Source organism: Trichocoleus sp. FACHB-46 (assembly GCF_014695385.1).
Lineage (GTDB): Bacteria > Cyanobacteriota > Cyanobacteriia > FACHB-46 > FACHB-46 > Trichocoleus.
In genome coordinates this window covers 115,344-172,668 of the sequence record NZ_JACJOD010000032.1, presented here as the reverse complement: position 1 = coordinate 172,668, position 57,325 = coordinate 115,344, and the positions used below count along the sequence as shown (strand labels likewise).

Annotated in this window: 52 protein-coding genes and 3 tRNA genes (2 of these 55 only partly in view); 25 read left to right on the top strand and 30 right to left on the bottom strand. The window is 47.8% G+C overall.

The genetic code is table 11. The features are described from left to right. The 4 genes in view from H6F72_RS20955 to H6F72_RS20940 are tightly spaced (at most 58 nt apart) and all read left to right on the top strand, a layout consistent with a single transcriptional unit that may run on beyond the window. Window positions 1–361: the end of a sll0787 family AIR synthase-like protein gene (locus H6F72_RS20955; RefSeq protein ID WP_190440263.1), read on the top strand. Its footprint begins 608 nt before the window's first position; 361 of the gene's 969 nt are visible here — the last part of the coding sequence; its start codon lies beyond the left edge, outside the window; it ends in the stop codon at window positions 359–361. 1 nt (window position 362) lies between these two features. After that, the gene (locus H6F72_RS20950) at window positions 363–1,574 is read left to right on the top strand and encodes an MSMEG_0565 family glycosyltransferase (RefSeq protein ID WP_190440260.1); all 1,212 of its coding nucleotides are present in this window, start codon (window positions 363–365) and stop codon (window positions 1,572–1,574) included. After that, complete coding sequence (locus tag H6F72_RS20945) at window positions 1,567–1,887, top strand: MSMEG_0570 family nitrogen starvation response protein (RefSeq protein WP_190440257.1); 321 nt, start codon at window positions 1,567–1,569, stop codon at window positions 1,885–1,887. The genes H6F72_RS20950 and H6F72_RS20945 overlap by 8 nt, the downstream gene beginning before the upstream one ends. 58 nt (window positions 1,888–1,945) lie before the next feature. Further along, on the top strand, window positions 1,946–4,129 hold the full coding sequence (locus H6F72_RS20940; RefSeq protein WP_190440254.1) for an ATP-binding protein: 2,184 nt from the start codon (window positions 1,946–1,948) through the stop codon (window positions 4,127–4,129). Between the two features lie 72 nt (window positions 4,130–4,201). Here the strand turns inward: H6F72_RS20940 and H6F72_RS20935 are convergent, their stop codons facing one another. Both H6F72_RS20935 and H6F72_RS20930 read right to left on the bottom strand, forming a co-directional pair. Then, window positions 4,202–4,444: a hypothetical protein gene (locus tag H6F72_RS20935; protein WP_190440251.1), complete on the bottom strand. Its 243-nt coding sequence runs from the start codon at window positions 4,442–4,444 to the stop codon at window positions 4,202–4,204. Between the two features lie 347 nt (window positions 4,445–4,791). After that, window positions 4,792–4,977, bottom strand: a complete 186-nt coding sequence (locus H6F72_RS20930; protein WP_190440249.1) for a hypothetical protein — start codon at window positions 4,975–4,977, stop codon at window positions 4,792–4,794. Between the two features lie 188 nt (window positions 4,978–5,165). On the opposite strand from H6F72_RS20930, the gene H6F72_RS20925 reads away from it, so the two are divergent. Further along, window positions 5,166–6,515, top strand: coding sequence for an FAD-dependent oxidoreductase (locus H6F72_RS20925; protein WP_190440246.1), 1,350 nt, complete (start codon window positions 5,166–5,168; stop codon window positions 6,513–6,515). A gap of 108 nt (window positions 6,516–6,623) precedes the next feature. On the opposite strand, the gene H6F72_RS20920 is transcribed toward H6F72_RS20925, so the two are convergent. The 4 genes from H6F72_RS20920 to H6F72_RS20905 all read right to left on the bottom strand — a co-directional run bounded on the left by H6F72_RS20920 (window position 6,624) and on the right by H6F72_RS20905 (window position 9,113). Then, complete coding sequence (locus H6F72_RS20920; RefSeq protein ID WP_190440243.1) at window positions 6,624–7,232, bottom strand: hypothetical protein; 609 nt, start codon at window positions 7,230–7,232, stop codon at window positions 6,624–6,626. Between the two features lie 47 nt (window positions 7,233–7,279). Then, window positions 7,280–7,597: a hypothetical protein gene (locus H6F72_RS20915; RefSeq protein WP_190440240.1), complete on the bottom strand. Its 318-nt coding sequence runs from the start codon at window positions 7,595–7,597 to the stop codon at window positions 7,280–7,282. 132 nt (window positions 7,598–7,729) lie between these two features. Next, complete coding sequence (locus H6F72_RS20910) at window positions 7,730–8,434, bottom strand: DUF475 domain-containing protein (RefSeq protein WP_190440237.1); 705 nt, start codon at window positions 8,432–8,434, stop codon at window positions 7,730–7,732. Window positions 8,435–8,492: 58 nt separating this feature from the next. Then, window positions 8,493–9,113 carry a hypothetical protein gene (locus H6F72_RS20905; protein ID WP_190440234.1) on the bottom strand — a complete coding sequence of 207 codons (621 nt, stop codon included), beginning with the start codon at window positions 9,111–9,113 and terminating at the stop codon, window positions 8,493–8,495. Between the two features lie 437 nt (window positions 9,114–9,550). Here H6F72_RS20905 and H6F72_RS20900 point away from each other — a divergent pair, with 437 nt between their 5' ends. From H6F72_RS20900 to H6F72_RS20890, 3 genes are all read left to right on the top strand, one after another. Further along, window positions 9,551–10,282, top strand: coding sequence for a DUF1003 domain-containing protein (locus H6F72_RS20900; protein WP_206755454.1), 732 nt, complete (start codon window positions 9,551–9,553; stop codon window positions 10,280–10,282). 157 nt (window positions 10,283–10,439) lie between these two features. Further along, entirely contained in the window at window positions 10,440–11,276 is an 837-nt protein-coding gene (locus tag H6F72_RS20895; protein ID WP_190440228.1) for a sulfite exporter TauE/SafE family protein, read from the top strand. Beyond that, entirely contained in the window at window positions 11,277–11,711 is a 435-nt protein-coding gene (locus tag H6F72_RS20890) for a DUF1634 domain-containing protein (RefSeq protein ID WP_190440224.1), read from the top strand. It begins immediately after the preceding gene. On the opposite strand, the gene H6F72_RS20885 is transcribed toward H6F72_RS20890, so the two are convergent. From H6F72_RS20885 to H6F72_RS20855, 7 genes are all read right to left on the bottom strand, one after another. Beyond that, the gene (locus tag H6F72_RS20885; protein WP_190440222.1) at window positions 11,679–12,671 is read right to left on the bottom strand and encodes an isopenicillin N synthase family oxygenase; all 993 of its coding nucleotides are present in this window, start codon (window positions 12,669–12,671) and stop codon (window positions 11,679–11,681) included. The two genes, H6F72_RS20890 and H6F72_RS20885, sit on opposite strands and share 33 nt — an antisense overlap. Window positions 12,672–12,760: 89 nt before the next feature. After that, window positions 12,761–13,600 (bottom strand): SWIM zinc finger family protein, encoded by an 840-nt coding sequence (locus H6F72_RS20880; protein WP_190440220.1) that lies wholly within the window; start codon window positions 13,598–13,600, stop codon window positions 12,761–12,763. An 8-nt stretch (window positions 13,601–13,608) separates the two neighbouring features. Beyond that, entirely contained in the window at window positions 13,609–16,881 is a 3,273-nt protein-coding gene (locus H6F72_RS20875) for a DEAD/DEAH box helicase (protein WP_190440218.1), read from the bottom strand. A 121-nt stretch (window positions 16,882–17,002) separates the two neighbouring features. Then, a complete protein-coding gene (locus H6F72_RS20870; protein WP_190440216.1) occupies window positions 17,003–18,607 on the bottom strand; it encodes a TROVE domain-containing protein in 1,605 nt (534 codons plus the stop codon). A gap of 40 nt (window positions 18,608–18,647) precedes the next feature. Continuing rightward, window positions 18,648–18,770, bottom strand: a tRNA-OTHER gene (locus H6F72_RS20865). 24 nt (window positions 18,771–18,794) lie between these two features. Then, window positions 18,795–18,922 (bottom strand) — tRNA-OTHER (locus H6F72_RS20860). A 16-nt stretch (window positions 18,923–18,938) separates the two neighbouring features. Then, window positions 18,939–19,066, bottom strand: a tRNA-OTHER gene (locus H6F72_RS20855). A gap of 406 nt (window positions 19,067–19,472) precedes the next feature. Here H6F72_RS20855 and H6F72_RS20850 point away from each other — a divergent pair. Both H6F72_RS20850 and H6F72_RS20845 read left to right on the top strand, forming a co-directional pair. Then, window positions 19,473–19,799 (top strand): hypothetical protein, encoded by a 327-nt coding sequence (locus H6F72_RS20850; protein ID WP_190440214.1) that lies wholly within the window; start codon window positions 19,473–19,475, stop codon window positions 19,797–19,799. Beyond that, the gene (locus tag H6F72_RS20845; RefSeq protein WP_190440212.1) at window positions 19,784–20,017 is read left to right on the top strand and encodes a DUF2283 domain-containing protein; all 234 of its coding nucleotides are present in this window, start codon (window positions 19,784–19,786) and stop codon (window positions 20,015–20,017) included. The genes H6F72_RS20850 and H6F72_RS20845 overlap by 16 nt, the downstream gene beginning before the upstream one ends. 289 nt (window positions 20,018–20,306) lie before the next feature. Here the strand turns inward: H6F72_RS20845 and H6F72_RS20840 are convergent, their stop codons facing one another. Then, the gene (locus tag H6F72_RS20840; RefSeq protein WP_190440210.1) at window positions 20,307–20,642 is read right to left on the bottom strand and encodes an ankyrin repeat domain-containing protein; all 336 of its coding nucleotides are present in this window, start codon (window positions 20,640–20,642) and stop codon (window positions 20,307–20,309) included. Between the two features lie 198 nt (window positions 20,643–20,840). On the opposite strand from H6F72_RS20840, the gene H6F72_RS20835 reads away from it, so the two are divergent. Further along, entirely contained in the window at window positions 20,841–23,864 is a 3,024-nt protein-coding gene (locus tag H6F72_RS20835) for an NACHT domain-containing NTPase (RefSeq protein WP_199299219.1), read from the top strand. Between the two features lie 16 nt (window positions 23,865–23,880). On the opposite strand, the gene H6F72_RS20830 is transcribed toward H6F72_RS20835, so the two are convergent. Continuing rightward, a complete protein-coding gene (locus tag H6F72_RS20830) occupies window positions 23,881–24,855 on the bottom strand; it encodes an ATP-binding protein (protein WP_190440208.1) in 975 nt (324 codons plus the stop codon). A 408-nt stretch (window positions 24,856–25,263) separates the two neighbouring features. Between H6F72_RS20830 and H6F72_RS20825 the strand changes: the two genes are divergently transcribed. Together H6F72_RS20825 and H6F72_RS20820 are read left to right on the top strand one after the other, a co-directional pair. Then, a complete protein-coding gene (locus H6F72_RS20825) occupies window positions 25,264–25,665 on the top strand; it encodes a fasciclin domain-containing protein (RefSeq protein WP_190440206.1) in 402 nt (133 codons plus the stop codon). Window positions 25,666–25,949: 284 nt separating this feature from the next. Then, the gene (locus H6F72_RS20820; RefSeq protein WP_190440204.1) at window positions 25,950–26,225 is read left to right on the top strand and encodes a GlsB/YeaQ/YmgE family stress response membrane protein; all 276 of its coding nucleotides are present in this window, start codon (window positions 25,950–25,952) and stop codon (window positions 26,223–26,225) included. 98 nt (window positions 26,226–26,323) lie between these two features. Here the strand turns inward: H6F72_RS20820 and H6F72_RS20815 are convergent, their stop codons facing one another. Continuing rightward, the gene (locus H6F72_RS20815; protein ID WP_190440202.1) at window positions 26,324–27,787 is read right to left on the bottom strand and encodes an alpha/beta fold hydrolase; all 1,464 of its coding nucleotides are present in this window, start codon (window positions 27,785–27,787) and stop codon (window positions 26,324–26,326) included. A gap of 216 nt (window positions 27,788–28,003) precedes the next feature. On the opposite strand from H6F72_RS20815, the gene H6F72_RS20810 reads away from it, so the two are divergent. The 5 genes from H6F72_RS20810 to H6F72_RS20790 all read left to right on the top strand — a co-directional run bounded on the left by H6F72_RS20810 (window position 28,004) and on the right by H6F72_RS20790 (window position 32,131). Next, a complete protein-coding gene (locus H6F72_RS20810) occupies window positions 28,004–28,372 on the top strand; it encodes a phage holin family protein (RefSeq protein WP_190440201.1) in 369 nt (122 codons plus the stop codon). A gap of 145 nt (window positions 28,373–28,517) precedes the next feature. Beyond that, window positions 28,518–28,709 (top strand): YqaE/Pmp3 family membrane protein, encoded by a 192-nt coding sequence (locus H6F72_RS20805; RefSeq protein WP_190440200.1) that lies wholly within the window; start codon window positions 28,518–28,520, stop codon window positions 28,707–28,709. Window positions 28,710–28,830: 121 nt separating this feature from the next. Further along, window positions 28,831–29,589 carry a DUF2993 domain-containing protein gene (locus H6F72_RS20800; protein ID WP_190440197.1) on the top strand — a complete coding sequence of 253 codons (759 nt, stop codon included), beginning with the start codon at window positions 28,831–28,833 and terminating at the stop codon, window positions 29,587–29,589. Next, window positions 29,586–31,160 carry a metallophosphoesterase gene (locus H6F72_RS20795; protein WP_190440194.1) on the top strand — a complete coding sequence of 525 codons (1,575 nt, stop codon included), beginning with the start codon at window positions 29,586–29,588 and terminating at the stop codon, window positions 31,158–31,160. Before H6F72_RS20800 ends, H6F72_RS20795 begins: the two co-directional genes overlap by 4 nt. Before the next feature lie 554 nt (window positions 31,161–31,714). Beyond that, on the top strand, window positions 31,715–32,131 hold the full coding sequence (locus H6F72_RS20790; protein WP_190440192.1) for a response regulator: 417 nt from the start codon (window positions 31,715–31,717) through the stop codon (window positions 32,129–32,131). Window positions 32,132–33,149: 1,018 nt separating this feature from the next. Here H6F72_RS20790 and H6F72_RS20785 read toward each other — a convergent pair. Together H6F72_RS20785 and H6F72_RS20780 are read right to left on the bottom strand one after the other, a co-directional pair. After that, entirely contained in the window at window positions 33,150–33,965 is an 816-nt protein-coding gene (locus H6F72_RS20785; protein WP_190440187.1) for an SDR family oxidoreductase, read from the bottom strand. A 327-nt stretch (window positions 33,966–34,292) separates the two neighbouring features. Beyond that, window positions 34,293–34,877, bottom strand: coding sequence for a dual specificity protein phosphatase (locus H6F72_RS20780; RefSeq protein ID WP_190440185.1), 585 nt, complete (start codon window positions 34,875–34,877; stop codon window positions 34,293–34,295). A 421-nt stretch (window positions 34,878–35,298) separates the two neighbouring features. On the opposite strand from H6F72_RS20780, the gene H6F72_RS20775 reads away from it, so the two are divergent. Both H6F72_RS20775 and H6F72_RS20770 read left to right on the top strand, forming a co-directional pair. Next, on the top strand, window positions 35,299–36,777 hold the full coding sequence (locus H6F72_RS20775; RefSeq protein WP_199299218.1) for an SLBB domain-containing protein: 1,479 nt from the start codon (window positions 35,299–35,301) through the stop codon (window positions 36,775–36,777). Window positions 36,778–36,824: 47 nt separating this feature from the next. Further along, entirely contained in the window at window positions 36,825–39,170 is a 2,346-nt protein-coding gene (locus tag H6F72_RS20770) for a polysaccharide biosynthesis tyrosine autokinase (RefSeq protein ID WP_190440182.1), read from the top strand. A gap of 124 nt (window positions 39,171–39,294) precedes the next feature. Here H6F72_RS20770 and H6F72_RS20765 read toward each other — a convergent pair whose 3' ends face one another. After that, window positions 39,295–40,638 carry a glycosyltransferase family 4 protein gene (locus H6F72_RS20765; protein WP_190440179.1) on the bottom strand — a complete coding sequence of 448 codons (1,344 nt, stop codon included), beginning with the start codon at window positions 40,636–40,638 and terminating at the stop codon, window positions 39,295–39,297. Between the two features lie 514 nt (window positions 40,639–41,152). On the opposite strand from H6F72_RS20765, the gene H6F72_RS20760 reads away from it, so the two are divergent. The 4 genes from H6F72_RS20760 (at window position 41,153) to H6F72_RS20745 (ending at window position 43,961) form a co-directional block, all read left to right on the top strand. Continuing rightward, window positions 41,153–41,458 carry a hypothetical protein gene (locus H6F72_RS20760; protein WP_190440176.1) on the top strand — a complete coding sequence of 102 codons (306 nt, stop codon included), beginning with the start codon at window positions 41,153–41,155 and terminating at the stop codon, window positions 41,456–41,458. Window positions 41,459–41,503: 45 nt separating this feature from the next. Next, window positions 41,504–41,836, top strand: a complete 333-nt coding sequence (petJ, locus tag H6F72_RS20755; protein WP_190440175.1) for a cytochrome c6 PetJ — start codon at window positions 41,504–41,506, stop codon at window positions 41,834–41,836. Between the two features lie 203 nt (window positions 41,837–42,039). Next, window positions 42,040–42,312 carry a hypothetical protein gene (locus tag H6F72_RS20750; RefSeq protein WP_190440172.1) on the top strand — a complete coding sequence of 91 codons (273 nt, stop codon included), beginning with the start codon at window positions 42,040–42,042 and terminating at the stop codon, window positions 42,310–42,312. Between the two features lie 335 nt (window positions 42,313–42,647). Continuing rightward, window positions 42,648–43,961 carry a serine hydrolase gene (locus H6F72_RS20745; RefSeq protein WP_190440171.1) on the top strand — a complete coding sequence of 438 codons (1,314 nt, stop codon included), beginning with the start codon at window positions 42,648–42,650 and terminating at the stop codon, window positions 43,959–43,961. A gap of 108 nt (window positions 43,962–44,069) precedes the next feature. Here the strand turns inward: H6F72_RS20745 and H6F72_RS20740 are convergent, their stop codons facing one another. The 4 genes from H6F72_RS20740 to H6F72_RS20725 all read right to left on the bottom strand — a co-directional run bounded on the left by H6F72_RS20740 (window position 44,070) and on the right by H6F72_RS20725 (window position 47,464). After that, entirely contained in the window at window positions 44,070–44,363 is a 294-nt protein-coding gene (locus H6F72_RS20740) for a hypothetical protein (RefSeq protein ID WP_190440170.1), read from the bottom strand. Continuing rightward, window positions 44,345–45,211 carry a 2-succinyl-6-hydroxy-2,4-cyclohexadiene-1-carboxylate synthase gene (menH, locus tag H6F72_RS20735; RefSeq protein ID WP_190440169.1) on the bottom strand — a complete coding sequence of 289 codons (867 nt, stop codon included), beginning with the start codon at window positions 45,209–45,211 and terminating at the stop codon, window positions 44,345–44,347. Before menH ends, H6F72_RS20740 begins: the two co-directional genes overlap by 19 nt. A 51-nt stretch (window positions 45,212–45,262) precedes the next feature. Next, on the bottom strand, window positions 45,263–46,081 hold the full coding sequence (locus H6F72_RS20730; RefSeq protein ID WP_190440168.1) for an S-adenosyl-l-methionine hydroxide adenosyltransferase family protein: 819 nt from the start codon (window positions 46,079–46,081) through the stop codon (window positions 45,263–45,265). Window positions 46,082–46,204: 123 nt separating this feature from the next. Beyond that, window positions 46,205–47,464, bottom strand: coding sequence for a hypothetical protein (locus H6F72_RS20725; protein WP_199299217.1), 1,260 nt, complete (start codon window positions 47,462–47,464; stop codon window positions 46,205–46,207). 463 nt (window positions 47,465–47,927) lie between these two features. Between H6F72_RS20725 and H6F72_RS20720 the strand changes: the two genes are divergently transcribed. Further along, a complete protein-coding gene (locus H6F72_RS20720) occupies window positions 47,928–50,171 on the top strand; it encodes a PAS domain-containing protein (RefSeq protein ID WP_190440167.1) in 2,244 nt (747 codons plus the stop codon). A 73-nt stretch (window positions 50,172–50,244) separates the two neighbouring features. Here the strand turns inward: H6F72_RS20720 and H6F72_RS20715 are convergent, their stop codons facing one another. From H6F72_RS20715 to H6F72_RS20685, 7 genes are all read right to left on the bottom strand, one after another. Next, complete coding sequence (locus tag H6F72_RS20715) at window positions 50,245–50,646, bottom strand: peptidoglycan-binding protein (RefSeq protein ID WP_190440166.1); 402 nt, start codon at window positions 50,644–50,646, stop codon at window positions 50,245–50,247. A 113-nt stretch (window positions 50,647–50,759) separates the two neighbouring features. Further along, window positions 50,760–52,727 (bottom strand): response regulator, encoded by a 1,968-nt coding sequence (locus H6F72_RS20710; protein WP_190440165.1) that lies wholly within the window; start codon window positions 52,725–52,727, stop codon window positions 50,760–50,762. After that, entirely contained in the window at window positions 52,720–54,888 is a 2,169-nt protein-coding gene (locus H6F72_RS20705; protein WP_190440162.1) for an ATP-binding protein, read from the bottom strand. The genes H6F72_RS20710 and H6F72_RS20705 overlap by 8 nt, the downstream gene beginning before the upstream one ends. Before the next feature lies 1 nt (window position 54,889). Then, complete coding sequence (locus H6F72_RS20700; protein WP_190440158.1) at window positions 54,890–55,909, bottom strand: ATP-binding SpoIIE family protein phosphatase; 1,020 nt, start codon at window positions 55,907–55,909, stop codon at window positions 54,890–54,892. A gap of 7 nt (window positions 55,910–55,916) precedes the next feature. Next, entirely contained in the window at window positions 55,917–56,297 is a 381-nt protein-coding gene (locus tag H6F72_RS20695; RefSeq protein ID WP_242017051.1) for an anti-sigma regulatory factor, read from the bottom strand. A 4-nt stretch (window positions 56,298–56,301) separates the two neighbouring features. Further along, a complete protein-coding gene (locus H6F72_RS20690) occupies window positions 56,302–56,724 on the bottom strand; it encodes an STAS domain-containing protein (RefSeq protein ID WP_190440152.1) in 423 nt (140 codons plus the stop codon). A 13-nt stretch (window positions 56,725–56,737) separates the two neighbouring features. Then, a protein-coding gene (locus H6F72_RS20685; RefSeq protein ID WP_190440149.1) for an STAS domain-containing protein crosses the window boundary here: on the bottom strand, window positions 56,738–57,325 show its 3' portion. It continues 258 nt past the right edge of the window; only the last 588 of its 846 coding nucleotides appear in the window; the start codon falls outside the window, past its right edge; the stop codon is at window positions 56,738–56,740.

Here is a 57,325-nt window from a genome sequence, read left to right as displayed (position 1 = left end):
AATGGGGCTGTGTGATGCAGGCAAAGACATTAGCAATGGCGGCATCATTGGTACTCTGCTGATGTTGCTGGAAACCTCTGGCTGCGGGGCCATCCTGCATTTGAACCAAATTCCCTGCCCCCCAGGATTAACCCTGGAGCTTTGGCTCGTAAGTTTCCCTAGCTATGGCTTTCTCCTCAGTGTTCGGCCCCACAATGCCTCAGCAGTTCAGGCTTGCTTTCAGCAACAAGGCTTAGTCTGTGAGGTCGTTGGAGAAGTGCAACCAACCCAGCAACTTATCTTACGCTCTCACCAAGAGTCAACGGTATTTTGGGATCTATCTCATGAGCCGCTGACAGGGTTCTCTCCAGTAGGAGTATGAGATGAGCTATTCTGCACTCATTACCGATCAAACTGAGCCAAACTTCTCGCAGGTTTCTTCCCCAACCAACTTAAAAATTGCTCTACTCACCTACTCTACCAAGCCGAGGGGCAGTGTCATTCATACGCTGGAGTTAGCCGAAGCACTGCACCATCTAGGCAATGAGGTCTGTGTTTATGCCCTGGACAAAGATGGGACAGGATTTGACTATCCTTTAACTTGCAATTACCAACTTGTTCTCGCTCAATCTGCTCCAGCTGACATGGATGCTCTGATCCAACAGCGGATTCAGGAGTTTGTAGACTACTTAAGTCACTCTGAACAAACTTATGACTGCTATCATGCTCAGGATTGCATCAGCGCCAATGCCCTAGCCAAGCTGGTTCAACAGCAAAAGATTCCCCACTTTGTCCGAACTGTACATCATATTGAAGACTACAGCAGTCCCTATCTACAGCAGTGCCAGGATCGTTCGATTCGAGGCGCGAATCTCTGCTTTTGTGTCAGTGACCATTGGCAGACTGCGCTCCAACAGCAATACCAAATTCAAGCTCCCCGGATTATCAATGGCGTGAATCTAGGCAGATTTACTCCTGTCCTCAATGACACAGAACAAGATTTGAAAGAACGATGGGGCTTGAATGGTTCTCCCATTTATTTGACCGTGGGTGGGATTGAACCTCGCAAAAACTCCATCCGACTACTACAAGCCTTTGCTCAAGTGCGATCGCATTATCCAAACGCTCAGTTAGTGATTGCAGGCGGAGCCACCCTATTTGACTACCAGGCCTATCGAGACGAGTTTTTCACGATCGCCAATACCCTAAAAATCAAAATCGGGCATTCCCTAGTCTTACCAGGAGTCATTGCCGATGTTGATCTGCCCGCTCTGTATCGAACTGCCGATGCCTTTGTCTTTCCTTCGGTCAAAGAGGGGTGGGGCTTGGTGTTACTGGAAGCGATCGCCTCTGGTCTCCCGGTTCTAACTTCCCACCAAACTCCTTTTACCGAATTCCTTGCTCCAACTCAAGCTCTCCTGGTAGACCCCGAATCACCTACCGCGATCGCCCAAGCCATGCAAGCTATGGTCCAGCCAGACCTGTCTCGCTCTTTGGTGCAGCACAGCCAATCAGTTTTGTCTCGCTATACCTGGGCAGCCTCCGCCGAGATGCACCTCCATCACTACAAACAACTTCTAGCTTCCTATGCCTGAAATTCGCTTTCAAATTCAATGGCCCGATGGTTCTCAGGAAACTTGCTATTCTCCTTCTCTTATCGTCAAAGACTATTTCGCTCCTAACCAGGACTATGACTTAGATGATTTTGTAGCGCGATCGCGTACAGCCCTAAAAATTGCCAGCGATCGGGTGCAGGTCAAGTATGGAAAACCTTGCGGTTTAGCATTGGGCCAACTACAAGAAATTGAAGCTAAGTCTGCTCAGTACCAGTCTGGGCAGTACAAGGAGCTACCACCGCTGAAGGTACGGTTCGTGCAGTTCATTGAATCAAGCGAATCGATATTCTAAAAGCCTAGATGGGAATACTGTGTTTAATTTGACACCAGATTGAACCGTAATTGCACCCATGAAAATGCATCGCTTTGGCCAAGTTCAAGCTTTCCCTTTACAGCTTGTCCTAATTGTTCCCTTTGTGCTGCAAATTTTTGGGGCAGTCGGTTTGGTTGGCTACCTGTCCTTCAAGAACGGTCAGAAAGCGGTCAATGAGTTAGCAGACCAGTTAATGGAACGCACTAGTCGTTCGGTGAATCAACATTTGGATGCTTACTTGTCAGTTCCCCATAAGGTGCTTCAGATCAATGCTGACGCGATCCAGATGGGGTTGCTAGATGTGGGCGATCGCGAAACAGTGGCTAAGTACTTTTGGCGGCAGATGCAGGCTTATGACCTGAGTTATATCGGTATTGGGTTGACCACAGGTGAGGGGGCAGGGGCAGCCCGCTACGATGGCAAAACCGTCACAGTAGACGATTGGACCGGCGCATCTGTCAATAATCTCTTCACCTATGCCACTGATAACCAGGGCAATCGGACCAAAGTCATGACGGTCTTCGACTGGGATAGCCTCAGGGAAACCTGGTATACTGAGCCGATCACTGCGAAGAAACCAATTTGGTCTCGGGTCTATACTTGGAACTATCCAGGCCACCCCTACATTGTGGCTTCAGCGGGTAGACCAATTTATGACGCTGAAAATCAATTGCTGGGCATCGTTGCTGTAGATATTCATCTACTGAAACTCAGTGAGTTTTTACGAAGTTCAGATGTCAGTCATTCTGGCCAGATCTTCATCCTAGATCGCAAAGGTACCTTGATTGCTAATTCGGCACCTGAGCAGCCTTTCGCGATTGTAAAGGACGAAATCAAACGTTTGCAGGCGATCGATAGCCCCAATCCAGTGGTGCAGGGAATTACCAAACAACTGCAACAGCAGTTCGGCGATTTTCGCAACATTACCAAAGCCCAGAAGATTAAACTCGATTTTCAGGGAGAGCCACAGTACGTGCAGCTTACTCCTTGGCGTGATCAATATGGGCTGGATTGGCTTGTGGTGGTTAGCGTGCCAGAAAATGGGTTTATGGCCCAAATTAATGCCAATAACCGCACCACGATCTTACTGTGTCTAGTGGCTCTAGCTGTCGCCTCAGTTTTGAGCGTGGTTACTTCTCGTTGGATTAGCCGACCTATTCTGCGGCTGAGCCGTGCCAGTGAAGATATGGCAGCAGGCAACCTCAACCAAACGGTAGGAGATAGTGGCATCCAGGAGCTGAACACGTTGGCGGTCTCCTTCAACTATATGGCGGGACAACTACGCGACTCCTTTGCCGCTCTGGAGCAGAGTAATACCGAACTAGAGCACCGCGTTGAAGCCCGTACGGTCGAGCTTAAAGAGGCGCTAGGTGAGTTGCAAAGAACTCAAGCTCAGGTGGTGCAAAGTGAGAAAATGTCGAGCCTGGGACAACTGGTTGCGGGATTGGCTCATGAGATCAACAATCCCATCAACTTCATTCATGGCAATCTGGTGCATGTTCAGGAATACACTCAAGACCTTTTACGCTTCGTGCAGTTATACGAGCAGCACTATCCTCAACCTGTCTCCGAGATCCAAGCGGAAGCCGAAGAGATTGACCTCGAATTTTTGCAGCAAGATTTGCCTAAAATGCTCGCTTCTATGAAAATCGGCAGCGATCGCATCCGGCAGATTGTGTTGTCATTACGCAACTTCTCGCGTATGGATGAAGCAGAGATTAAGCCTGTCAATATCCATGAGGGTCTTGACAGTACCCTAATGATTCTGCAACACCGCCTCAAAGCCAGACCAGAGCGACCGGAGATTGAGGTCATCAAAGACTACGATCAGTTGCCCTTGGTGGAGTGCTACGCAGGCCAGCTCAATCAGGTGTTTATGAACATCTTGGTTAATGCCATTGATGCCCTAGAGGAGCACAACCACAAACGTACCTACCAAGAGATGCAAGCCCATCCGAGCCAGATCACTATTCGGACAACGGCAATAAATGCTCAGTGGGTACAAGTAGCGATCGCGGATAATGGAAAAGGAATGACGCAACAGACGCAGCAGCAAATCTTCAACCCATTCTTTACGACCAAGCCAGTAGGTAAAGGGACAGGCATGGGAATGTCGATTAGCTACCAGATCATTACAGAGAAACATGGTGGGAAGCTGGAATGTTTTTCCACATTAGGAAAAGGTACAGAATTTGTGATTCAGATTCCTAGAAAGTGTTGATGGTATAGCAGTCCTCAATATGCACAAAATTGTGAATACAGATGTAACCATGCGATCGCCTCAGCCTTCTGCCTAAGCTCCCTCATCTGGACTGGCTGCTTCTGCCTCTCTAAACAAATCGGGTCTGAGATCTCTACCCTCCTGAATCATTTCAGGGGCAACGGCTGGATTGCCTAAAATCTCTTGAGGGTCTCCATCAAAGCCACCTGGACGGACTAGCTTTAACACGTCATAGGTTTCGACCTCTTGAGGGCGATCGCTCCCCTTGGAGGGCTGATTTTGCTTCTCACTGCTTTGATCGGGATGATTACTCATGCTCCTGTCTCCTTTAAGTATTTTTGAGGAACTGCTTTGATAGCTTTCTACGAACTACTTCCCTCCAACCGATGAGAGGTGATGGCTATTAGCTCTTTATCCAGTGAGTAACCCTGTGCTAAGCCCAAAAGTAATCTAGATACGGTTGTAGTTAAATACCTGTGTCAGAAATGAATAGTAATGAAGCGGTACATTTACATCAACACACAACGATGGCAGTACCGCTAAGATTCGACAAAGCAAAGGCACTGCCATGAATTCAGAAATACTATAGCGATCCTAGTAGGTTGTGAGAGGCGCACCCCGCTAAGTTCATCAATCATTTAGGACTACTATGTATCAGCTAACTAGGAGAAAACTCCATAGTAATAAAGCGTAGCCAGAAGAACAATTGCCGAGGCTCCCATTGAAAGCCAGAAAGTCAATTTTACTGGAAGGCTTTTGTTAGGATTTAACCCGTCTTGACCATGATCAATAACAGTTGACAGTTCTTCACTAGCACCTGGAGCAAAATTCTTTTTTGTATTTTCCATATCAAATATCCTTGAATTTCCCTTATTCCTTAACTTACTGCTAATCTCAGAAATTACCTCTGACTTTGGCTATATCTCAGAACTTTGACAGGAGCCTAAAGGAATAGGGTTTGTCTAGAAGCAACGCTACCTGAACTGGCCCTGAATACGATACGCTGAAGAAGTTTAGGGATTCAGCAGGCTCTGGGATGGTCAATCAGGTATACGACGTTGTGGTAATAGGAGGCGGGGTAGCAGGAGCAGCCTTGCTCTACTCTTTGGCGACCTTTACCGATCTCAAGCGTGTGGCACTGTTAGAAAAGTATCCTAGCGTTGCCTCGGTCAACTCGAAAGCCACAAATAATAGCCAGACAATCCATTGCGGCGATATTGAGACCAACTACACGCTGGAAAAAGCAATTAAAGTCCAGCGATCGGCTCAAATGTTGGTCCGCTATGGTAGCCAGTTGCCGCCAGCCCTGCGGGACCAGATTATCTACCAGTTTCCCAAGATGGTTTTGGGGGTGGGCTCGCAAGAGTGCGAGTTTTTGCGGCAGCGATATGAAGTATTTAAGCCCCACTTCACTGGGATGCAACTGCTAGAAAAATCCCAGATTGCCGAAATTGAGCCAAATGTGGTGCAGTTGAATGGCGGCGATCGCCCAGAAGAGTTAGTCGCGATCGCCATTTTGGGAGAATACACGGCCATTAACTATGGAGCCTTAGCGCAGTCCTTTGTGGAGCAGGCTCAAGCAGTAACCAATAAAACCGTTGATCTGAAGTTGGGTTATCCAGTCCAATCGATTCAACCTGTGGGGTCTAATTACCAAATCACAACCGCTGAAGGAACTGTAACAGCGCGGTTTGTGGTGGTGTCTGCGGGTGGTCACAGCCTGCTGTTCGCTCACCGCATGGGAATTGGGCTGGAATATTCTTGTTTGCCAGTCGCAGGCAACTTCTACTTCACGCCAGAGATCTTGAACGGCAAAGTTTACACCGTCCAGAATGATAAGCTGCCTTTTGCCGCAATTCACGGTGATCCAGATATCACGGTGCCCGGTAAGACCCGTTTTGGACCTACGGCGTTACCTCTACCCTTGTTGGAGCGAAACAACCTCAAAACCTTAATCGACTACTTGGAAGTTTTGAAGCTAGACGGCACTGTAGCGAGTGTGCTGGGCGATTTGTTGAAGGTGAAAGACATCCGGAACTACATCTTCAAAAACATGGCTTTCGAGGTGCCTTTAGTCAACCGTCGCTTGTTCTTGCAAGATGCTCGTAAAATCGTGCCTTCGTTGCAGCTAGAGGATTTAGAGTTCGCCCACGGCATTGGGGGGATTCGACCTCAGTTGATCGATCGCACTCAACGGAAGCTAATTCTAGGACAAGCAGAGATCGATCCAGGAGAGGGGATTCGCTTTAATATCACGCCTTCTCCCGGAGCTACTACCTGTTTAGGCAACGCGGAACAAGATCTATTACGAATTCAACAACATTTAGGTTGTAACTTCGATCGCTCCTGGTTCGAGGCAGAATCGATCTCAATGGCCCAGAGCTGAGTTGTTGAAAAGATGAGATGAGGGATGAAGGATGAAAGAAATTTTCTTGCTCCTTCATCCCTCTTTTGATCATGTTGATTTGCTTAGAATCTCGGCAGCTCAGTGCTGTTAGTCATCGATTTCACCAGCGGCCAATGGGCTAGGAATTCGTGAGTTGATGAATGTTTGAGATACGTTAGGAATGGATAGATCCTTAGCTGGAGAATCCTGAACTGCTGGAACGTTAAAGACGATTTCGGAAGTGTCAGGATTGGTTTTTGCCACTAACCGAGTGCCGTCCAAAATCTTAAACACAGCAGGGCTAGATGGAATTCCTGCGGCTTGGGCATCATTGGGGAGGTAAACGCCGTTGCAATCCCATCCCTCTGGGGTTGTTTCACCATCTGCCAGGAAGTAAAGGGCGTTACTGCCAGATTTAGATTCTTCACCTGCGGGACCATAAATCGCTAAAGTCTGCCCCGTTTCATTGCGGCACTGACCCCAAGTAATCCCAGATTCGATCGCGGCTTTTTGTAGCTGTAGTTCGTCAATTCGCTGCTTCAGTTCAGGAGAATTGCCTTGAGCATCTCTTTCTGCGAACAGGCGATTTAGAGTTCTGGTCATCTCAACATAGTCATGATTTTTGCTGACCTTTGGTTTATCTGCCCAGGAAGCTGGAGCGATCGCCAGATTGACTAGAAATACGAGCAAAACCAGAATAATTTTTACCAATTTCATACGAGATCTCCTATTCACAAATTGGGTTGATGCTGAAACTATGGCGATTATGTGCTGAATAACGTCTCTAACGTATGCTCAGAACTCTGCCAAGTGGTTTTGTAGACTTTGTCCCGCCGTTGATGACTATCTATGAAACGGACGGGTCCCAGCCGATTATATCGACCTGCTAGTTTACGCACCCAATCGGTAGAAAAGCCTAAAATTTCGGCAACTTGTTCTACTGTCATTGGTATATGCGGTTGACTCAAAAGTTGAATGGTGAGCCAGTAGTTTTTGGTTTTGGGGTCTTGGCATTCCTCTTGACGACGCACTAGTTCTGCATGGGCCAAGTGAGGAAGAATTTGAATTCGAGGGCGAGACATAATCTAGTTCTATCCCTGAGTTTGTTAAACGATCTGCGCCTGCACCCACTTGTTATCACTTTTCTGGTTCTGCGCTGATCAGGATATGTTTTCTAATCAGCATCAGCAGTTACTATCGTTTTACTATCGTTCCTAGGTTTCTAGCGAGGCTGTACGCTTAGAAAATCCCCAGGTAAACAGTACGGCAATCATGGTCAATACAATCCACTCAGGTGGTACTGAATCGGGTTGCAACGCTTTACATAGCAGCCGCAATCCTACTCCTAAAACGGTTAAGTAAGCCGCATCCTGGAGGTAGGTAAAGCGTTCTAGCCATTGCACAAACAAGCCTGCTAAAAAGCGGAGAGTCAAGATACCAATAATGCAACCTGTGAGGACAATCCAGGTGTTATCAGAGATAGCGATCGCAGTTGTAACGCTATCTAGGGAGAACGCTAAATCCGTTAAAGCAATTAAGGCGATTAGCTGCCAAAGCGAACCGGATACTGGTGGTTCAGTACTGGGGTCATTGAAGGCTGAGCTGACGGAAAACTTTGTCCAGAAATGTTTGCCAACTAACCACAGTAAATAAAGCGCCCCCGCTAATTCTACCTGCCAGAATCGAATGACCCAGGTGGCAGTAAAGAGCAAAGCGATCCGTAGGATGAAGGCACCTGCCAGGCCCCAGTTTAAGGCTTGCTGCTGATGTTTAGGATCGGGTAGTGGCTGAACTAGAGCCGCTAAGGCGACTGCATTATCAGCAGAGAGTACCGTTTCTAAAGCAACCAGGGCCAATAAGACTCCCAGCGTATTGGGGGAGAAAGCCATCCCTACAGTATTTGTCACTTGCTCTAACATGCCTGTTTCCTAACTACCTACATCAGCTACTTTTCCCAAATACCGAGAGAAAATCAGGTTAGTCTTCGATTGGGGCATTGGGTACTTTAGCGTCAATGTTGGCTTGAGACAGGTTAGGAATGGACCAATTTGTTTCACCAGCCCGGAACACTTGCGCGGGATTGACATTGAATTCCAGCAAACCTGTTTCAGGATCATTCTTGGCAATGAGTTGAGTGCCAGGGGTAACTTTGAGCGCCAGAGGTTCAGCCAAGGGTTGATCTCGATTCGCGATTAGAGCCCCACTGGGTAAGTAGACACCATCGCAATTCCAGTCATCATCTGTAATTTTGCCACTCCCTAGATAGTAGAGGGTGCTGGGTTGAGCTGCTTTCTTGGCTTTGTGAGCATAGACTGCCAAAGTCTTACCTGTGTTATTGCGGCATTGCGCCCACTCCGTTGCAGTTTCGAGGATATACTTTTGCAGTTTCAACTCACCGAGTTGTTGCTCAATCTCGTCGGGAGCTAAGCCCGATCGGTTGGGTGCACTTTTGACTTGCAGGAGACTATTGATCGCCTGGGTTACTTCTGTGTATTCAGGAGTATTAGTGAGTTTGGGTCGGTCTGCCCAGGAAGCAGGAGCAATGACCAAATTGACTAGCAGTACTAAGGCGACAAGAACGACTTTGAATAATTTCATGGGCTTTACTCCGGTTGGTCTGAAAATTTTTAAGGCTGGGATGGGGAAATACCAAGCTTGAGTGAGGCGATCTGTTAGGCGATCGCTGGGGGTGGCATGACTGCGACTCGCTGCAACTTAGAGAGGGAATTTACGTTACCTGCTATCCCAACTAAGTTGATTGCTCTTGATAGAGTTCAGTGAAGACTGGCTACGAAAAACATAGTCTCACTCTAGGAAGCCTATTCGATAAAAGCAAACATTCTTTTTTGTTGAGAAGATAACTTGAAGTGATTGATATCTGCAAACACAGCTACGCTTGCCTTCCAAGATGGGCATCTTGCATCCTTAGCCTTCTCTTTGGATAGCATTACTTCAACTTATCGTTTTAAGAAAAAAGAGCATTTGCTTTTATTTCTGAACTGGCTTTATGTTGATAACAAGCTGAATTGCAGCCCATGTCAACAGCTCATACAGAACTCACCCAACTCTTCAATAGGTTAATTATGAGAGCACAACAATCCACCCAACAGGCAAACACGGTTAAAGAAAATAAAGTAATTGAGTTGAGACAGAAAAAAACATACACAGCTTTGCAAGAGATTGAGCAACAACGCTCGCAACCGCAAAAGCTGACCACAGGCCAACGAGTTGCTGATAAACTGGCTGCCAAAGTGGGGTCTTGGGGATTTCTGATTGGACAAACGACGATACTCACAGGCTGGGTAACCTTCAACTTGATGCCTGGAGTGCCCCATTGGGATGAACAACCGTTTATCTTGCTCAATTTAGTGTTCTCCTTTGCCTCAGCTTACACCGCCCCAATTGTGTTGATGAGTCAGAACCGTCAGTCAGATGCGGAGCGAGAAAAATCTGAATATGACCGCCAAGTCAACTTAAAAGCAGGATATGACATTGGATTGCTACATGAAAAAATAGATACTCTACAAGCGCAGCAATTGAAAGAATTGACTCTGATTGTGAAAGAACAACAGCATAGCCTGAATGAAATGAAATCGACCGTGCTACCTGTCTTGCAGCAACAGCAGCGATCGCTGAACGAACTCAAGGTCAGCATTCTACCCATTGCTCAGCAGCAATTGCAGGAGATCAAGGTGGGCGATGAGCAGTCCCCCAAGAGCAATAACTATTCTGTCTACTTCCCTTTTAATGTTAATTCTATTGAATAAGTTGAATCAGACGTGAAATGAAGGCGATCGCTTCATTACATGAACTACCCATAATTTATGACAACTGTTGCATACAACTATTGCGCTTTTGGAACAGACGCTACAGCCTATTTAGAATTAAATTAGGCACAATGTCCCAAAAGCGGGGATAGAACGGTTGAGCATTCTAGAGTTTTCGTTACTGGTTTGGTTGGGCTCGTTAATTGCTGGTTTTTTAGGCTCACTGACGGGCTTGGGCGGCGGCGTAGTCATTGTCCCTTTACTCACTTCAGTGTTTGGGGTGGATATTCGTTATGCGATCGGTGCTTCTTTAGTTTCCGTGATTGCCACGTCCTCTGGTGCGGCCTCAACCTACATCCGACAGGGCTTTGCCAATCTACGCTTAGGCATGTTTCTAGAAGTTGCTACGACCATTGGTGCGATCGCCGGAGCTTTTTTAGCAACTTGGGTTTCTATTAAAGCCTTAACTGTGGTGCTGGCGGTGGTGCTCCTCTACTCCGCTTATCTCGCTCAACAGCCACGCTCTGAATATGTTGCGAGTGAAACTGTTGATCCACTAGTCGTTCAGCTCAAGCTCAGTGGCACCTGTCCTACCCCAGACGGCTTAATGGCTTATCAAGCGGCGGCAGTGCCAACAGGATTTGGGGTCATGTTTGTGGCAGGAGTGCTTTCTGGACTACTGGGCATCGGCTCAGGCGCGCTGAAAGTGTTGGCGATGGATCAAGCGATGCGACTGCCATTTAAGGTTTCTACTACTACCAGCAACTTCATGATCGGAGTGACCGCAGCCGCCTCAGCAGGCGTGTATTTGGCAAGGGGGTACATCGATCCAGGTTTGTCAATGCCAGTGATGCTAGGTGTGCTGCCAGGTGCGCTTTTAGGCGCAAAAGTGTTGATTGGTGCCAAAACGCAAATTTTGAGGATTCTGTTTAGTCTCGTGCTCGTTGTCATGGCTTTGAGAATGGTCTACAACAGCTTGGCAGGAGGGCTTTAGATGCGCGAACTGGACTCAGAGACACAACCAAATTCAAGCGCTAAAGAGTGCAATCCTATCTTTGCGGCTCGTGAGCAAAAACTGGGGCAATGGATTAGTTATCTGCTCAGTTATGGAGTATTAACAGCCAGCGCGATCGTTTGCATCGGCGGCATTTGGTATTTGATTCGTCATGGTGCAGAACCTGTTGATTATCACGTTTTTCGAGGAGAACCAGATATCTTCCGTTCTCCTGCGGGCATAGTGGCAGCAGTGCTAGCGGGGCGGGCACGGGGGCTGATTCAGCTTGGTCTCCTGCTCCTGATTGCCACGCCGATCACCCGTGTAATTTTGTCGTTGGTGACTTTTTTGCGCTGGCGAGATTTGACTTATACCGTAATCACCTTACTGGTGCTCACAGGATTAATTTACAGCTTTATCGGAGCTTACGTTTGAAGCTGTTTGATTCTGAATTTGGTCATACTTGCGATCGAGGAATTCCTGAATCACGATGGGCGTGTCTGCTAAACTCGGCTCGCTGATTAGTGAACCTGGATAGACCACACAATCATGATTGGTTTCACAAAAGAAGGCGATCGAGTATCTAGTCTTCTGAAGTTGTTGAGCATCCGTAATCCGAACTCGATGCGGAGCTGCATGAATTGTATCTCCGCTCCAGCGTTGCATCACCTCACCAGCAAGCACTCCAATGCAACCAGGTGGAATATCTACAGCGACCCATTCATAGTTAGGAGTCAAAACTTCTAGGCCTCCGGTGGAATCTTGCCAAAGCAGAGTAATTCCAGAGTAATCTTGATGGGCTCCCAGGCGAACCGAGCCGAGGGTAAAGTGAGGGGCAGGAGGATAATGGAGGAGCCGTAGAGTACTGTTCTGACCATGCTGCTTCACCAAACTATTCGGAGGCTGCTGATAGACTATTTCAAGGGCCGCTAAAACTCGATTAGCCTGTTCCTGAAAGGCATGAAAGATTTTATAAAGTTGAGCTGTTAGCCTAGCCAGTTCTTCTGAGTGAGGAGGAATCTCTTCTAGGCTGCTTGAATCTGTATAGGAGTGCGTTCCCCAACGCTGAAGCCATTGAGCATAAGTGCCATTCTCTAGATTGAGATCTAACACTTCTTTGTAGTCTTCATTTTCATCGCTGAGTTGCTCCTGTCCCAGAGGGAGAAACACACCTTGCCAGGGAGATGATAACTGTTGAGCTAGCGATCGCTTCTGTAAATCGCTGAGGGCAAAAAAGTCTCGCAAGCTGTTGAATAAAACAGCGTCCTGCATTAAGGGTAATACAGGAACATAGGCCACACCCACCCTAAAAAGCGCATCAAAGAGTTGATAAGCAAACTCTGTCTGAGCAGCGGTGGAATCAGAGGGTAAGGAGAGGTGGGGGATTGCTTGCATAGACCTGCTGGGGGCGGGGTGGTGATATTAGAGCTAGCTAAAGGCTACAAAAGCACTAAGGGCTAGGACAGGCTCCACAATCGCTAAGATTATAGCAAGTCGCGATTTTTTGTTTTAACGCGATCGTATAGTTCATCAATCGTTGCAATAAACGAGTGGTCCTTTTGCCAAAAGGCGGGAAAGTCTCCCTGCTTTTTGACCAAAATGCCTGAAACGGTGCTAGGCGGCAGTACTTCAACAGTTTTAGGAAATGGTTTCTCTCCCTGCCAAAAAGTTTTAGGATTGATCTCCTGTGGCAACGCCGTGAGTTGAGGTCGAGTGTAGTAGGAAGTCACAGGGAAAGGCGCACTCGCTTCGGCGTTCAGTTCTGCAATCAGGGCTTGGCCTAAAGGTGATTTGGCTAGCTCGGCATGTAGTTGTTTTCTGGGTAACCCTCGCAACTCAAACAGAAGAAAGGGATCGCGATCGAGATCTTTGGCAACGCGATAATAAACCCCAGCCACATGCTTGCAAGGATTACCCCAATCGGGACAGGAGCAGTGCGTTTCAAAATCTAGTTTTGACTTTGGTAATAGATGCAATCCTAAGGTTTGAAAGGCATCCTCGATGTTATCTGGCATCTCATTGAGCAGCAGTTTTGAGATGAAACTGGCTTTAGAGGCAATGTAAGCGATCGCCGCTGCCCATTGCGCCTGACTAATGGGATGGATGACAATCTCAATGGTATAAGTCGGTTCTTTGTAAACGCCAAAATAGGGATTGACGTTGCCTCGAACTTTCGCGTGAATGACAGAATCAATAATATCGAGCTGGAGGATACGGTTGCTGTTGGCATAGGAGCGACCTCGACTCAAGCGACTCGGATCGCTGAATTCTTCCAAGGCTTGAATAAACCGATTGCCCCACCAGGTTTTTACAAGTTTTTTCATGGCTACTTTTAATCCAACACAGCACTGCGATTCAAAGAAATGAGTTGCTTAAAGGCTTCATTGTCGAGTTCTGTCAGCCAAGACTCATCAGCCCCGACGATCGCGCCCACCAGTTTCTTTTTATCTTCAATCATCTGGTCAATGCGTTCTTCCAAGGTGCCGATCGCCACAAATTTATGCACAAAAACATTCTTCTTTTGCCCAATCCGGAAGGCGCGATCGGTGGCTTGGTCTTCTACCGCCGGATTCCACCAGCGATCAAAATGAAACACATGGTTGGCTTTGGTTAGGGTAATGCCAACTCCTCCAGCTTTGAGGGAGAGCACAAAAACCGAGGGTTCAGTATTGGGGTCTTGGAACTCAGCGATCATCTGTTCTCGTTTGGGGCGAGGGGTGCCCCCGTGGAGGTAGAAAGTATTGCAGCGGAGGGTGTGCTTGAGGTACTTCTCCAGAGCTTCACCAATCTCTGCGAATTGGGTAAATATCAAGAGGCTTTCTCCTTCTGCGATCGCTTCTTGGGTCATCTCTGTGAGGCGCTCTAGCTTATGCGATCGCTCTGGCGTAAAGTCGCTGCCATCTTGCAAAAACTGCATAGGATGATTACAGATTTGCTTCAGTTTCATTAAGGTGGCAAGAATCAAACCCTTGCGTTGAATGCCTTCTGCTGCTTGCAGTTGCTTTTCCACGTCTTTAACGGTGGCTTCGTAAAGAGACGCTTGCTCTTTGGTGAGGTTACAGTAGAGCTTTTGCTCTAGCTTGTCAGGGAGATCTTGAATAATCGAGGGATCGGTTTTGACGCGGCGCAGAATGAAGGGTTCCACCAACTTTTTCAGCGTGGCAGAACGCATTACATCATTATTTTTCTGAATCGGAATTTCAAAGGATTGACGAAACTGCGACTCTTTGCCCAAGTAACCAGGATTAAGGAAGTTAAAAATTGACCACAGATCGAGCAAGCGATTTTCGACTGGAGTACCTGTAAGCGCAAGACGATATTGCCCTGGCAGTTTGTAAATCGCTTTAGTTTGTGCCGCCTTGGGGTTCTTGATGTTCTGCGCTTCGTCGATCACAATCCGTCGCCATTCTACTTCTGAGAGCAGAGCAATATCTTTGCGAACCAGGGTATAGGAAGTAATCACGACATCACAGTCGGCGATCGCAGCTTGAAACTCTTCTTTCTTTTGGAGGCGATCGCTACCGTGATGAATGAGCGATCGGAGATGCGGAGCAAATTTCTCAATCTCCTTTTGCCAGTTACCTACTACTGAAGTTGGTGCAATCAGTAAGGTAGGTGGAATCGGCACCAATTTTTTAGACTTTTTGGACCCTTGTTCCCGCTCTTGCACCAAGCGAGCAATCACCTGCAACGACTTGCCCATGCCCATATCATCCGCGAGGCAGCCATTCAGGCCCAGCGTTTCGAGGTAATGTAACCACGCTAAACCACGTTTTTGGTAAGTGCGTAGCGTTCCCTGAAGTGCTTTGGGATCGGGCAGTAGCTCTAGATGGCTTTTTTCATTCAGCTTGCTCAGCATCTCCCCCAGGGTTTCGTCATGATCGACTTCTAACTCAATGCCATCCTCACTGCCTCCGGACAGCTTCATAAAATCGAGCAAACTCAGCTCTGGCTGCTCATGCTGATGTTTTTTCCAAAACTCTAGCATCTGCTGCATCTTGTCTTGGTCGAGCTGCATCCACTGCCCCCGAAACTGCACCAGCGAGGCTTTGGCATTGACCAATTCTTGCCACTCTTGTTCACTGACAGGCTTGCCATCGATCGACAGTTCGTAGCGATAATCCACCAGGGTTTCAAACGAGAAGTAACTCTTACTTTTGTCATCTCCGCCCAACGTGCGACCGCGCGCTTTCATCCGCAGTTTGGTTCGCCGCCAGCCTTGAGGAGTCCACCAAGCAGGCACCCTAACTTTATAGCCTGCTGCTTCCAAAACCCAGGCTGACTCTTGCAAAAAGGCAGAAGCCTCCGCGATCGCCAGAGAGATACCAACTGGTTGATCAGTTTCTAAGCCAGCCCAAAGTTGCGGATAGATCCGAGCAGCATAACCGAGATGAATCAGTAAGTGTTGCTCAAAGTTTTCGCCAAACTGTTGAATTAGAGCCTTGTGACGCTTGGTGCGGAGCCGCCAATAGTCCTGTAAGGGAATCTGCACCGAGGGATCTTGCCGCGATGCCACCTGAAACTCTAGTATCCAAGCATCCTCTGGTTTGGCAGGAGATTGGAGCTGAAAACATAAATAAAAGGGTAGATCCGTTTGGCTACGACCAATGCGATCGCGCCAGGTTTTCCACTGCTGATATGGGGTTAGCCCTTCTGGATGTTGCCAGGGATGTCCGGAATGTAAGCAACTGCCTAGCAAGGTATCGTTAATCTGTTTCTCAAAGGCAGCAGAAGTGGGAGTATGGGTGACAATTTCTGCGAGCAGCACCTCCGAGAAATGACGCAGCAAGGTCATCTTGTCGTAGAATTGCGGTGGTTCTTGCGGTTCTGCGCGACCTGCTACACAAACAAAAGGCATGAGTTCTACATAGCGTTCTAATTCTGCTTCATACCGAGCTGAGAGGATCTCCCAGCCTTGATAAATTTCAAATTCTTTGGGTGTTGTTTTGGTTGTGGCTTTACTCTTATTCTTCGCAGTTTTAGTGGTCTTAGTGGTGGTTTGGGATGCCGTTTTGCGTTTGCCTTTAGTAGGTGGCTCTGTCGGAGTTAGCGATCGATACTTCAGCGCTGGGATATATTGATCGTGCAGAATAATTTGCTTAAAGAATTGGGTGTAGTGATACCAGAATAGGAGATCCGCACCCAACTGAATCTCAGCTAAGTTGTGCAGGGCGATGAAGTGTAGCTCATTCAGCAACCTAATGACATTCGTGACAGAGGCACGGTTGTAGTTACCAGTTTTGACATAGGCTGTGGGACGGTAGCAATCTACTTGCCAGTATTGCCACTGCCATTGCTCCGGTGGCTCCAGTTCTAGGTAACGAGCTAGCTCTGGAGAAGGGCAAGGTTGATCTCCTACAGTGGGCAGCAAGAAATATTTAGGCGCGATCGCGGTTTCAAGTGTTTGATAGGCAGCAGGCTTGATACCCAGGGATTCGGTGAGAAATGTTGCCAGCTTCTCTTGTGGCAGATGATTTAAGTGGAGGCGTGGAGCTGTCTTACGCCGTCGCAGTGTATCTGTGGTTTCGATCCACAGATGGAATCCGCCACTCTGGACGAAGCTCGCTGTCTCTTCTGGAATCCAAGTACCATGAAGAATATGCATCACAGCTACTCTCAACACCCTTGACTTGATCTGCCTCCATTAAATCAGATTGTTTCAAAGGGCGTTACTTAATTTGGCTCCCCTTCCCTAGTAGGAAAGGGGCTGGGGGTTAAGTCTCCATCTACAATTCACCTGTTGCTAGCATCTGAATCAGGCGAGGCGCACTGGGATCAAAGCCTGCCATATCCCAGGACAGCGGATCTTGAGGATCAACTAGAGAGATTTGGTAGGGGGCCAAAGTGACATACACCGCCTTCACGTTAGGATTCACCTTGCGGCGATATTCCGCTAGCGCTTGGCTAGGGTGCCGCCGCCCTGCCCAGCTTTCGCAATCTGTCCAGAAGCAAACCACGTCCGCTTTGAACTTGTGCTTAATCATCCAGTCGTAAGCAACCGCTGCATCGGTTCCTCCAAAGTTTTGGTTGTTGGCTTTGGCGATCGCAGAACTGAAGGAATCTTGAGCCGAGATATTGAGGTCTCGAAAGCTCTCTGCAAAACCTCGAATCACATAGTTCTTCTCAGCTTTAGCCGTGGCAAGTGCCATTGTGGTGGCAATTTCGCAACAGGTTAAGCCGATGGAACTGACGCTGTAATAAGACATAGAGCCAGAAACGTCGATCGCATGGAGAAACACTTTCCCAGTAGGTTGTAGAACGTCGAAGGAGAGCTCTAATGCCTTTTCTAAAATGTCTACAATGCGAGGAATCGGTTCCCATGTTTTCTGGCTACGGCCTAATTTCCCTCCTGACTGGTAAGTTTTCAACGCTTTGAGAACATCAATCGGATGAATACGACCTTTACGGAGATGGTCTCGACTGTTGAGAACTCTCTCTACTTTGTCTAGATTCTTGCGGTGATCAGAACGAAAAACTCCTAACTCTGTCAAGGAACCTAGATTCCGCAACATGGCTCCAATCGGCATGTCATTAAACAAGAGCTGCCAAGCCTGCTTGTCCATTTTGCCGACAGGTGCAGCCATTTCGTGAGTTAAGCGGCCTTTCGCGATCGCCTCATGAGCTTGCTCTGGGTGCCGCTTCAGCCACTCGTACCACCAAATTTGTGACAGAGCCTCGGAGGGAGCTGTTTTAGGTAGCTTCTCCCAACCTTGAGTCACCCATTGAAACAACTGGTTATGTTCTTCAGTTGAGGGCTTAACGTGGAATAGACGCAGCGCATCTCGATGTGAGAAACCTTGGCGCTGTTGATATTTCAGTAATTGATACGCCAATTCTTTGACGTTTTCTCGTGCTAGCCAACGTTGCCCCACTTCCCGGACAATCTTTCCAAATCCCCGCACTGACTTGGTGTAGTTCAGCCATTCATAGAAATGGCTAGCCGTCCGCACCACCTTGGGAAAGATTTTTTGGAATGCCTGTTTCGCTTCCGGTGCTTCCCCCATCGAGAGCAGCACCAGGGCAAAAATCGGCGCACTGTTATTGATGGCACGACCATCCGAGGCATAGACAATTTCAGCCGCAACTCGCTCCGGATTCTCTGCGATCGCTTGCTCTAAGACATTGGCAAACTCGTTCGTTAGTTCTTGTTTCCCGGCGTAGTAAGTGCTCTGGGCGGTACCAATCAGCAAGCAACGTCGCAGATTCTGCCACAACCCCGCTTTGAACATGTACCCCCCAGAGCGTCCCTGGGTCATTTCCTTTTCGCGTCCAGGAATGGGTTGATTTTGTGGCGTGCGAGTTTTGTTTTGGGCAAAAAATTTGTAGTTCATAGTCTTCTACACCTCCGGCCCGTTTGGGCAAATGGGAAAATTGACAGGACGGGAATTGCACCCGCATCTCCGGCGATTAAGGGGGACTTCGTCTACAGCGATAACCCTAAATCTGCGGCCCGTGAGGGCAAAAAGTGGTGCCTTACTATTAAGCGACCTGCCAGTGTAAATAGAGAAATTTCGAGTTTGGTGTGGTGGGGCAGGAATCGAACCTGCGACCGCGTGTTCAACGATAACCCTCATTCGTCGGCCCTTACGGACAAGGTTGTGAACAAGGACATACTCACGCTGCTTTACCACTTAGCTACCCGCCACATGTAGGCTTAGAGTTTGGTGTAGCGGCGCGGGGGTTGCACCCGCATCTCCGGCGATTAAGGGGGTGTCGATTTTCAAGCGATAACCCTAAATCTGCGGCCCGTAAGGGCAAAGTTGGTGCTCTACTGTTGAGCTAGCCGCCACATGCAAAGTTATTGGAGTGTTTGGTTTAATTTCGTCGTGAATTCATCGTTTTTGCTGCCTCTCTGTCTTGGATGAATCCAGAATAGGCGAGACACCTTCCCTCAAGCGAATCAATCGAGCAACAGGCAAAACGCTTCTGTAGCAAAGGTTTGAATACTATGGGAATAATTGCACCTGGGGGACTCCCCTAGGTTTTGCGGTTGATTTCCAAAAATCGTAGGGTACGTTGCAACGTACCGTCCTAAGATGAATGCTTGCGCTACCCATGCTATAAAGCAATTGCAAGGTATCCTGTCAATATTGACCCTGGCTAAGTGGTGCGCTACAACTCAACCTACTAGGGCGATCGCACTATCAACTCAACCCCATACACTGGGACTGGGCTTTCTAGAAGCTAATAATAGCCATGACTCGATTTTTCCCTTGTTCTTATTTAGGAACAGACATTGAATTAACGGACGAAAGAGAGCAGCATATTATTCAGACACATCCAGGCACATTACCTGAGTATTTGGAGCAGTTGAGCATCACGCTTGTAGATCCGGATCTGATCCGCCAGAGCGAACGAGATGAAAATGCTCTACTATTCTCCAAATGGTTTGATACGATCCGAACAGGAAGATACTTCATTGTGGTTACTGTTACAGATACAAGCTCAGTAAGATATTGGATTGTGACAGCTTATACTGCTCGTAAGCTGACTGGAGGCCAGGTGATATGGAAGAAAAGCTAACCTTTCGATATGATCGTGCAGGAGATATCCTGTACATCGATAAATGCTCTCCTTACTCCGATCAAGAATCTGAAGAGATTGGTGACGAAATCATTGCTCGATTGAATCCAACGTCTGGTGAGATTGAGAATTTAGAAATTTTATTTTTCTCAAAACGCTTGCTCAGCAATAATTTGTTTGAATTACCTATAATCGCTGATTTACGGCTTGCGAGCTAGTAATTGCAGAATCTTAACAAATTGATGTTGTCATATCCCGTTGAAGATTGAATCATTGCGATCGCTCACTGTTCTCTTTGCTAAACTCAGAACACATCTGTAGAGGATGCTAGAACATGGTTACGGTAACGCCTTAACCCCTTACCTTTTGCCTGTGTTACCAGGGATTGAGCTGACCTTAACAGTGAATCAAGTTTTTGGTTGGTTGAAGATGGGGAGCTAGGGCGACCGCACTTCATGCATTCATATACATTTCGGCAATGCCTACTCTAAGCGCTGGTCCAAGTAGTTAGATTTCTTCCAACTGCTGTTGAACAGTTTCCTGTAGTTTCAGATCGGTTATTGGAGTCAAGTATTGAACTATGTTTTGAAAGCCACGATATGCAGCAGAGAAGAGCGGTGAATTTTGCTCTGCATCAACAGCATTAACATCTGCACCTGCCTCAACTAACAGTTTGACAATTTCAAAATGTCCATGATGGGCCGCTGATATGAGTGGTGTCCTTCCATCTTCAAAGGCAGCATTTACATTATGTCCAATAGCAATTAGTTCTTTTACTCTTTCCACGTCTCCTGCTCGGATTAGACTAAAGAAAAGAGGTAGATCTTCTTCATGATTAAACATGGTGCAAACCCCAATACAACACCTCTGCCCTAGTAAAATACTTCACCTGTAATAGTTGTAAATCTTGGTATTGGCCTACTCGCAAACAATTGTAGTAGAAACGTTCTTGAGCTAAGACTCTTTGACCTTTTTACGCTCAGCTTCAGTTACACCCCAACAGGTGAAAAAATAGAGAAGAGATTATTAGAAGTGTAGACTATGTTGCAACGCAGTCTACAAAACCGCTTTTCAGCGCTGGTTGTTCTACCAATGGCACGCCTGAGTTATGGCCCGGAAGTGAAGAAGCGATCGCAGCAGTTGTTGGCGGTGTTGTTGGATTACGCCAATGATGAGCTGGACTGTGATGAGGGGACTTTGGATGGGTTGCGATCGCAGATTCAGGTGCATTGGCAGACGGAACAGCGATTGGTGGTGCGGACGAAGGTACGGTTCTTGGAGGCTTTAACCAAGATTGCGACTACCCCTTTAACCGGAGAACAGATTAAGGAAGCATTGCGACGGCTGGAGGATTTTCTGGAACTCCTGGAGGATAATCGCCCCAATCGTGGTGGATCGGAAACTTGGCATTTCACCTTGAAGCTATGGCATCCTCGGCGCGATCGCAAAGCCAACTTAGAGCGATTTGAGCAGGAGTGGGAGCAGCGGCGGTCCCAAAAGTCGAAGCAGTCTACGCAGAAAAGCACAACTTACAATGCAGAAGTTGCAGTTGTAGAGGCGAGCGGTGATGCGTCCGAAACAGATATGTGGTGGCAATGGTGCCGAGACGTTTTGGAGGCACAACAGTATCAACGGCTCACAACCAATCCGCTAACCGTAGGAGATGGCGTGGCCTTTGAGTTGGATGAAGTCTATGTGCCGCTAGGGTTGGTGGAGCGCAAACAACAGGAGCGGCGAGATACAGAGGTGAGGGCAGATCAAGGCTCGAAACTCTATGAGGCGGAAGAGGGAGATACAGCTCAATTTGCTCTAGAGCAATTTCTAGAACAGTTGCAGCAGCCCGGATTGGCGAAGCGAATTGCGATTGCCGGAGAACCAGGAGCGGGCAAAACCACATTGCTACAAAAAATTGCCCGTTGGTTGCTAGAACAACAAGCTTTGCCGATATGGATCTCCTTGGCAGATTTGCAGGGAGCTAGTCTAGAGCAGTACTTACTACAAGATTGGTTGAAAGCAGCAACTCGCAAAGTCACGGTTTCAACTGAGTTACGAGAAGCCCTAGGAACGCAGTTTAATCAAGGGCGAGTGTGGTTGCTACTGGATGCAGTGGATGAGATGGCAACGGAAGCGAGTTCAGCTTTGGCAGCGATCGCGAAGCAGTTGCGGGGTTGGGTTGCCGATGCTCATGTGATTCTCACCTGTCGTCTCAATGTTTGGGATAGTGGCAAAAATGCGCTAGAAACCTTTACCACCTATCGTAATCTCACGTTTAGTCATGGAGATGCTGTCAGTGCAGATCAGGTAGGACAATTTATTCAGCGTTGGTTTCATCAACACCCCACATTGGGCGATCGCTTGCAGGCAGAACTCGATAAGCTGGAGCGACGACGGATCAAAGATGTGGTAAAAAATCCGTTGCGACTGGCCTTACTCTGTCGAGCTTGGTCACTCAGCCAAGGGACTTTGCCTAACTCGAAAGCAGCGCTATATCAACAGTTTGTCGATACTATCTACGAGTGGAAGCAAGATCGCTTTCCTACGACTTGGGCGCAACGCTGGCAACTGAATCAAGCCTTGGGGCATCTGGCTTTGCAGGGATTGGCTCAAGCAAATACTAAGTTCCGATTGTCTCAGTCGTTTGTGCAGCAAGTCTTTAGAGAACAGTCCTTAGAGTTGCTAGATCTGGCTCTCAATTTAGGCTGGCTGAATCAAGTGGGGATCTCTACTGCATCCGGAGAAAAGATCTACGCCTTTTACCATCCTACGTTTCAGGAGTATTTTGCCGCGCAAGCGATCGCAGATTGGCGCTGCTTTCTCCCTGCAACTGCTGCTAACTCAACGGTAGATCTAGAAGCGTCTCCGCTCGTCTTTTCCTCCCAGTGGCGAGAGGTGATCTTGCTGTGGTTAGGACGCTTCGATATATCCGCTACAGAGAAGACCGCTTTTCTGCAAGCCCTCACAGCATGGGAGGATGGCTGTGGCGGGTTCTATCACTATCAAGCTTATTTTCTCGCAGCCGCAGGTTTGACAGAGTTTCCCGAATATCCTGATGCAGAGTCTATCTTGGCTCAGTTACTCCGCTGGCGGTTTGGTGAGTTCGACTCTCAGGAGCATTGGCACTGCTACCCATTTCCAGCACAAGAGGGAGCGAGAGTGGCATTGCTGCAAAGCGATCGCACCCAAGCAATCGCGGCGTTAGAACAATTTATTCAATCTACCTCCAACTTCTTTGCCCGTTGGAATGCCGCCTATAGCTTAGGTAAAACTTTTGATCCAGGAAATTCAGTAGCGATCGCAGCAATGACACAGTTCCTCCAAACGCTACAGAGTGAACCGTTGCGGCTCCAAATTGGGGAGAGCTTAGGCAAAGTTGACCCTGGCAATTCTCTGGCGATCGCAACCCTGACAGAACTCATTGCCACTACTAAGCAAGATTCGTTGCGGCGGAAAGCTGCTTACGCACTCGGTAAACTTGATCCAGGCAATGCGATCGCCGCCACCACTCTAATCAACCTGATTAAGTCAGCACCGGAGCAGGCTTTATGTCTGCAAGCAGCAGAGAATTTGTTGCAGTTAGATCCAGGTAATGCGATCGCTACCCAGTTCATCCAAGCGCATCGAAAACCTGCACCATTCCCCAAGCTAAAGCGCAAGACTAAATCCCAAGTGCAAAGAGATCCAGCCCAAGCGATCGCGTCTTTGGAACAGCGTTTGACAGCGGCGACGGATGCTTCTAGTCAGCGGCGGCTGGCTTGTCAATTGGGGCATCTCCAGCCAGGACACCCTCAAGCAGTTGAGATGTTGCTGCAACTGTTGCAATCTCAACGCTCTACGACTCTCTATCGCCGCATTGGTGAGAACTTAAGAGAGATTCTCCTACAAGAACAGTTACCAATGATTGTTTCTACTCTGAGAGGTTTTGGCTCTGCAACTCAGACAGATCTGACCAAAGACAAACCCAAGGAAAAACCTTCTTCTCAAGCCCAGGAGTGTTACAAGCTGCTTTGGTATTGCGCCCAACAATTACCTTATGCCGCTTTTTATACGGCTTGGCATCTGAAGTAAGACTGGAGGCTAAATTCTAGGCGACGCACCAAGGAAGATGTAGTGTAAAGGCGATCGCATCGTCCTTCTTAGCCACCTCAATAGTGCCTTGAATTTGTTCTACTCGCTTCTTGACTAAAGCTAGTCCTAGTCCTGTGCCGCCATGTTTCCAAGGATCATTACTAGGAATGCGGTAAAACTTGTCAAAGATGTAGTTGAGTTCTTTCTCAGGAACTTCTATTCCTGAGTTGCTTACTTGCAATTCTAAGTTTGTCGCTGTCGCCTGGGCTGAGATGGTGATGCTTCCCTGGAGAGGAGTGTATTTGTAAGCATTGTTGAGCAGTTCGCTCAGTATCCGTTCTAGGTAAGAAAAATTGGTTTCTAATGGGGGGAGTTGAGGCGGGATCGCAATTTGTAGGCATTGTTGTTGCTGGCAAATTCGGTCTGTAAAAGGCTCGATCACTGGGATAATCCATTCGCCTAGATTCGCGATCGTTAGTGCTAAGGGATCGATATTTGCATCAAGACGCGCTAAATCTAGCAGATCATTAATGAGTCGCATCTCTCGCTGGCACTCATTGCGAAGGATTTGAAGATAATGGGTTGCTTTTGCTTTGACTATTTCTGGCTGCTTGAGGGTGATTTCTAGCAGTTGAATTGCCATTCTGATGCTGGTCAGCGGTGTGCGTAATTCGTGGGAGACTGTGTTCAGGAAATCATCCTTTAGATGATTTAAGCGCTCTAGTTCTTCAACTTGCTGTTGCGCTGCCTGATAGAGACGTGCTTGACGAATCGCGATCGCACATTGATTGGCAACTTGGTGTACCAGGCCAATTTCTGGTTTAGTAAATGCTTCTGTGGATTGCTTAAATAGCCACAAGTCTCCTATTATCCCTTGGTCATCTGCGATGGGACAGGCCAAAATTGCCAAATTAGAGGTGGCATCAACCGGACAAAATTGAAAACCTTGATTTTGCAAAAGTTGGTGATATTTTTCCGCAGAAACCGTCATCAGAACTATGTGGCATGGAAAGGATAGTAATGAGTTTAGGGCCGTATCAGTAGAGGTGAGTTGGAGAAGTACACCCATTTAGAATTGCTATATGTTGGATTTCAGGGTATTTGAACTAACTCAAAATTCCATATAAGTTAATGCGAGATTGCGTCAACCACCTAATACTAAAATTTAGCTTCATCCTAAATGGGTAGATCTGAAAAAATTATTGTTGATTCAGATTGCTACGGCTAATTTTTGCTGAGGATGCAAAAGCACATTTAGTTATTGCTTGATTAAAAACAGATTAAAACACCAGATTTTTTATGATTTACTTCAACGGATTTAGGAATTTTGAAATAGTAAGAGCTATTTTTCGAGAAGTAGTCTAAGCTGATCAACAGAGACAAAAAACTAGGTGAATACGTGGCTGACATTGTTGATACTGCCGTTAATGCTGGTTCATTCAGCACCCTAGTTGCCGCAGTCAAGGCTGCCAATTTAGTCGATACACTTAAAGGTGAAGGTCCATTTACAGTCTTTGCACCGACCGACGAAGCATTTGCTAAGCTTCCCGCAGGAACTGTAGATGCACTACTTCAAGATGTGCCTAAGCTCACAAAAATCTTGACCTATCATGTCGTCTCTGGAAAAGTGATGGCAGCGGATGTCACTAAGCTGAAATCAGCGACTACCGTTGAAGGTTCAGATGTAAAAATTGATGCTTCCAGTGGTGTCAAAATTAATGATTCCACAGTCACAACTCCCGATGTTGCTGCTGATAATGGTGTCATTCATATTATCGATACTGTGCTAATTCCTGCATAAGCGATCGCTTAAATAGCTAAATAGCAAGTTTAGATAGCGAGTACTATCTAATTCTGGGGCAGTAACTTCCAAAGGGTTATTGCCCCTATTTTTTTGCCACCACTCTACGCATAGGTAGAGACCGAACTGAACCAAACTCTGCCGCAGGCAAGAACAGCTTTCTCTCTTGTGATAGTTCGGAAAGTCCTAGGTGGTTCGATAACTTATAAATGTGTTCAAGAATTCATGCATCAAGTTTAGAACGTTTATTTAGAACCCATAGTTTTTAAGAAAGGAGAACAAAGATGAATATTTTGGCTTGGATCGTATTAGGTTTAATTGCGGGTGCTATCGCTAAAGCGATCTATCCTGGTAGTCAGGGTGGCGGTATCCTCGGCACAATGTTGTTAGGAATTATTGGTGCCTTTGTGGGTGGTAGCCTCTTTAGCTTCCTTACGACAGGATCGCTAGCCCTAACTTCGGCTGGCTTAAGCTTAGGTGGTATTTTGGTTGCTGTTTTAGGCGCGATCGTGGCTCTCTTTATTTACTACGCTGTTAGTGGCCGTCGTGGTGTCTACTAAACTCTAATTTGATACGGCTAGAGTTTGAGATCTGGTTTTTGTTAAATAGTTTCTGAGAAATTCGAGCCTCTGCGTCAGTCGCAGAGGCTTTTGCTTGCTTACGAAGCGAGGGGAAAAGCTGCCGCGATCGCCCACCCAAAGAACAACGCACAGCCTAAAGCATAACCCCAAGTACTGTTGAGTAGAGCGGCCACGTAAGCAAAGAGAGCCATAAACAGTGGAAACAGAGGCAGCAGGATATAGAGAAAACCCAGTTGGGGAGAAAATTGCAGCATCAGAAAAATTCCTATGACTAGGGCAATGCTCTGACCCAACCACCATACAATTCGGGAACCACCTGAGATATCCTGCTGAGCCATACCAGAGGCTAAAAACCACGGTAAAAACCCCAGGGCTAGCCAAGGCCAAAGGGCTAAGCGAGTCGGAATGAGCCACCATTGCAACCAGACGAGTTGAGCCATCAGGCCAAAGCCAATCCACAAGAGTGCGAAGACCGAGAGACCTAACAGCAGAGCGCGAAGCGTCGGGCGCGGAAATTGAGTTAGCAGTCCTAGCCAGAGAATTCCTGCAATGCCAAACCACAGGGCCACTGCTCCTCCGACTTGCACACCCCCCAGTGCTGCTAAATTTTTCCCGCCTCCTAGCAACGGGATGGTACCGCTGGCTGCTAAAGCCGAAACCAGCAAGCTGCCCCAGCGCCGAATCGGCGATCGCACCTGAAATTTACTAATCTGGCTCAACGCTGGGCTCGACCTTGCAAAAGATGGCAATATCGCTCCCATCGCGAGCAGCCACCCCAGGAGATGCAACCCATACCAAGCCATGCGCCGATCTATATATAGACTGGAGTTTTGACGACCAAATGTAGCATCTAGCCAACGCAAAGCGGCTTGGTGACTCGCCTGACGAAACAGAATTGTAATGTGCTCGGCTTTGGGAATCAGCACGAGCGATCGCCCTTGTCCTGCTGCTAAGTTTTCATTTTCTCCACCTGCCCTGTCTAGCAATCGTTCGGCATTGGCTATGAAGCCACCTTCCCAACTGCCTGCCTGGAGTTGTAAGTTTCGGGGTGATTCGGGTGTGACTTTGGCTCCCGTGGGGGAGATCGCTACAGTAGCGGCAAAGCGATCGGCTTGTTGAATGCCAGCCGTCATCACAGATCCGCTGCCCATTGAGTGCCCCAACAGCGCCAAGCGAGTCGCATCTATCTCTGGCTGAGCCACCAGGGCCTCATAAGCTACTTGTAAATCTGCTTGCAAAGAATCACGCTGAGGTAGCGTACTGCCACCATGTCCAGAGAAATCCCACAGCATCACTCCATAACCAGCATGCGCTAATACATGCCCATAGCCCAACATCAGTTGCTTAGAACCCGCAAAGCCATGAGCAATCAGCACTCCAGGAACACGAGTCTGGTTTTGGGGAGCCAGATAAATTAGGGGCACATCGCTCCGCGCTATCTGACGCACTACTAAACCACTCCGCGCACCAAGGACGCCCACCCAAGCCAGCCCAATCATCAGCAAGGCCAGAGCTAAAACAACCCACCGCTTTCGACTCATCACATTTTTTAATTAGAGCGCCTGTTCCGCCAAACATCTTAAACGAGGTTTAGGCTTCAGTGTCGGCATTAGTCAGCATTTGAGTCGATGGATTTCTACGACTTAAGCCCCACTGGAAGATCTGTCTTCTTAGAGAGGTTATAGACAGGTTGGGTCTTGCACGATCAACGTAGAACTTTTAAAGCGTTTTACTGTTGTGTTTAAGGGAAAACCAAGATGATTAGTAATCTTTTAACGCTGGTCGCGACTGCATTGAGTTTGCTGGTGGTTGATTTAGCCGTTCCTGGCGTTGATATCGCCACCTTCCCGGCTGCTTTAATTGCGGCGATCGCGATCGGTTTAGTGAACGCTGGTGTCAAGCCTGTTTTAAGCGTGCTCTCCCTGCCTCTGAATTTTGTCTCCTTGGGAGCTTTTTCGCTCGTTGTGAACGGTCTTTGTTTCTGGCTCTCATCCGTCTTAGTTCCCGGATTCAGAGTCGATGGTTTGATTGCCTTCTTGCTCGGTCCCGTGATCCTGTCTTTCGTTAGCACTTTCATGAATCGGTACTTTGCTGAGAGAAGTGTGGATCTAAAAACTGAAGTTTAGTTTCTACTGCTACACGCTGGCTCTAAATTTGCCCTGGCTGGATCTACCCAGCCTTGGTGATGAAATAGCCCATTCGACGGAGTATTTCGAGCGGTGGGTTTAGGAGAATACAGACAAAACAAATTTAACAAACGGAAGGAATTCTATGAAACTGGTTCGCATTCTTGCAGGTATTTTAGTGCCTCCTCTAGGCATCTTCCTGACTGTGGGAATTGGCCCCACTTTGATCATCAATATTGTGCTGACTTTGTTGGGTTGGTTACCTGGCAGCATCCATGCAATTTGGGTCATTCTGAAGCATGATGAGCGTCTCAACCGTCAGGAAGGCGTTTACTAAGTGTTTCGATAATTCCTTGTGATTGCGGGTGAGTTCCTTAAGATCAAAACTTTAAAGCAACGTCCAGGGGGGGCGTTGTTTTTATTTGATAAAAAATCAAAGTATTTAGGACAACATACTTATGTCAGAAGAACCGCGTTTAGAAGAACAAGTACTGGCTCAAGTCGTGGAAGCGGGGTTGGCTAGCCAATTAGATGCTGCGGACGCGATCGCAGTAGATGTACGCACTGATCTAGGAAAAATTGTCCAGGGACAGGCCAAGCAAGTTTCTGTGACAGGTCAAGGACTGGTGGTGCAACCTGATGTCCGGGTGCAAGAGCTAGAGGTGCATACGCAAGGAGTAGCTATTAACCCGCTAAGTGCGCTGTTCGGCAAGCTCAAGCTAGACCATCCCGTCGATACAACGGTTCGAGTTGTGCTGACAGAAGTAGACCTCAACCAAACTTTAAACTCGGATGCCCTCAAGCAATACTTGTCTCCTTGGGATCTGAATGTAGACGGTCAAATGGTGACGGTGGAATTGCAGCCGCCTATGGAGATTCAATTGTTGAGCGGCGGCAAAATTCAATTTATGGCAAATGTGGTGCGAAATGAGAACGGTCAAGAACAGCGAACTAGATTTTCGGCTGTAATATACCCTCGAACCGAAGAGCGGCCTGTTTTATTAGAGGAATTCCGTTGTCATCCCGGTCAAGGATTACCCTTTGGGCTGACTTTTGCCTTCTTCAAGAAAATGAAAGAGCTGATGGAGTTGCCCTACCTCAAATGGGAAGATATGGTAGTGCGAGTTCATCAGTTGGAGATTCAAGAAGGTAGTCTAGTGTTGCAACTTGAAGCTCACGTTGGTCAAATTCCCTCCTTTGGAAATGATGTCGTATGAAATTTGTTTCTGACCCGCCGATCGCTGACAAGATTCGCCAAATGCAGCAGCGAGTTCGGTGGCAAGATCCACTGGTGCTGGAGCGAGGAATTGATCAAACTCGGTTGGTCATTGAGGATGGAGGAGCGGAAGATACAGATTTCTCTTTTTTGGTGGTGGGAGATAGTGGATCTGGAGAACATCGCGGCCATAGTCCTCAACGGCAAGTAGCAGAGCAGATGCTGGCCCAGCAAGAGAACTCTCGTTTTGTGTTGCACACAGGCGATGTGATCTATTTGGTGGGTGCGAGTGAGTACTATCTAAAAAATTTTATTGAGCCGTATCGTGAGTTTCTAGTCGGGGGGGAGCGACCAGAAAAAATTCCTTACGATCGCATGGTGTTCAACTTTCCTTTTCTTCCTACTCCTGGCAATCATGATTACTATGACCTGCCGTTAGCCTTGGGTTTGCTTGTGCAGGCAACCTTGCCGTTCCGTCGCTTACTGCAATCCCACTTAGACTTTGATATTGGTTGGCGTGGTTCTGGGCAAGGCAAGGTATATGCTCAGGCATTTTTAGATTGCTTAAATCGACTCGGTTCGCCTCAAGCGATCGCTCAACATTTAGACACTCATTACACCGCAAAAACAGATACAGGTTTGTCTCTCCGTTACGAGCCGGGGCAGTTTACGCGATTGCCGAATCGCTATTACACCTTTCGCTATGGCGGCATCGATTTCTTTGCGCTTGACTCTAATACATTTAATGCACCGCTCCCTTTACCCACGACAGGAGAGGGCAGAGCTTACCGCCATGTCTTAGAAAAACAACGAGATGAATTAGAGCAGCAAAAACAACAAATCCTAGCGACTTCCACGACACTGAAGCCTAACCAACCGGAAGAAGCTGAGCGCCTAGATGACATGCGCACTAAGTTGGAGCAACTGGAAGAAGCAAAGTTAGATATTGAAAAACAATTAGCAGCCGACGAAACTGTGGTTGTAGATCAGGAGCAACTGGATTGGCTGAAACAACGACTGATTGAGTCTTGGCACACAGAAGCAGTGCGGGGACGTGTGCTCTATTTTCATCATCCTCCTTATGTTACGGAAGCAACCAAATGGCACCAAGGTCAAACGTTAGCGATTCGTCACCGTTTGCGCCAAGTTTTAGATGCAGTAGCGGCTGAGCTAGGGCCGTTGCCTGATGGTGCTCCCTTGGTAGATTTAGTTCTCAATGGACACGCTCACTGCTTGGAATACCTCCGCACCCTGGACACAGGTCATGCCGATTCTCATCTCAACTGGATCGTTTGTGGAGGCAGTGGTTTTAGTCTGCGTCGCCAGAGATTGGAAGGACCAGAACTGCAAGAATCCATCAGCACCATTGCTAGCCCTGATGATCGTTTGGTAGCGCGATCGCTGCTCTATGTAGGCAGAACTGGAGCTGGCACTCAAAAGCGACGGCCTTATTCTTTTTTGCGGATCGATGTCAAAGCAGGTAAACCGCCACAGTTCGTGATTCGACCTTACGTGTCGGAGCGGGTGCAACGGAAATGGAAGAACTACGCGATCGAGCCTTTTACGATCTGACTTTTACATTATTCATGGGTAGGGCTGAAGTCTGGGCATTGCATAGTTGCAGGACAGTTGAAGCAGATAAGGGCAATTCCTTGGGGTTGTCCTGATATTAAACAGCCAGCACGAGACCTGCCGCTACAGTTCTCATCCCCTGTGGGGCAATGCAAAGCTCGTCTCACTTCAATATGAGCAATCTCTTAATGAGACTTATTTAGAGAATATAAGTCTTGTCGCAAGACAGAATAAGTCGGCAATAGTAATAGCCTTTTGATCTAGGGTCCAGGCTGGTTTATCTAGGAGGCTCAAGCTAGAAAGGAAAAGCCACGAATCGATAGATGCTGACAGATATTTTGCCTCGAAATAGTTTGTAGAAGCGAATTGGACATCTCGGTTTATAGTTGAGTTACGCGATCGCAAAGCCTACTGGGGCAAGCCAAGCAACTCAAAACAAGGGTTAAAATTTAGTCCATTTTTAGTCCAAACTGCTTAAGACAGCAAACAAAAGCCTTACCCACAAATAACTCTGGCTTTTTGAATAATTGCGTACACCGCAACACATCAACCCGATGAGTGAAGCGCCAAGTACTCTAGAACTCCTCAACGACTTGTCGATCTTGGTCGTTGAAGATGACTCGGACACAGCAGAATTGTTCAGTCTGCTTTTGAGTCAGGCGCGAACTCAGGTGAGGGTAGCAGGCACAGTCCGCGAGGCTCTAGAAGTACTGCAATCTTTTGAACCCGATATTCTCATTACTGATATCCAACTTCCTGATGGCGACGGTTACGATCTGCTCAAGCAAATCAGAAGCTTGCAGAAAAATTCTCGTAAGATTTTGCCAGCGATCGCGATGACGGGCTACAGTACCAAGCTTTCAGAGCGAGCCTATAACGAAGGAGCATTAGTATCCGGTTTCCAGAAATATATGGTCAAACCATTAGATATTTATGAACTGCTGAATGCGATCGCCGAACTGACTAGATGAGTTCAAAAAGATTCGCTTTGCCAGGAGTGCTTGAAGAAAGTTCTAATGGCAAACCACAAAGCTAAACCGAACAATTCCACGCCGACTAAAAAAAGAATCTCAAGTAAGCAGGGAGGAGCGACGTTAGAGGTGAAGTAGCCAAATAAGGTTGGTCACTAAAAACGAGGTTTAGTTAAACCTCACACGGACATAAGGCAATGCGATGTTTAACCAGACCACCAGAAGCCCAATATCTAATACCAATTCCTAAAAATCGGACTCCAAATGATTGGCTGTAGGGGCGAACGGCCGTTTGCCCCTACGAATATCTGTAAATAGAATTTAGAGAATTGGGATAACGCTAAACAACCGCCAGGCAAGTTCCTTCTTCCAAAATGGAGCTGCAGCAGTTATCCGCCATCTCGAAAAACACTTGTCTCTTTTGTGAATTTCGAGTCTCGCTATGAGTCTATTTGCGAGTCTTATCGAGCCTGCTTGAGACCAAGCTTTCGTGTCATGCAGCACGCCCTGAAATAAAAAACGAAACAAAAAGGTATAGCTCAATCCTGCTTGGAAAATGCTGACTGAAATTCAATGCCAGTTCCTAGTTGGTAATTCATAATTTGGAACCCTAGAGTTCATCCGAGTTTTTTAGTTTCAATCCATAGCACAGGTGCAGGGAACTGATATAACCCTGTAAGTTTGTTCTTTCTTGGACTAAGAGTCTCACCTTTGGTCTAGATGTGAGTCTTGAAAATCAATTATGAGACCAAGACCTGACTAATTAGTCTCATCCTGAGAATCATCTATCAAGTCCGCTCACAAGCGGCTTATAACAGTGACGCTACTGCCTTTAAGTTCGTGATTGCTGTGACTAGCTCCGCCAGGTCAATGGGTTTAGCGAAGTGCGGTTTGAAGCCAGCCGCTACTAGAATGGCGTTCTGGCCATGTAGCGTTATAGCCAGAACGCCATTCTTTTAATTCAAGAAGCAGCGATCGCCTCAAGTGCTTGACTAGTGCCTGACTTTAACTGTTCACCTCAAGCTAGTTGGGCGAACAGTTCTGTCCAACTGAGAGCTGGTGGTCTCGTGCCTTGATTCACAATTTCAAATACTTTCCTGACTGTTGCTGCACTGCTCAGACATTCCACACAAGCAGCCGCCACGTCAATCCGACTCGTTTGTCCCGATAAGCGATCTCCTGTTCCTAGTACCACTCCCTGTTTACCTCCGGTGGTTGCCTTCAGCAAGGTATTGAGATCATAGGAAGTATAAGGACCATCAATCAGTCGTCCCGGTCGGATGATGGTGTAGGGTAAACCTGAGCGCGCGATCGCTTGCTCTCCCTTCTCCTTCGCATCCAATACGCCATAAGCATTCAATAAGTTGTAGGGCGGTTTATCTTTATGCTCTACCCCACAAGAGGAAATAAAGACAAATCGCTGGAGGTTTTTAGGAGCCGCATTAACTAGATGGGCAACCCCTTCAGCATCTACTTTTTCAGGATTGTTTTTGGCTTTGGCATTGCGATAATTGGCATCGAAATAAATCTTTCCCCAGGCTTGTAGGCGCTGCAACTGATTTTGTGGAGGCAAATCAAATTCCCAGCGAGCCGAAGGAAAAGCAGTGGTTCCAGTACAACAAATGATGTGCGTAATATCTGGCATTGCCGCAGGCAACGTTTCTGCTTGACGAATATCGCCCACTGCTGTCTCTACGCGATCGCCAAACATTTTCTGAGCTTTGGCAGAGTTACGGGTCAGGGCTCGCACAGAGAATCCTCTCTCCAGTAGCTTGCCTACGACTAATTGCCCAACTCCTCCTGTGGCTCCAACAACCAGTACTCGCTCCGACATTCTTGCTCCTTGTCTGCCAAAACATTTCCTGCATCAGCCTTAGGATACTTGAGAAGGCTAATGATGCTGAACTGCTGAAAGGAGTAAAGCGTAACTAAAACTTAGTGAAGCTTTTGCCTACACATAGGTAAAATCCAAAAACTATGATCAAAAATAACCCCAAGACTGAAGTTGTATTACTTTGCTCTCAGGGAAAAGTTTAAGGACAATCAACTATTGTGTCTCTATAAAAATGCTTTATTTAAGCGATGCCGAACCTAGCAAAAATTTAATAAAAATAATCTTTAAATCTAGACTGAACAAGTTAAGACTTGTTAAGAAAACTGATTAATTTTGCCTGACTTGCAAAAACTCCCGGAGGGTTCGCAGTTGGGACTCATTAGGCATAGTCGAAGGGTGCACCTGCTTGAGCCAATTTAGCGCTTCCCACAGCTCCAAATTTTGGTAGAGGCAGAGATAGGCCAGACAGACGGTTGGCGATCGCTCGATTCCCGCTAGACAGTGGACATAGATGGGGAGCTGGTTCTGCACACTCTGATGCACAATCTCTACTGCCTTGGCTAGTTGATGCACCTCTAACTGAGTGGTGTAGTAGCGATCTGGCAAAATGAACCGCAGACAATTGAAATCTTGAATAATCTTTTCCGGTAAGCAACCTTCAATCTCAGCACAGAGAGACAGAACTACCTTGATGTTGGCCGCAACCAAGCGGGGGTGATCTTCTGCTTGTGGCAAACCTCCGACAGCTAGTCTACCGGGGATCACCCAACTAAAGGGAGTCTGGCGCTGGTAGAAAGAGCGTTGTCGGGGTTTTCCTGACAACCAGCCTTGCAACCGGAACCAGATGGTCTTGATGAGCCGTTGAACCTGCCGTAATACTTGTCTCACCTGATTTTCTCGATGCTGACCCAATTGCTGTTCTCAGTGATCCAGGGACTACTGCTAGGAATCCGGATTTGCCTTGCCATGCCCGAACTAGTAACGAGTATAGGGGAGCTAGATCCGAAGATTCACTAGGGATGTTTAACTAATTCTAAATAGTTGAACTATTTCTAAATAACTCATCTAGTTTTGCAAAAGTATGCCATTGTTTATTGAAAAGTCTTGATGCTGCCAAATCGTCTGCTATCCCTCTGCCCTAATTAAGCGACAAAGCTTAAGCACCAAAGCCAAGGCAACCCCTCAAAATTTGATTACTGGTAGCAACTGGTTAACCATTACAGCACTTTAGGGCAGCGTCATGCTTAACTAAGTCCAGACATTTACTAAATATTTATCAGGTGCGATCGCTATCTCATATAAACCATGAAGGAAAAAGGGCAGTCGGCTTCCAATGGGTCAAAACGACAATAACATCAGTTTTTCGCTAAGTCAGATTACTTTTAGCTTGTTGCTGCTCAGCAGTGCAGCGGCTCCAGGATGGGCACAAATGTCGCTCCCCATACCTACAACGACTTCTCCGAGCTTAGCTCCCGCCAGTCTAGCCCCCGCCAACGCGGCTCCTCCGAGCCTAACCCCTACCTATTCCACCCCTGATGGCTACCAGTTAGGGGCAGGCGATCGCGTTCGTTTAGATATTTTCCAAGTCCCAGAGTATAGCGGAGAACACCAAGTTCTCTCGGATGGTTCATTGAATTTACCCCTGATCGGCACCATACCCGTTCAAGGCATGACCCTCAAGCAAGCCTCTGCCGTCCTTTCGGCTAAGTATGCCCCAATTATTAAGCGGCCCATTGTCACGATTACTCTCCTAGGAGCACGGCCCTTAAAAATTGCGATCGCGGGAGAGGTTAGCCATCCTGGTTCCTACACAGTGTCTCCCAGCGGGGAGCAAGGGGTGCCTACCGTCACTCGTGCGGTGCAATTGGCGGGAGGGATCACTCAAGCGGCTGACACCAGACAGGTGCAAGTGCGGCGGGCTCGCCCGCTCAATGTTGGTGGGGAGCAAGTGTTGACAGTCGATCTCTGGCAACTCCTGCAAACGGGAGACTTACGGCAAGACCTGCTGCTGCAAGACGGAGACACCATTTTTATCCCGACTCAAACAGTTGTCAATTTAGCAGAAGCTAACCAATTAGCAGCTGCTAGCTTTGCGGCCAGTAAAGCCGAGCCTTTACGCATTGCGGTTGTGGGGCAAGTCAATCGTCCCGGACCTTATACCCTGACCGGAAACATGGATGGACAGGCCGAGGCAGGTGGTGGCGTACAAATGCCCACTGTAACGCGAGCCATTCAGGTAGCCGGAGGGATTACCCAGTCAGCAGACATTCGACGGATTCAGCTACGACGGTTGACCAAAACGGGGGCCGACCAAGTCATTGATGTTGATCTCTGGAAGCTATTGCAGGCTGGAGATGTGCGTCAAGATATCCCCCTGCAAGAAGGAGATACCATCGCGATTCCTACCGCGACCGCCATGACTCCCACGGAAGTAACAGAGCTAGCTTCGGCTAGTTTTTCGCCTAACAAGATCACAATCAACGTCGTGGGTGAAGTGGTACAGCCCGGTGTAGTCGAAGTGCCTCCCAACACCCCCCTCAATCAAGGGCTGCTCGCCGCAGGTGGCTTTAACCGCCGAGCCAAAAAGGGATCGGTAGAACTAATTCGGCTAAACCCCAACGGCACTGTGTCCAGGCAACAAGTCGCGATTAACTTTTCCAAGGGATTGAACGACAAAGACAACCCGCCTCTTCGGAACAACGACACCATTGTTGTGAAGCGCTCAGGCATTTCTGGAGTTTCAGACGCGATCGGGACTGTACTTTCACCCCTTACTGGTGGTTTTGGTTTATTTCGGCTCCTCGGCTTGTGATTTCGGCTTGATTCATTTCTAGGGTAAATAGTAGGCAAATTATGCAGATGGAACCATCCCCCTATTCTTTAGTACCAGGAAATCTCCAGCCACCTGGCGAACTACAACCTCAGGCTCTGCCCCTGACATACTACGCTCCCCAGCCCTACTATGCCCCCAAGGACGAGCTTGATCTTAAAAGCTTTCTAGAGGTTTTACGTCGTAGAGCGTTGATTGTGGCGAGTGTGGCGATCGCAGTCACAGCAACCACTTGGGGATGGACTTGGAGTCAAACCCCAATCTACAAGGGTGACTTTCAAGTTTTGGTGGAACCTGTCACCGATACGCCATCTCCCCAGCAGTTATTACAAGAGAATCAAAACGCCCTCCAACCCACCTTTGACTACGCGACTCAAATTGAGGTGCTGCGCAGCCCTGGATTATTAGCTCCGGCAGTATCAAAGTTGCAGAAGCTATATCCCGACCTCAACTATGGTTCCTTAGTGAGTAATCTCACCATTACTCAGCTCAGCAACACCAAAATCCTTCTAGTCAGCTACCGCGACTCCGATCCCAAGAAGGTGCACACGGTCCTTGAAAGCTTGTCAGATTTATACCTCAACTATGGTGTGCAACAGCGACAAGTTAGCTTGCAGCAAGGCACTCAGTTTGTCGATGGACAACTGCCAAAGCTGCGCGAACGAGTTAGCAGCCTGCAAGAAGAGCTGGAAAAATTTCGTCAAAGATACAGTCTCATTGATCCAGAGTCACGGGGCAATGAACTATCTGAACTCATTAGTGATGTAGAAAAACAACAGCAAGAAGCTCGCACGCAACTCATTGAGGCTCAATCCCTCTACGGCACCTTACAAAATCAAGTAGGATACCGCCCAACGGAGGCGATCGCTGCTGCCTCTTTGAGTGAATCTCCCCGCTACCAACAACTGCTCAATCAAATTCAAGAAGTGGAAGCTCAAATTGCGGTTGAATTAGCTCGGTTTCAACCAACCAGTCCTAATATTCAAATCCTGGAAGACAAGAAGCAGCAGTTAGAAGCCCTTCTAGGCGAAGAATCCCAAAAGGTCTTGGGCAACCAGACGCGACCCAGCGGTGCGGATGGTAACTTAACCTCCATTTCTTTAGACCTCAGTAAACAGTTGGTGAATACAGCCAATCAAGTGCAAGTGCTGCAAATGCGAAATTTGGCCCTTGCAGAAGTAGAGCGCAACCTAAAGCAAAACTTTGAGCTTGTACCAGCGCTGGCCAGACAATACACTGACTTACAGCGAGAACTAAAGGTTGCCACCGAAAGCTTGAATCGCTTCTTGGGCACCAAAGAAACGCTGCAAATTGAAGCATCCCAGAAAGCAATTCCGTGGCAAGTTATTTCGGCCCCCCAAGAACCACAGCAACCGATTTCGCCCAATACTCCTCGCAATTTAGCTCTGGGTGTTGTCGCAGGCTTACTTCTGGGAACTGGAGCCGCGTTACTCACCGAAAAGCTAGACAACGTTTTTCATTCCCCCACCGATCTAAAAGATTTGACCCGGTTACCGCTGCTAGGAGTAGTGCCGTTTCAAAAACGTTTACCCGAACCTGCGTATGGTGTTGTGGCTCCTCGCTTCACCTTACCAGAGCAGAACCTTGCTCCTGAGTTTAGTGAGCAATCGCAATTAGAAACCTTCAATCTAGAAAATTCTCCCGTTGCCAGTCCTAGCCATTACACCACTTCTCCTTTCTTAGAATCCTTCCGATCGCTTTATACAAATGTTCGTTTGTTAGGATCAGATACTCCTATCCGCTCCCTAGTCGTAGGGTCGGCAGTTCCGGCGGAAGGCAAATCTACGATCTCCCTACAACTGGCAAAAGCAGCCGCAGCGATGGGTCAGCGAGTCTTATTGGTCGATGCTGATATGCGCCGCCCCCAAGTCCATACTTACTTAGGCCTAGCCAATATGCGAGGGTTGAGCCACCTAATCGCTACCAATGTGACTGCTGAAGAGGTAATTCAGCGATCGCCTAGTGACGAAAATCTCTTTATCATCACCGCAGGACAAATTCCGCCTGATCCTACGAAGTTGCTCTCCTCCAAAAAGATGCAAAACCTGATGGAAGAGTTGCAGGAGAGCTTTGACTTAGTGATCTACGATACGCCTCCCGTCTTAGGGCTGGCAGATAGTAGCATCTTAGCCACCTATACCGATGGAATCATCATGGTAGTAGGACTCGGAAAAACCGATCGCTCAACCTTGGTCATGGCTTTAGATAGTCTCAGGATTTCTTCCACCCCCGTCCTAGGCATTGTGGCGAATGGCATTAAGGGCTACACCACTCAATCCTATGACTACTACAATCGCTACTACACCCAAAAGCGCGATTCTGTCCCCCTAGAAATTCCTGCAAACCTAAGTTAGGCATCGTGTAGATTACAGAACTCCAGTTTGGGGCATAGTATCCAGCCAGTAACTCTCTGAGCTGGATTTGAGCTAGATACTATGCCCCTAAATGTTTTTGCACTTTTTCTTTTTCATCCTTTCATCAAGCTTTTCTAGAGAATCCTAGTCTAGATAACCAGCTATGATTCAACTTGAAAGATAAAGAGAGAGGAGCTTTTACGGCTACGGGGTAGGAAATCTTCGTTTGAGCCTTGATCACATTAGAGTATTGCTTGGCAATGATCTCTGGCGTAAAGTGAGTTAAAAGATAACGCCGCCCTGCTGCCCCTAAGTTCGCTGATAGTTCGCGGTTCTGAACCAAGTCACGAATAAAGTGAGCTAAACCACTACCATCTCCATTCTCAAACGCTTGACCACAATCAGCTGCTGCTAGCATCTGACGAAGATAGGAGTGGGGTTCACAAATAATGGCGACAGGACGCCCAGCGGCCAGCGTGCCATAAAGTTTACTAGGAGCGACCAATCCTTCCATCCCCGGACTAATGCTCACCAAGGACAAATCGCAGGCAGTTAAGGAGTAGGGCAAGGTCTTCTTATCTTGATAAGGCAGAAACAAGCAATTATTGAGACCTAGACTTTGAGCCTGATCAATACAACTTTGATACTGGGCTCCACTACCAATAAATACAAATTGAACAGCTTCATTTTTGAGGTGATCTGCCGCCGCTAAAATGGTTGCCATATCATGGCAGCGGCCAACATTTCCCGAATAAAGCACCGTAAATTTTTCAGTTAAATGGTGCTGCGCTGCAAACCAATTATCTTGCTTGGCGATCGGCACAATTGTATTAGGATTCGCCCAGCTATGAATCACTGAAATTTTATCGCTTAAAGCTGGGTACCGATCAGCAATCCGCTGCTTCATGGTAGGACTCAAGACAATAATCTGCTGCGATCTACTCCAAACAGCCCAATTAATTGCATGCCAAATTCGAGCTAACCAGTGTTTTTGCGAAACAACATTCAGCTGAATCGCGACGTCAGGATATAGATCATAAATTAGACAAATATAAGGCAGCTTAAAGCATAAGTTAGCAAAGAGACCTAAAACTGGCAAATACGGAGGTGCTGTGGTAACGAGAAGAATATTTCCTCGTCGAGAATTCTTTAGTAAATGTAGTCCAGAACGCAGACAAAATAGCAAACCACTAACTACTTTTCCCCGGATGCGCTGCGGCCAAATTTGGGTAGTTCGCGAACGCCGAACTAGGACCCGCTCAACCTTCTCAGTCGCTGGAGCCGATTTAGCTTGAAAAGCGTATCCCGGTTGACCCGTAAAAACCTGAACTTCAATTCCTTGATGGCTTAATTGAGAGGCCAGTTCTTCAATCAGTTGTCCGGTAGCAGCATAATCGGGGGGATAAAACTGCGTAATAATCGACAAATGCAGCGATCGATCAAGGTCTAAAGGGCTACCGTTCTTCATGTCTGGCTACTACTAGGGAGCTGATACAGTGATTGCTTGCTCAACCGAATTCCCTTTCAACTCTGGACATTAAACTCTCAAAATCCTAAATTTATTAATTTTATCTGAGGATTATACTCACCAAAATCTAATACTAATCATTTATCTCCAAGACTATGGTAGATGTCAAGGAATATTTAATATGATTAAAGCAATGGGAACCCTTTATAAAAATTTCACTTTTTTTGATACAGATCGCAGCCAATATATTGATTTGCTCCTTGGTTTATACCATTTTTCAATGTTTAGGAGCTACTAAAATAGCTCTATTTTGAGTCAATCCATACTGTATTACTAGAAAAATTTGCTTCATCAGAAAAATTAGAAACTTTTTTGGGGATGCACGATAAAAATTTGCATTTATTTACAATGAGCGCGAAATGAATGAAAGTATTGTTGGTGATAAAACCTTGCTTAATCTAAGCTCAAGTGAGGGATACTAAATTAATGCAGGTGCTTAAAAATACTAAGTGTGATGTTCAAAGTTGTTACCCGTAACTTCTCTCAAGAGTTTGGCCGTTGGACAGATGCCTTAAACACTGCTAAATCTCTGCAACCGCAATGCAAAAGCCTATTGCAAGATATCCGAATTTTTGAGGGAGAAGACTTGGTCTGGGTTTATAGTCGCTCCCATACTTATCCACAATTTGTGGGGCCTGGTGCTTACAAACGTTTAGCCATACGCTTTCTCCAAGAAGCGATCGAGAATGGAGAAGCATGGGCAATGGGAGAAGTATCCGAAACAAGCTCAGAAACTAGCTCGGAAACGGGTGATGACTAAAACTTTCTTCTCTTGCTTAGCCTAGATTGTAGGAAAACTTGATTTATGAAGCAACTAATAGCTCTCCTTATAGTGATCCTTATTATTTTGAGTGGTGCCCCTAGCTCCGCTGGGGCTGCGGATGTGAATCAGGGAGCAGAACTTTTCCAGATTCACTGTGCTGGATGCCATGCCAATGGTGGCAATATTATTCGTCGCGGTAAAACTCTGAAGCAGAAAGCACTGAAGAAATATAAAGTAGACTCCTTGGAGGCGATCGCGGCTCTCGTAACTAGTGGCAAAAACAACATGCCTGCCTTCCAAGAGCGTTTAAGTGCGTCGCAGGTTCAAGCTGTGTCAGCTTATGTTTTAGAGCAAGCAGCTCAAGACTGGCCTTGAAGCGAGAAGCGATCGCCATGCAACTTATTCCTCAAAAGCGAAAAAACACTTAAAGATTTTTGAGAGAAAAATTTTGGACTGAGTACTTACGCACTTTTGCCGTATTTTTCATCAAAAATCCCAGATTCTACTGAACTAAATACGCTAGGAAGTGTGAGACAACTATGAAGTAATCGTGAAGCAAGCATGAAGCAAAGGATTTTATGAAGATTGACTTCAAAAAGCAGAACATCAAAGTTACCGCAACTGCACCTGGTTCCTGGCATTTTCAGGTCAGTACTGCTAGCCAACAACAATTTGCCATTGAAGTCAGCGCCGCTTCTACGGGCTTTTGGCAATCAGAAATTCGTGACAGCCAACAACGTCTGCTCGGATGCACCTGCGATCGCGCCCCCGAAAATGTGTTTGCTAAAGCGATCGCGCTCCTCCAAGCATTTCTCACTGAGCCAGGTCTCACAGCCAACGCAGTAGTTTAAGATCAAAGCTTATAACTACAGTTAACTACAATCGCAACTGGTTAATTAAGATTCTAGTTTCAGTGATTTAAACCTAGCGGGTTAAAACTTCCGGTTTATTCAAATTTTTTGAGATTCCTGGTTCGCTACATCTATTACCAGGAGCATGATTTTAGATTAAGAATTTGGTCGAGATAGTGGAACAAACGAGGAACGAGATACGACTGATAGGCAGTTCCTCCAATTTATTCAGGGATGCGATCGCGCCACAATCATTGTTCAATAGCTAGGGAGATGGCTCCTTCGCTTTCACCTTGATTTTCCTCGCTCCTGCTCACACGTTTCCTACCCTCGACATGCAAACAGTTGCCAAGTTTCCCTGGTTTGTGCCCGGTTTAGTCGGTACGCTTTTACTTTCAGCTCCTGCCCACGCCGATGTTTTGCAATCTTGGCGGTTTGACGCCCGCCAGAATCAGTTAGAGATTAGCACTGATGAAGGAGTGCAACCAACGGCTCAACTGATTGCCAACCCTAGCCGTGTTGTAATTGATCTACCTGGTATCCGCTTGGGACGACCCAAAACCAGCCAAGTGATTGGAGGTACCGTACAAGCAGTGCGGACGGGTCAGTTCAATGCCCAGACAGCCCGATTCGTCGTGGAATTAGCACCGGGATATACGGTGGACCCGCAGCAAGTTCAGGTTAGAGGCAGTTCCTTAACTCGGTGGACGGTGAAGTTGCCCACGCCCCAACCCACCAGTGCGATCGCCAATCCTCCGAGTAATGTGCCGCAGGCGATCGCCACTGTCGCCCCGCCTCCTGAAACTTTCGGTGGCTTGATCCCAGCAGGGAGGCCTCTAACTTGGTTACAACAGCGAGTATCCTCGCTCCGTATCTCTAAATACTCATCCCTTCGCTCCGGAATTTCATTTCTGGATATGGAGACTGGCAATTATTTGGATTTGAACGGAGACAAAGTCTACGCGACTGCCAGCATTATTAAATTGCCCATCTTGATCGCCTTTTTCCAAGATGTAGATGCTGGCAAAATCAAGCTCAACGAAACCTTGACCATGACGCGAGATATGGTTGTCGGCGGCTCAGGAGAGATGCAAGATCTCCCTGTGGGCAGCAAATTCACGGCGTTGGAAACTGCCACGAAGATGATTACCATCAGTGACAACACTGCTACCAACATGATCATCAAGCGCATGGGTGGTATCCAGGTGCTTAACCAACGTTTCCGCAGTTGGGGGCTGGAGAAAACCGTGATTCGCAATTGGCTCCCTGACTTACGCGGCACCAATACCACCACTGCTAAAGAGTTGACCCGCCTATTGGCCATGCTAGATCAGCAGAAGTTGCTCTCTTCTAGGAGTCAAGCCCAAGCGATCGGCATTTTGCAACGAGTTAAAAATCGTAAACTCCTGCCTGTCGGGTTGGGACGAGGAGCCACGATCGCGCATAAAACTGGAGATATTGGCTTCCTTCTTGGAGATGCTGGAATTGTCGTCATGCCTAATGGCAAACACTATCTCGCCGCTATCTTAGTGGAAAGCGCTTACGACGACCCAGCCGCTAGAGACTTTATCCAGGATGTGTCTCGCATTGTCTACACTTACTTGGATCAGGCACCTCGTACTGCTTCGGTCAATCAACCCAATCCCTAAACAAAGCAGATATCCTTGAAGAATATTAGTAGGGGTTTAGCATTCAGGCATTGAGCTAGGGAAAGCCTAGTAGCTACGCCCCTACTAATATTCAATAGAACAGAATCCTTAGGAATTTCTGAGATCCTTAGTGCCTTGAGTAACTAAATAGGCTACAACTGCTCCTACCAAACCGATCGCAAGAAAGCTGACTTGATCTTGAGAACTTCGGAATGTTTCTGAAGCAATTTTATAACCAATTGTGGTAATTCCAGCCAAAAACAGAAGTCGGAGGAGATCTACATACCAACGGCTACGGCGATCGCGGCGTTTTAGGTCTCGAAAAAAATCAATGGTATCGGTGAGCAGAAAGGAGCCAACGCCTGCAAAAACAATCAATCCGGCTAAATATTGATATTGCATAGATTTTGTCTCTGGGTGTCCTTGCTAGCATCAGGTGCGATCGCCAAAAATTGTCTCAGTTGCTGAGCAAATCGGTGGGGATTTTCCCAGTGGATATTATGACCGCAGTTGGGCAAGATGCTCAATGTAGTTTTAGGACATAAGTTTGCCATTTCTGTGTTGATAGCTCTAAATTTCGTATCCTGTTCACCTACTAGCAACAGCAACGGCAGTTGATTCTCTGGTAAGCGCTCCCATAAAGAAGGTTGCCGCCCTGTACTCAGATAGCGGAGAGATTGGGCCAGTTCCTGAGGATGATTGTCTAAGCGACGTTCTACGATCTGCTCAAAATCTGGGTGCTGCTTGAGGGAGGTGAAAAGCGGTTGGTCATACCATCGCCTCAGGAAATCGGAAAAATTCTCTGTTTCTAATTGCTCGGCGAGTCGGGCATCATGGTCGCGGCGTTGCGATCGCTCGGCAGCAGTTTTGAGTCCGGGCGAAGCTGACTCTAACCCGACTCGATGAAAAAATTGAGGAAAATTGAGGGCTAGATATAACGCCAGCCGTCCACCCATCGAATAGCCAACTAAGGAACAAGGAGAAATCTCTAATTGTTCTAAAAGCTGAACTAACCCTTGAGCGGTCTGCGGCATGGCGTAAGGTTCATTGCCACCTCTGACCTTCGTTTTTCCATGTCCTGGCAAGTCCACAGCTAAGCAGCAAAACTGATTGGCTAGCAAGGAGATGACAGAGTCAAAATCATGACAGTCGCCCAAAAAGCCATGCAAAAACAAAACTAATGGTTGACTGGGATCACCTTGTAGAGAGTAATGCCAGTGATAGTTACCCAGTGTAGTTTTCCCTGCCATGATTCGCGGCTCTGCGATCGCCTGTTCTCGGCATTATAGTGGTTTTTCGATTCAAGCAGGACCGCTATTGCCAGCTAAAATTCGCTCTCGAATTTGAATCTGTGACCCGACTGCTGGTCTGCCAAATGCTTCCCAAGCACTGTGCCCCCGCAAAAATAACTCCATCCATTGAGTTTCTTGACCTGCGGAATCTGTCCAGCCGCTACTACCTGGCGCAAAAGCGATCTGCCCTGGTTCTACAGCAAAACTACCATCACTGGCGATCGCGGTTTGCTCTGTGTCACCAATTCGCACAGAGATTGCGGAGCCAACCTCAGCTTTGCGATCGCTCTGTTTAATAGTGGTCTTTAAGTTGCCGTAACCATCAATGTAAGCGATACAGTTCTCTGGAATATCAGGAATATCCGTTGGCTCTAGGACATCATCTAGCGCTTCTGGTTGCCCCAGAGCGATCGCAGCAGCGGCTTGAGGAAAGAGATCGCGCGATCGAAACTGGGAGCCTTCGGCGGCTACTGCGGCCCAACGCAACTCTGCTGCCGCATCCCGCACAAAGGAGAAAGCGTGCCCTGCATTGACTCCCATGACCCGTACTCCATTGGGCAGGCGGGCAAAAGCCAGCCGCTCCCCAGCATTTTCTGTACGGGCTTGCTCGTCATCCTGGCGAGGCGCAACGTTGTGATAAATGATGGTGCCAGCGGGAGCTTCATTGAGACCTAGCTGGGCCACACAAAAGCCCGCTGCTAGCGTAGAAAAGGCGGGAACAGGGGTAAGGATCGGTTCAGCGTCTGGTAAATACAGTCTGATGCGCTGCACGACTTCCGCAAAAGCGAGGTCGCCTTGTCCATAATCGGCAATGATGTGGATCAGCATAGGTTTATTACGAGCTGTTTTTCAACCTTAATGCTGCGGCTGAGTTTGATCCTCAATCTAGGGGTGAGTGCTGAAGATGAGCGATCGCTACCTTCTCACCCTTCGCTCCTGACTCCTTACCTTTCATGGTTGTAATTGCTGCAATTTTTTCTGAGCTGATTGCGACAATGCTTGGGCTTCAGCATAAGCGGTTGTTCCAGGCTGAACTTTGCCTAGCTGATCCCTAATGCCTTGCAGTTCGCTGAGGAGATAGCCCCGATTGGTAGAGAAGTTTTCCCTTGTAGCAGACGCTAAAAACGAGCGAGTCGTCCTTTGTGCTGCTTCTAGGGCTGCGGCAGAGTCTCGTTCTGCCTCTAGTCGAATCCGCACGATCGCCAAATTTTTCTTGTAGTCTGCCAATAAAGACCGGGAGGCTACATAGCCGGGATCGGCCAAACCAGCCTGCTCCACTTGTGTAACCGCATCTTCCCATAACGCTACTATCTGCTCCCATTTTGCGGCTTGATGGGGAGAATTTTGGCCAAGTTGTGCGGCTCTCAAGGCTAACTGCATTCCAGCATTCATCAATGTATCAGTGCGGGCACTACCAGCAGCAAAACCTGTAACTTGCTCAAAATCCCGTTGACTGGCCACCAATTTAATTTGAGCCATCCGACCCGCCAAGGTAGCAGAAGGGACTTGTTGCAGCTGATCGAGCGCCGTTTGCCAGTCAGCGATCGCATCTGCTTTGGCGGCGGAAGCTTTGGCTTGTTGATATTCTCGCTTGGCAGTATTCAGTGCTTTGTCACTCGTTTCTAGTTGTGTTTGGGCATTCTGCTCCTGAAAGACTTTCGCTTCCATACGCCCGATACTTTTGCGGGCTGTTTTAAACTCATCTAACGTGAAGCGCCAACCGCACTGAAAAAATCCGCAATAGGTTCGGGGACTATAGCCTAAAAACCACACAGGTAAGGCATCCAAATGCGTTTGGGCTAACTTGACCTTTTCGGCTCCCAAGCCAATATCGGCAGCACTGGTGGCGCGATTGACCAGTTGATCTGACTGCTCTACTAAGGAAATTGCTTGTCGGTAGTTGTGGTCCATGCTGAGGTAGCTGGGGAACAGGAGAAACGGTGCAACTTTAGCCACCGGAATCCGAATCATGGGAAACGGCAAGTTGAGGACATAAATCCCACCGACTACACCGACAGTGGTCACAGTCACGAGCTTGACCTTACTCCAAATTCCAGGAGGACGATTTGCCCTTAACGCTTGCTTGATCGCCTTATGACTAAACTCTGGAAAAATATCACTAATCACCTGGCGTAATTCCGCTTCAGCCACAGGTACACCCATCTGCGATCGCAGTCTCTCTAGCCGTCGTAGCACAATTTCTTTCTGCACTTGGCCCGCAGCATCATTGCTAGCGCAATTCTAGATTTCGGTTTGCAGGATATGAAAGGCGCGATCGCTGAGACGAGACATAAGAGCTTAGCCAAAACCACTGAATTACAGTTTTCCCGAATCTGGCCAATCTACTCCAATTTTTCTCTACAGGTGGAAAGCGATCTTGAAAGCTCATCACACTCTAGATCGCTCGGCTTCAACAGGACTCTAGGCAGAATTGATGAACCTGCGTGGCGGCTAAGCCCTGCCAGGGCTAGGTAACCGTAAAAATTTATAGTGCCGAAATAATTGCGAATTAATTCTTGCTCAAATCATCATAGATTCCACGGATGTTTACCCTTCCCCAGCCGTGATACTGATCAACTGTCTGTCCATCTATGGTCAGGCTGACTACGGATAGATAGAGATGCTGTAGCTACAACAGTTGTGATTAACCTAGCGCAAGAAGAAATTGTCTAGCATGCCTCAGAACCTCTCTGCCTCCAGTCACTTACAGCGTGAGGAACTCTGCTATCTATTTGTTGAGAATCTCCCCTTTGCTGCCGCCCTGCTCGATCGCGACATGAACTATCTCATCACCAGTCAGCGGTGGTTGAGTGACTTGGGGTTAGATCAGCTAGATATCACAGGGCGATCGCATTACGAATTTTTTCCTCAGCACTGTCATCCCTTGAGTGCTGCTCACCAACAGTGTTTGGCTGAAGCCACAGAACTTTGTGTCGAAGAACAGTTTCAACGATCAGATCGGGCGATCGCTTGGCGACAATGGAAAATTTGCTCTTGGCAAGATCGATCGGGTGCCATCGTGGGCGTCATGCTACTGGCTGAAGACATTACCCAACGCAAGCAAGCCGAGGCAGCCCTGCGCGAAAATGAAGCAGAGTTACAGGCCATTATTGACAACTGTCCTGCCATTATTTACCTCAGGGATACCCAAGGTCGGCTAACCCGTGTGAACCGCCAGTTTGAAATTTTGACAGGGATGAGTGCCGAACAGATTTGCGGCAAGAGCAGTCATGATCTCTTTCCCCAACATGTCGCTGATGAGCACTGGAGAAACGACCAAATCCTATTGACCTCTGGCAAAGCAATCACGGTAGAGGAGTTGGCACCCCAGGCTGACGGTTTACATACTTATCTCTCTGTCAAGTTCCCTATTTTTAACGCTAAGGGCGAAGTTTCTGTAACGGGCGGTATTTCAACAGATATCAGCGATCGCAAGCAATTTGAATCAGCTCTGAGGCAATCAGAGGCCAAGCTGAGAGAAAAAGCCCAGCGCGAACAACTGCTTAATCAGCTCACAAATCAAATTCGGAGTTCCCTCAATCTCAATCAAACCCTAGAAACAGCGGTTGGGGAAATTCAATCTTTGTTGCAGCTCGATCGCTGTTTGTTTGTCCGCTACTGTCAAGATACTACGCCTCCTTATTGGGAGATCACTCAAGAAGCGAAAGATCCTGCCCTCGACAGCTTATTAGGATTTAAAAACGTCGATGCAGACATTCTGCCCTTAGCTGAGAAATCTTTAAGACGAGAGGGTGTTCGCATTGACGATGTGCAAAGGGAGCCTGACCCAACTACTCGGGAATTCTTTACCTTTTTAGGCTACACTTCCACGCTGACGCTCCCTGTTCATACTCAATCTGGTGAGATTGGTGTTATCTGTTGCGCCATGACTCAAGCGAACCGAACTTGGGATGATTCAGAGGTAGCCTTACTGCAAGCAGTGGGCGACAATTTGGCGATCGCCATCGATCAAGCCAAACTGTACGAACAAAGCCGTGCGGCTGCGGCGACCGCCCAAGCGCAGACCAAACAGCTAGAGCAGACACTCCGCGCACTCCAGCAAACCCAAGCACAATTAGTCCAGACCGAGAAAATGTCTAGTCTGGGACAACTCGTGGCGGGTGTGGCGCATGAGATTAATAACCCCGTAAACTTCATTTATGGCAACCTCTCTCATGCCGATGGGTACATGCAGGACTTGCTGCATCTGTTAGCTCTCTATCAACGACATTACCCTCAGCCTCATCCAGAGATTCAGCAGGAGATGGCCGACATTGATATAGAGTTCCTCTCAGGAGATTTGCCCAACCTACTGTCATCTATGAAAGTAGGAGCAGACCGCATTCAAAAGATTGTGCTAGCGCTGCGTAACTTCTCCCGCATGGATGAAGCCGAGGTTAAGTCAGTGAATCTCCATGAAGGCATTGATAGCACCTTGATGATTCTCCATAACCGTATTAAGGATACGCCTAACCATCGCGGCATTGAGATCATCAAAAACTACGGCAATCTTCCTCTATTGGAATGTTACGCCGGACAGCTAAATCAAGTCTTTATGAATGTGCTCTCGAATGCGATCGATGCGCTCAATGAACGAGATAGCCAGCGATCGCTTCAAGAAATCAAACAAAATCCCAGTACCATTACGATTCAGACTCGTAAGCTTGATGCTCAGCAAGTGCAGATTAGGATTGCAGATAACGGGCCTGGCATCCCAGAACCTATCAGACAGCGCTTATTTGAGCCCTTCTTCACCACCAAACCGATTGGCAAAGGTACAGGGTTAGGTTTATCCATCAGCTACCAGGTGGTCGTTGAGAAACATTTGGGTCAGCTTGAATGTATCTCTGCTCTAGGGCAAGGTGCTGAGTTTTTGATCACTCTCCCTCTCAGGCTTCAGGGGATCGAGCGGATATAAATGTGTAGGGGAGAATGGCGATCTCCCCTGTAGAAATTTCATCTATAGCAATCCAGCTCTTAAGGGAGAAAAACTAAACAACAGCACGGGCTAGGTCATTGAGACGCTGACGAACTACAAGATTGGCAACGCCATCCACATTGTAGGCATAGCGGCGCTCAAACTCTTTAACCGCAGCGACGGTTCTAGGACCATAAAACGGTTGATTCTGAGGAATATTGGCTCGGATCACACGGTTGAGATTATCTTGCAAAATCCGCATCGCTTGTTCTGCTTTTGCCATCGTGAGCGGGCCAGCAATGCCGTCCACCTTAAGTTTAAAGTAGGTTTGGAAGGCTCTAATAGCTTCTACTGTAGTTCTGTCAACGAGTAGTCCTTCGTAGCTGGAGATAGGGAAGTTGGGATCGGGTTCGGGAGAGGAACCGAAACCATAACCGTTCAAAATACTGCGGAATTGGGCATTGGTGTAAGCCATGATGAACGCTCTTCTCGAAGGTGTGTGGGCTTGATATTGCGATCTACAAGCTCCAAAATTGCGTTTTCGGGAACCTAGCAATAGATCACCCATCTGGGCGAATAGCGTTTGGCTTAAAGTTTTCGATTTCTTGCCGCGAGGCTAGCAATAACAGTGGCTAGTTCTGCTGGCTCGACTGGTTTAGGGATATGAATTTGAAATCCAGCCGCAATGACTCGGGTGCGGTCTTCAGTGCGGGCATAAGCGGTCAAGGCTACAGCAGGAATTGAACCTCCTTGCTCTACTGGTAAAGCCCTAATCCGGTGGATTAAGCTGTATCCATCTTCTTCCGGCATCCCAATGTCACTAACCAGCACATCAGGTTTTTGAGCTAAAAGGAGTTCTACGGCTTCTTGAGCAGATGTTGCTGCTAAGGTTTCAGCTTCACATTGCTCTAGCACTGCTAAGAGGTAGTTTCGTGCATCTACTTCATCATCTACAATCAAGACCCTGACGCCTTTTAGAGAAGGAGGATTATTAAAAGGAACTGCTTGGGCAACAGTGGGATGAATGCGTTCTGTATTACTTTCCTCAATCCGCACCGGAATCAGGGGCAACTTGACTGTAAAAGTTGAGCCTTCTCCCGGACCAGAACTATAAGCCTCTACTGTACCGCCGTGCAGCTCAACTAGATGACGGACGATCGCCAACCCCAAGCCTAAGCCACTATAGGAACGGGTGATAGAACTGTCCGCTTGGCGGAAGCGATCGAACACATAAGGAACGAAATCTGAGCTAATTCCTTGGCCTGTATCGCTGACAGCAATCTCAACATGAGAATGTACTCGCTCTAAGCGGATTTGCACCCGACCACCCTTGGGTGTGAACTTGATGGCATTAGATAATAAATTCCAAATAATTTGTTGTAGACGATCTGAATCTCCTGCGACGCACCCACTCCCTGGGTCGAGGACAGATTGCAAACGGATTTCCTTTGCTTCCGCGGCTGGCCCCGCCGTTTCCAGGGCAGTTTCAATGATTGCCTTCAGCTCAATGGGACGGACATTTAACCGCAGCTTGCCCTGAATAATCCGGGAGACATCCAGCAAATCTTCTACGAGCTGAGCTTGGGAGCGGGCATTCCGTTCAATGGTCTCCATTGCTCGTGCTGTAGTCGCTTCATCGAACTTGCGCGTATTCAGCAAACGGGTCCAGCCCAACATCGCATTCAGGGGCGATCGCAATTCATGAGAGAGCGTTGCCAAGAACTCATCTTTTACTCGGTTGGCTGCCTCTGCTTCGGTCCGTGCTTTCTGTTCTCGATTGAGTAGTTGAATTCGTTCCGCTTCGGCTCGTTGACGCTCTGTAATATCCGTCAGGAGATAAACTGCGCCTGTAAAGATATCCTCAGAGTTAAATACTGGATCGACTGTAATTAAAAACCATCGAGAATCAAACTGAACTTCTTGAATTTCTCGCTGTTGAGTCACTTGGACCCGAGCAAAAGGAGTGATGTCTGTGTAGCCTAAAAACTTTTCAATTAGGGTTTGTTGAGAGTATCCAATGATGTCTTCTACGGGTCTGCCTAAAAGTTGAGACAGTGCCCGATTACAACGGAGAAAATTTCCCTCTCGATCGAGTAGGCCAACGCCATCACTGATCGAGTCAAAGGTGATTTGCCATTCCTTGGCCAAAGCTAGAGCCGCATCTTCTGCCCGCCGGATGCGTAACAGCGAGCGAATGGTGGCAAGTAGCTCAATAGGTTCTACAGGCTGGGCCAAGTAAGCATCCGCACCACTGTCTAAGCCTTGGGCTTTATCTCGGCTCTCGATAAAGCTAGCAGATAGGTGTAAAACAGGAATAAAAGCTGTTTTGGCGTTCGTTTTAATCTGGTGGCAGACTTCAAAGCCATTGAGATCAGGAAGCTTCACATCCAGAATTACCAAGTCGGGAGATTGCTCTGTAACGACTTGCAATCCTGCCTGACCTGTGTCGGCTTCTAGGGCGATAAATCCAGCATTCCGCAGAATCCGAGAGACAATATACCGATTAGATTCATTGTCATCTACATGCAAAATCTTGATCAATGACTCCTCAGCCATGCTCAATTTCCCCCGCCTCCAGCACTAATCCCGCTTTGATCAGCGCTTCTTGGAGCTTGGCGATCGCAACCTCGGCTGAGGAATTTTCTTTGGAGAGAATAGCCACCGTCCGCTCAGCTAAAATCTGGCTCTCTTCTGCCTCTAAGAGCTGCGATGTGTTGATAATCACCGGAATACTACTCGTGGCAGGCTGCTGCTTCAGTTGGTCCAGCACTTCAATGCCACTCATCTCTGGCATGACTAAATCTAAGACTATCGCCTGAGGCTGTTCTGATTGCGCTAAGCGAATTCCTTCGTATCCATTGCTGGCTTCTAGAATCGACAGGGGTATGTGAGGCAGCAGTTGAGACAACTGTTGTTTCAACAGATAACGAGCCACCAGGTCATCATCGATCAGCAACAGTTTTTGTTGTTGGTTTTGATTAATTAACATATTTAGTTGCTTGAGCAATGACAGCCTATCTACAGGCTTAACCAGAAATGCGTCCGCGCCCAGATTCCTAGTTTGTTTCTCATTATCTACCACACTCATTACCAAAACTGGAATAGATCGGGTCGCGGGATCTTGCTTTAGCTGCGTCAAAAGGGACCAAGTGTTTTCTCCTTCCAAGAGAATATCCAAAACAATGGCTACGGGTTGCACTTGGGCTAAGGCCTGGCTGGCATGTTCTAGTGTACGCGCTGGAATTAACTGGTACGTTGAACCTTCGAGATATTTCTCGTAGGTAAAAAGGGTTTCAGCATGATCTTCCACCACTAGCACGGGCGATCGCTGCGGGTCAAACTGCCAATCAGGTTGGGCGATCGGCACCCCTTCAGGCAGATGAGGATAGACTAGAGGAATGGTGGCTGAAAAGGTAGAACCAATTCCTGGAGTGCTTGTTACCGCGACATCACCCCCCAGAAGTTCTGCTAATTTGCGCGAGAGTGGTAAGCCTAATCCAGTGCCCTTCACCCGCTTTTGTAGGTGCGACTCGATTTGAATAAAGTCCTCAAAAATCCGTTCTAGATCCTGTGGACTAATGCCAATCCCTGTATCAGCGACCGAGAGCACCACGCGATCGCCAGCCCTCACCGCAGACACTCGCACTTCCCCCTGCTCGGTATACTTCAGAGCATTCGAGATGAAATTTCTGAGAATCTGCGCCACTTTGCCTTCATCGCTATGGATGGCAGGAATATCTATCGGTTCTTCAAAAATCAGGGAAACAGAAGAGTTATGTTCTAAAAGCGGTCGCAGCATCCCCCGCAGCGTCGCAAATAGTTCATCAACTTCAAACGTAGAGAGGTGAACAGCCGTCTTTCCCGCTTCTACCTTGGCTAAATCCAGAAGGTCATTAACCAGATCCGAGAGTCCCGCTGCTGATTTACGGATAAAAGTGACTTGTTTCTCTTGCTCCGACGTTAGATCGCCATCTGTTCGATCCATCAGCAATCGCGTCAAAGACATAATTGAGTTTAAGGGAGTCCGGAACTCATGACTCATATTCGAGAGAAAGCGGGTCTTCAGCTCATTGGCTCGCTTCAGAGAGTCTGCCTTCTCATCTAGCTCGGTATACAAAGCCACGACTCCCCGATTGGTATCCTCTAGCTCTCGGTTCAGTTGCGTTAACTGCTCTTCTCGTTTGCGGAGTTCTGCTAAGGCTTGGAGGAGTTCTTGGTTTTGCTGCTGCACCTCTTCATAAGGGTTTTGCGGCGATCGCTGAACCAACTCATTAACAATGTTCGTGATCTGCTGGCTGTTGAGAGCGGCGACTTGCCTCGGAAGCTGCTTAGCTAGAACTACGGTCGTGCCTCGTCCTGGCAAAGACTCAATTTGAAACTGATCCATCAGTTGCCGTGCCCCGACAATGCCCCGCCCTGCTCCCGTTTCAGACTGATAGCGTCCTTGCAAAACGTCCTCAAGCTGAGGGATACCTTGTCCTTGGTCGCGGATGATGATTAAGAAACTCTGGGGCGACTGACCTTCCAGGCGAAACTCAACTCTGCCACCTCCCGTATACTGAAAGGCATTGCGAGCCATTTCTGAGACAGCAGTAGCAATTCGAGTTTGGTCTTGTGCGTCAAACCCAATGAGCGCTGCAATTTGTCGAACTCGTTGGCGGGTTAGGACCACATCTTGTTCATAGCGAATTTCGAGGGTTAACAGCACTGTACTCATCTCAGTTCACCTCACGCGCAACCAGCACGGTCACATCGTCTCGTCCTCGATTAAAGTCTCGATAGAGAATTCCGGCAATCAGGCTGGGATGCTGGTTGACCAAGCCAGGATAGCGATCTAAGCGCCATTTTGTTCCCAAACCATCGGAATGCATAATCAGTATCCCTTTCGGCTTCCACGAGTAGGTAAAGGTCTGATTTTTTCGCATTTCGCAGCCCACAGTGCCGTTGTGAGACACCATATTGGTAGTGCGCTCAATCGGCTGGTCAGTCGCCAAAAGGCTACCCACGATATTGCCAACTCCAACGTACTGCACCCTCTGTTCCTGCAAGTTCACTTCTGCGATCGCCACTGCTGCGCCCCGCGTGCTCCGCAAAGCTGCATGCATATCCGCCATCAGCTCGGATGGAGTGCGATCGCCTGCCTCTTGAAACACCTTTACTGCTTCCAATGAGGCTTGGGCTGCCATCGGTCCATGTCCTAACCCATCGGCAATCAGTAAGAGATGGCGATCGCCGACAAATTGGCTGCAATAGGCATCTCCTGACACCTCTTCACCCTGCATAGGCAAACAAACTACCCCAATCTCTAACTCACCCGCTGCATAGACTGGGCAGGCAGAACCCGCCCACAGTCGGCAGAAAATCGCGGTTCCTTCTGGGGAAGCGGAATAGATCTCAAACTGATCGGAGAGACGTTGGATTGCGCCTAACCCAGTTCCAGAAGTGCCACCCGTGGAGAAGCCGTCTCTGAGGCACTCGCTCACATCCCGCATTCCTGGTCCCCGATCAAGAGAAAGAATTTCTAGCCCTGCCACACCTTGTCTCTCTAGCGATCGCAGCAGCAAAGCCCCCTCTTGAGCATGTTTAATCAGATTGTTGGCTATTTCAGTCACGACAATTCCCACCTTGCCTTGCTCTACCTCACTAAAGCCGAGCTGCGTTGCTAGAGATGCGGCTCTGCGTCGTGCTTCTCCAACCTGACTCGGCTCTACCATCGAGAGAACAATGGGGTGGGTCATACTCGTTTTATTTCCATTTTGTTACCGTCACCGTGGTTCCTTGACCAACCTGAGAAACAAGCTCAAACTCATTCACCAGGCGCTTAGTTCCGCTCAAACCCATGCCCAATCCTCCTCCTGTGGTGTAGCCGTCTTTCAGGGCAAGGTCAAGATCAGGAATACCAGGCCCTTGGTCTGCAAAGGTTAAGCGCACCCCTCGTCGGGCACCGACTTGCACAGTTTCTAGAGTCGCAGTGCCGCCCCCACCATAGTCCAACGTGTTCCGAGCCAATTCGCTGGCTGCGGTCACAATTTTGGTTTGGTCCACCAAGCTGAGCCCGATCTCAATGGCCACCTGACGCACTGCTTGCCGCACTAGCACTACATCAGCCGAGGATTGGATACTCATGATTTCACATTTCTCCATAGATGCCTGTAGGCTCCTCTGGCAAGACGGGGCTCTCGTCTTCATTCAAGTCTCGATGCACAGCCGATCGCAAGAGAGCCATGCCTTTTTCGACATTCAAAGCAGTGCGAATGCCAGTCAATGACAAGCCCAACTCGACTAAAGTAATCGCAACCGCTGGCTGCATCCCCACGACCACGGTTTCTGCATCTAAAACTTGGGCCATTTTGGCGATATTGCCCAAGACTCTGCCAATAAACGAATCCACAATTTCTAGGGCAGAAATGTCAATCAGGACGCCGCGAGCATCAACTTGACTAATGCGCGTGGTCAGATCGTCCTGCAAAGTCATAGCTAGGCGATCGTGCATATCAACTTGAATCGTCACCAACAGAAGATCGCCCATTTGGAGAATTGGAATGCGTTCCATAGCACCTCCCTCCCTAACCTTGAGTGCGAATAATCTTCCTGCCTGTGCGCTCAAGCGCTAGCTTAAAAGCGTCGGCCAAACTAGATTTGGTCGTCACGCCTGCCAGGTCAACTCCTAAATAGACAATAGTTTGAGCAATCTGGGGCCGAATGCCACTAATGATGCATTCTGCTCCCATGAGGCGAGCTGCTGTAATCGTTTTGAGTAAGTGCTGAGCTGTGAGCGTATCTACGGTAGGCACACCAGTAATATCGATGATGGCAAAATCCGATCCTGTCTCGACAATCTTTTGCAGCAGCGACTCCATCACCACTTGCGTCCGAGCGCTATCCAACGTCCCAATAATGGGCAAAGCTAAAACGCCCTCCCAGAGCTTGACGACCGGAGTTGATAGCTCTAGCAGCTCTTCCTGTTGTCGCAGAATTACCTCTTCTCGGTTCTTCTGGTACACCTCTGTCGTAAACAGCCCCAACTTATCGAGTAGAGAAGTAGCGGTCCAGACATTCTCCAACAACTCTTCTCCGTCCTGGGCTAGTTCCTGGCGCAGACGAGCAAACAATGGCTGCTTAAAGGAGAAGACAAAGCTAGCAGTTTCTGAGGG

What these genes read in the sequence shown, in the direction of transcription:
- H6F72_RS20700 (WP_190440158.1), bottom strand. Translation starts at nt 55,909, where the DNA reads ATGACCCACCCCATTGTTCTCTCGATGGTAGAGCCGAGTCAGGTTGGA.
- H6F72_RS20915 (WP_190440240.1), bottom strand. Translation starts at nt 7,597, where the DNA reads ATGTCTCGCCCTCGAATTCAAATTCTTCCTCACTTGGCCCATGCAGAA.
- H6F72_RS20710 (WP_190440165.1), bottom strand. Translation starts at nt 52,727, where the DNA reads ATGGCTGAGGAGTCATTGATCAAGATTTTGCATGTAGATGACAATGAA.
- H6F72_RS20930 (WP_190440249.1), bottom strand. Translation starts at nt 4,977, where the DNA reads ATGGAAAATACAAAAAAGAATTTTGCTCCAGGTGCTAGTGAAGAACTG.
- H6F72_RS20845 (WP_190440212.1), top strand. Translation starts at nt 19,784, where the DNA reads ATGGAAGAAAAGCTAACCTTTCGATATGATCGTGCAGGAGATATCCTG.
- H6F72_RS20765 (WP_190440179.1), bottom strand. Translation starts at nt 40,638, where the DNA reads ATGAAGAACGGTAGCCCTTTAGACCTTGATCGATCGCTGCATTTGTCG.
- H6F72_RS20720 (WP_190440167.1), top strand. Translation starts at nt 47,928, where the DNA reads ATGCCTCAGAACCTCTCTGCCTCCAGTCACTTACAGCGTGAGGAACTC.
- H6F72_RS20730 (WP_190440168.1), bottom strand. Translation starts at nt 46,081, where the DNA reads ATGCTGATCCACATCATTGCCGATTATGGACAAGGCGACCTCGCTTTT.
- H6F72_RS20920 (WP_190440243.1), bottom strand. Translation starts at nt 7,232, where the DNA reads ATGAAATTGGTAAAAATTATTCTGGTTTTGCTCGTATTTCTAGTCAAT.
- H6F72_RS20820 (WP_190440204.1), top strand. Translation starts at nt 25,950, where the DNA reads ATGAATATTTTGGCTTGGATCGTATTAGGTTTAATTGCGGGTGCTATC.
- H6F72_RS20875 (WP_190440218.1), bottom strand. Translation starts at nt 16,881, where the DNA reads ATGCATATTCTTCATGGTACTTGGATTCCAGAAGAGACAGCGAGCTTC.
- H6F72_RS20840 (WP_190440210.1), bottom strand. Translation starts at nt 20,642, where the DNA reads ATGTTTAATCATGAAGAAGATCTACCTCTTTTCTTTAGTCTAATCCGA.
- H6F72_RS20775 (WP_199299218.1), top strand. Translation starts at nt 35,299, where the DNA reads ATGGGTCAAAACGACAATAACATCAGTTTTTCGCTAAGTCAGATTACT.
- H6F72_RS20760 (WP_190440176.1), top strand. Translation starts at nt 41,153, where the DNA reads ATGTTCAAAGTTGTTACCCGTAACTTCTCTCAAGAGTTTGGCCGTTGG.
- H6F72_RS20810 (WP_190440201.1), top strand. Translation starts at nt 28,004, where the DNA reads ATGATTAGTAATCTTTTAACGCTGGTCGCGACTGCATTGAGTTTGCTG.
- H6F72_RS20785 (WP_190440187.1), bottom strand. Translation starts at nt 33,965, where the DNA reads ATGTCGGAGCGAGTACTGGTTGTTGGAGCCACAGGAGGAGTTGGGCAA.
- H6F72_RS20815 (WP_190440202.1), bottom strand. Translation starts at nt 27,787, where the DNA reads ATGAGTCGAAAGCGGTGGGTTGTTTTAGCTCTGGCCTTGCTGATGATT.
- H6F72_RS20850 (WP_190440214.1), top strand. Translation starts at nt 19,473, where the DNA reads ATGACTCGATTTTTCCCTTGTTCTTATTTAGGAACAGACATTGAATTA.
- H6F72_RS20770 (WP_190440182.1), top strand. Translation starts at nt 36,825, where the DNA reads ATGGAACCATCCCCCTATTCTTTAGTACCAGGAAATCTCCAGCCACCT.
- H6F72_RS20835 (WP_199299219.1), top strand. Translation starts at nt 20,841, where the DNA reads ATGTTGCAACGCAGTCTACAAAACCGCTTTTCAGCGCTGGTTGTTCTA.
- H6F72_RS20900 (WP_206755454.1), top strand. Translation starts at nt 9,551, where the DNA reads ATGTCAACAGCTCATACAGAACTCACCCAACTCTTCAATAGGTTAATT.
- petJ (WP_190440175.1), top strand. Translation starts at nt 41,504, where the DNA reads ATGAAGCAACTAATAGCTCTCCTTATAGTGATCCTTATTATTTTGAGT.
- H6F72_RS20885 (WP_190440222.1), bottom strand. Translation starts at nt 12,671, where the DNA reads ATGCAAGCAATCCCCCACCTCTCCTTACCCTCTGATTCCACCGCTGCT.
- H6F72_RS20690 (WP_190440152.1), bottom strand. Translation starts at nt 56,724, where the DNA reads ATGGAACGCATTCCAATTCTCCAAATGGGCGATCTTCTGTTGGTGACG.
- H6F72_RS20745 (WP_190440171.1), top strand. Translation starts at nt 42,648, where the DNA reads ATGCAAACAGTTGCCAAGTTTCCCTGGTTTGTGCCCGGTTTAGTCGGT.
- H6F72_RS20950 (WP_190440260.1), top strand. Translation starts at nt 363, where the DNA reads ATGAGCTATTCTGCACTCATTACCGATCAAACTGAGCCAAACTTCTCG.
- menH (WP_190440169.1), bottom strand. Translation starts at nt 45,211, where the DNA reads ATGGCAGGGAAAACTACACTGGGTAACTATCACTGGCATTACTCTCTA.
- H6F72_RS20830 (WP_190440208.1), bottom strand. Translation starts at nt 24,855, where the DNA reads ATGACGGTTTCTGCGGAAAAATATCACCAACTTTTGCAAAATCAAGGT.
- H6F72_RS20925 (WP_190440246.1), top strand. Translation starts at nt 5,166, where the DNA reads ATGGTCAATCAGGTATACGACGTTGTGGTAATAGGAGGCGGGGTAGCA.
- H6F72_RS20705 (WP_190440162.1), bottom strand. Translation starts at nt 54,888, where the DNA reads ATGAGTACAGTGCTGTTAACCCTCGAAATTCGCTATGAACAAGATGTG.
- H6F72_RS20935 (WP_190440251.1), bottom strand. Translation starts at nt 4,444, where the DNA reads ATGAGTAATCATCCCGATCAAAGCAGTGAGAAGCAAAATCAGCCCTCC.
- H6F72_RS20905 (WP_190440234.1), bottom strand. Translation starts at nt 9,113, where the DNA reads ATGAAATTATTCAAAGTCGTTCTTGTCGCCTTAGTACTGCTAGTCAAT.
- H6F72_RS20800 (WP_190440197.1), top strand. Translation starts at nt 28,831, where the DNA reads ATGTCAGAAGAACCGCGTTTAGAAGAACAAGTACTGGCTCAAGTCGTG.
- H6F72_RS20945 (WP_190440257.1), top strand. Translation starts at nt 1,567, where the DNA reads ATGCCTGAAATTCGCTTTCAAATTCAATGGCCCGATGGTTCTCAGGAA.
- H6F72_RS20740 (WP_190440170.1), bottom strand. Translation starts at nt 44,363, where the DNA reads ATGCAATATCAATATTTAGCCGGATTGATTGTTTTTGCAGGCGTTGGC.
- H6F72_RS20940 (WP_190440254.1), top strand. Translation starts at nt 1,946, where the DNA reads ATGAAAATGCATCGCTTTGGCCAAGTTCAAGCTTTCCCTTTACAGCTT.
- H6F72_RS20805 (WP_190440200.1), top strand. Translation starts at nt 28,518, where the DNA reads ATGAAACTGGTTCGCATTCTTGCAGGTATTTTAGTGCCTCCTCTAGGC.
- H6F72_RS20790 (WP_190440192.1), top strand. Translation starts at nt 31,715, where the DNA reads ATGAGTGAAGCGCCAAGTACTCTAGAACTCCTCAACGACTTGTCGATC.
- H6F72_RS20750 (WP_190440172.1), top strand. Translation starts at nt 42,040, where the DNA reads ATGAAGATTGACTTCAAAAAGCAGAACATCAAAGTTACCGCAACTGCA.
- H6F72_RS20795 (WP_190440194.1), top strand. Translation starts at nt 29,586, where the DNA reads ATGAAATTTGTTTCTGACCCGCCGATCGCTGACAAGATTCGCCAAATG.
- H6F72_RS20880 (WP_190440220.1), bottom strand. Translation starts at nt 13,600, where the DNA reads ATGAAAAAACTTGTAAAAACCTGGTGGGGCAATCGGTTTATTCAAGCC.
- H6F72_RS20695 (WP_242017051.1), bottom strand. Translation starts at nt 56,297, where the DNA reads ATGAGTATCCAATCCTCGGCTGATGTAGTGCTAGTGCGGCAAGCAGTG.
- H6F72_RS20715 (WP_190440166.1), bottom strand. Translation starts at nt 50,646, where the DNA reads ATGGCTTACACCAATGCCCAATTCCGCAGTATTTTGAACGGTTATGGT.
- H6F72_RS20890 (WP_190440224.1), top strand. Translation starts at nt 11,277, where the DNA reads ATGCGCGAACTGGACTCAGAGACACAACCAAATTCAAGCGCTAAAGAG.
- H6F72_RS20870 (WP_190440216.1), bottom strand. Translation starts at nt 18,607, where the DNA reads ATGAACTACAAATTTTTTGCCCAAAACAAAACTCGCACGCCACAAAAT.
- H6F72_RS20910 (WP_190440237.1), bottom strand. Translation starts at nt 8,434, where the DNA reads ATGTTAGAGCAAGTGACAAATACTGTAGGGATGGCTTTCTCCCCCAAT.